This window comes from Pseudomonas sp. Pseusp11 (assembly GCF_047304405.1).
In the GTDB taxonomy this organism is placed as follows: Bacteria; Pseudomonadota; Gammaproteobacteria; order Pseudomonadales; family Pseudomonadaceae; genus Aquipseudomonas.
Genome location: NZ_JBGLZF010000007.1, coordinates 113,847 through 170,365, shown reverse-complemented (window position 1 = coordinate 170,365; position 56,519 = coordinate 113,847). Strand labels below are relative to the sequence as shown.

Sequence of the window (56,519 nt, the reverse complement as noted above, 5' to 3'; positions counted from 1 at the left end):
GTGGTCACAACGCCTTCTGGATAGTTTTCAGCTGAATAGAAACCGGTGGTGGTGGGGGGGGCGGGCTACCCCACCCGATCCAAATCAAAGTTGGTTGTTGGGCCGCCACCGCTTGCGCTCCACCAGTGCCCTGCTTGCTCGTTGTAGGTGGCCCGCATCCGCAGAGTGAGTTCCTGCAGATCCTTGGGCATAGCATCGTCGTTGGAGGATTTAGGTAAAGGCATGCGGACTTTCCAGAGCTGACCACCGGCCTGGAAGGTGAACATTTGCCCCTTGGGCAAGCTGACGATATGCGCTGGCTCGATCAGCGGCACACTGGTGCTGCTGACGCTATCCTGTGAGGACGAGGTGAAGTCCGTGTTGGCCTCAGGATCGGAGGTGTCGGTGGCACCCGACACCAGGGTCTTGGTCAGCACGTTAACCTTGGGCAACTGCTGGGTGAGTAGTTCCGCGGTGGCGGTTTCGCGCACGCGGAGCATCTGCAGGGTGTTGAAGTTGCCAATAACCTGGCCAGCTTTGGCGCGGTTGCCGATACGTGCTTCGATATCGCTGAGGGTCTGGGTGTAGGCAGTTACCTGGATACCGGCACCGCCCCCCTTATTGATCAGCGGGATGAATTCATCACCCATCAACTCGTTGAACTCATCGGCGTGGAGGTTGATCGGCAACTTGTCACTGTTGTTACCCGATTGGGGCAGGCCATGGTCGATGCCGTGTTTGTAGATGTGCCCAGCGACCGACACCAGGTCGGCGAACATGGAGTTGCCCACGGCGGCGGCCACTTCGGCATCGGTCAGCGCATCCAGGCCGACGTAGACGATGCCGCGCTTACGGATGATCTGCATCCAGTCGAAAATCGGTCGTGGGTCATCCAGGTCGGTGTAGTTCGGGGCCAGCAGCTGGGCTGTCTTGCCGGTGGTGAGTTTCTCCAGCAGCGGCAGTAGCGAGGCCACGATTTTGTCGAAGTAGGTGCGGTCGTAACGTACTGCCGAGCGCAGTCCATCCAGCACCGGATCGAATACCCGTTTCACCGCTAGGTACTGTTCGATGGCCACCACGCGCTTTTCGCGTCCCACCATATGCCGGGGAATGTTCTTCTCAGTGAGTTTGCCTTCTAGTTGGACGATCACTTCCCAAGCTTTCGGATCGGTCTTGGCGAAAAACTGCTGGGCGTATTCGATGAACAGCGCGTCGATATTGACCACATGGCGCTGGATCTGCAGGTAGTCCGGACGCCGGCCCAACTCGATCAGCGCGCGGGCGATGATGTTGACGAAACGCCAGGCGAACTCACGAAAGGCTGCAGAGTTACCTTCACCGCTGAGCTGCCCGGCGATGCGCGACGCCACTTCCGAAATGCGCCCGAAACGTCCCACCGCGTTGTAGCGAGCGGAGATCTCCGGCCAACCCAGATGGAAGACATAGAACTCCTTTTCCCGACCGGCGCGTTTGGCTTCGACATACATGCGCTTGAGCAGGTCGGCATCGCCCTTCGGATCGAAGACGATCACTACCTCGTGTTCGACGCGGTGTATGTCCTGGGTGATGTACACCTCGGCGAGCCGCGTTTTGCCGACACGGGTGGTACCTAGCACGAGGGTATGCCCAACGCGTTCGCCCAGTGGCAGACTGACTTCGGTTTCGTCAGGCTCGACCCCGTGTAACAGCGGCGAGCCACCTACCGGGGGCAAAGGGCGCAACGGATTGAAGGCACTGTCCCAGGCGGTGACACGGGCCAATGTCGAGAGCGGAAACGGTGCATGTTCCAGGCGCCGTTCGAGTCCACGGGCCAGGCGGTAACAGGTCGGTTGGTCAATATAGTGAGCGACCGCCGGGTCTTGGGCTTCGACCAAGCGCTGGGTGTGCAGGCGGGTCCAGCAAAAGCCGCGGCCCATGAACAGACGTTTGCGGCTGACCGGAATCTGGCGACTTGTCAGTTCGTAGCGGGGCAGCCGGCGGATATTGCGTCGATAGCGCAACACCTCCCAGGCTTGTCGCAGGCGGATCAGGCCGAACAGGGCATAGGCCAGCGCCGCAACCTGCCCGATCTCGGGTGACAGGGCCACGGCCCAGGGCGAGTACACGCACAACACCGCGGCGGCGATGCAGATCGCTACGGTGTACAGCTCCACTGCTGGCCGGAGCTTGGACTCCATCGCATGCTCGGTCATGGCTCGGACTCATTGTTCCAGTGATGTGGCGGTGATCAAGATGGGGTAGTGCTCGATCTGCAGGCGGGTAGCGATGTCGTTGCCATTGACCGGCAGGATGGTGATGCCTGGAGCGGCCGCTCGAATCCGGGCCAGGGCTTCATTATTGGCCACTTCGACGGCGAGGCCAGCCGCGCCCATTTCCTGCAGTTCAGCAACGCGTTGACGCAGCCAAGTCAGCGACTGGGGATCGTCACCGACCAGAAAAAATGGCCGCAAGCCCGGCATGTTCAGGGCGCGAGATGTGATCTGGCCGGGGCTCAAGTGGGAGCTGCGGATGGGCAGTATCCAGGCTTCATCGGCAAACGTGGACAGGTCCGCATGCATGGCCCGATCAGGCTGGGTCTTGTTGTTTATTGGCGGCCTGGAAACTTGAAAATGGGGGCGGGTGAAGTCGCTAGGCTGATCCTCGGCAACGGTCAGTTCCGGCTGGGCGAAAGGTGCCAAGAGCAGTATGCAATAACAGACAATGGGGATTCGCTTCATGGTGGTGTGCCCTGTTCAAAGGAAATCAGCAGCTGTTCGAGCCTCTGGGAAAAGCCAGCACGGTAGCGTGCTGCTGGCGCGCCTCCTGCCGGACGGTGATAGCGCCCGGCAGCCAACACCCAATCACTGGTGGCATCGTGATGCTCCTGCAGCAGCGCGGCGGTCACGGCGAGATTTCGGTAGGGATCAAGGGCTTCGCAAGGGCTGGAAAAACGTTGTCCGTGGTAACCCAGGTTGGTTTGCCCGAGACCGGCATCGACCCGCTTGGCGTCATGTCGGGCGAGTGCCTGAAGCAAGGCGTGACAGGCGGCCTGGCGAGTGGCGAAGCGGTAGGGTGTTCCGGCGATGTTCAGGGTCCAAGGCCAGGGCAGCAGTCGACCATGGACGCGGATACCACTCTCCTGCAGGGCAATCGCGAACAGCACCATAGAAGGGATGTCGGCGTCATGCGCCGCCAGTTGGTAGGCAGGAGGCGGAAGTTCGTCAGCCTGGACGGCGAGCATTGTCAGCATGAGCGCAATACCACTCAGTCGAGGCGTTGCCATTGTCCATTCACCTGTTGAAATGTGGCAGGCAATGGCCCCAGGGCACCCAGGTTGAACCAGCGACCACGGTCATGGTTAAGGGTGATCTGCTGGCGTTGGACCTTCTCCGGATCGATGTCGGCTTGCCGAGCCCAGCGACGGACGCGTTCATCCTCGCCTTGGCTGCCCACCAGGTAGATATCGAACGCCATATCACTGCTTTGCAGACGCTGCGCTTCGGCGGTACACGCTGAGCAGTGGTCCTCCACAAATAGAGCCTGGCGCGGCACGGCCGCTGAGCTGATAGGGGGTGGGGATGCCATGCCCTGGATCGGCAGCAGCTCGGGAAACAGCTTGGCCCAGGCCGCGGTGTAAGCGTTTTGGTAGGCCAACTCGCGCTCGGCGCGTTTGGCCTCCAGCGCTACCTGTAATTCGGCATAGCGCTGGCGCTCTTGGTCGGTCTGGGCCTCGACTCCGAGTGCGGTCAGCGGATCGAGGTTCGGGCTCCAGAAACCACGCGGGCTGGCTTGGATCTGTTCGAAGCGCGTCCACTCCCGCTCCGTCAGTCCCCAGCTCGCAGCCTGCTCAGAGTGAGAGCGCCCCAGCGGAGCGGACTGCGTGCCCTGGATCTGTGACTGTGTCGTGATGGGGTTGCCCATCGCAGCACCTGTGGTCAGTAGCGAAACGAGGCAGACGGCGGCGGGCAGTAGCGCTCTGTTCATGATCGCTTCTCAAGGGAGTTGCACGGTCTGGTCTGGCTGAGCGGCCACCCCGAAAACGGCTGAGTTCGGTTCCAACACTTTCAGGTGCCAGGCTCCGAGCTGCTCGCCGCTATGCAGCAGCCGAACATCTCTAAGAGAGCGACTGTCAGGAGGTGCGACCGCCAGAAAGCGCGCACCTCCGCGGGACTCGACACCCAACACTGAGAACGGTGGTGAGAGGGGGACGGGCTTGGGGCGAGCCTTCTGCTTCGGCTTGGTCGCGGAAGACGTCGGTGGTGGAGGGGATGGCTGGGTCTTGAGGTCCAGGAGCTGCTGCTCGACCTGTTCAAGGCGTGCGCGCAGCGTAGTCAGGTCCGCCTGGGTGGTGCGAGCTGCGAGGCCATCGCGCAGTTCCTGTATCTCTTGCGCCCACTGATCCAGCATAGGATCGAGGGTATTGGCCTGTTGCTCTCCGCTATCGACCATCTGCTTCAGGTCTTTCAGCGCATGCTGCAGTTTCTCCTGTGCATCCATGAGGGTATTTGCATCACGTTGCAGGGTGTCCAGGGTTCGTCGGTGTTGAGTGTTCGTGCTCTGTAGCTCGGCCACGCGTTGATACTGGTTATACAAACCACCACTCAGGCCGGCAATTGCCAGGAAAAGTAGCCCGACAATAAGGGTTTGAAACGTTGAGGCTTTCATGGCCGTGCCTCCAACTGATAGGGCAAGATGGGTGCGATCAGCGCGACGCCAGCATCCGTTTTCTGCTGCTTGAAGCAGACCGAACGGCTGACTTCGTCGGTCGTGAGTTGCCAGGCGGGGCCAGCTAAAACCTGCAGTACACTGCGTAAAGAGATGGGGCCGAGCCGGTAATGAGCTGCGGGCAGGGGGCGGGTAAAAAGAACCTTCACCGACGCGGTAATAGGGCAGAGCGAATAGCCCGAGCGCTGCAATACGTACTGCAGCGCATCCTGCACCGAAGGGCTCAGGCTGGACGGGATGCTCACATCAATGATCTGAGCTAGAAGATCGCGCTGTTCCGTGGTGGGCTCGGTGCTGACCAGCGTATAGCGGTCGTAGTGAAGTTCTGGCGTATGACTTTCTTCGGCTATGCCCCTCGAGTGCTGGGCCCGATTGGGGCTGCTGTCTATCTCTGGATTGTTCGGCAAAGGGTTGGGGATTTGCGCGGTGCAGGCGCTCAGTAAACCCAGCAGGCAGACAGGCGTGAAAAAACGCTCCATGGAAAAAACCTCATGTCAGATTCAGTGCAGAACCTGACATGAGGTGAAGGAGCGATTCAGTGAGAAAGTTGATTCAAGGCGGGTCGTATTAACGCTGAACACGTTGCTATTTATCAAAAATGGCGAGCCCATCCAAAACGGCAGCGTCGGGGTCGAAGATCAACAATCGCACATCCGCAAATGCCGCGAGGTACAGCACCTCGATCAACGCTACTGGCGTACCGGCATCGAGTTGCTCTTGTCTCAGCGATGAGTAAGGACGGCCCTCAATCTTCAGCAGGTTATCGTCAGTCCATGGCGTGCCGATCAGTTTACAACCGATGCCACAGCAATCCGACAACGTGAACAGCTCGAACAAGAGGCCGGTTTGCCTCGGTGCGGAGTGACTGACCCTTCCTTCCAGATAGAACATCGCCTCTTCGGGAAGGTGTGCGGTATTGATCTCCCAGGCTCGACTGTAGTGTCCCGTTTCGAAGCTCAAGCGATGGACCATGGCTTGAGCCTCTTTCAGGGAGTACATATCGCCGACGTGATGCCGCTCGTTGAGCATTTCGCTCATCACGGCGTAGATCACTTGGCGCACCAGCCCGGTGGACCGACAGCGTTCATCCAACTCATCCGGAATGGATTGGCCTTCGCTGATTAAGGCGAAATCGTCATTGAACAGGCAGGGGAACAGCTGTAACTCATCATCGGACAGATGAGCCTGTGAGTCGTGCACGGGTCGAAAGCAGGGAGGGCAGTCGTCTTCGTCGGTGATCAGTAGCAGCCGTTCGATACGAAGGTTGTCGTAACCGCGAATAAACGGGTTTGAGGCCACCAGCAGGGCTGGGGCTTGGGGTGTGGGATTCATGAGGGTTCTCCGGAATGAAAATGAACAAGGCACCCGAAGGCGCCTGTGAGGGTTAAAACCAGCCATGTTCGGCAAGGGAGAGCGGACGACCTTCACCCACGATGAAGTGATCCAGTACACGTACTTCGACCAAGGCCAAGGCCTCCTTCAGTCGTGCAGTCAAGGCGCGATCTGCCATGCTGGGGGCCGTGCATCCGGAGGGGTGATTGTGAACAACAATGGCGGCTGCTGCGTTATGCGCTAGGGAGCGCTTGACGACTTGGCGGGGGTAAACACTGGCGCCATCGATGCTCCCGTGAAAGAGGATCTCGAATGCCAGAACGCGATGGCGGGCGTCGAGAAAAATCACACCGAAGACTTCATGCTCTTGTGGCGCAAGATGCAGTTTTAGGTATGAGGCCACGGCGTCAGGTGACATTAGGTTAGGGCCGCGGGTGAACAGCCGACGATCCAGAATATGCAGCGCTTCGTCGATCAGCTGGTTTTCTTGGGCGATACGATCAGCCTCGACATCCGAGGTATCAATCAGTGTGAGTTGGGTGTTCATGGGGGTACCTCCGAAGGGAGCAATCAGGGGTACACACCCGAGGGGAGTGGTGTCCCCAAGGTGGATATAGAGTCACGGGCATTAGCCGATGACGTGCTGTTTACAGCCGAGTGAATCGGTGGCGTTGTCCGTGCAGGTGTGAGTCACAACTGTCGCAGGGCAATGGGGAGAAGGCTCTTATTCCCCAACCGGTTTCGGGATCGAAGTCTGCACTGATGGGCATTAAGCGAACCAGTCCACGATGGATGCCGGCGATGCGTTTCTCGATTTCATCCGACGTGTAGTAGAGCGATAACGTGCTGTAGTCCTCATAAGCCGCAGCGAATAGGCAGTCGTCGCAAAGCCAGAAGGATTCCATAAGGTTCTCCTGTGCTGGTTGAAGAAAAGGCGCTTGAGGGAGCGCCTTGATGTGGAGCATCGTGAACCGTTCAGGCGGACTGAACGGTACGGGTGGCATCACGGCGGGCCGTGCGGGGAGCAGGTGGAGATTCAGGTTCGACCCGAGCCTCTGTTGGGTTTTCGGTTTCCTCAGCTTCGGCATCAGCCGACGTTGGGGATGGCTCACTGTTTGGAGCTGGCTCAGCAGGTGCTGTTGCTTCCTGCCTGGCGGGCGCTTTGTACTCGAACGTGCCGTTGACCTTGATCCAGTCGATGAACAGCAAACGACCTTTCAGGCTTGCGCCCGGTTGGCCTTGTTTATCGCCTTTCTCGTAGAGAAACGGATCGATCCACAGGTCGCCGATACGGAACGACAGCAAGACCTTTTTCTCGGCTTTGACGGCGTCCAGATAGAGACGAATCAAACGTTCAGCTTCGCCTCCAGCGACCTTGCAGTCGAAGCGGGTGTACTCCACGGCATCGGTGGCACCGTGCAGGGCGGCGATATCGCAGGCCATGAACGGCTGGCCGCGGCGGACTTGTACTTCACGAACACGGTTGAGGTAGCCGATACCGACGGTGTGCAGGTTGAAGTAAGTGGTCGCTTCTTGGGATTGGTTGGCGTGGGCCATGGTGGTTCTCCTGTTTCAAGGGAAAACGGCGACGCACAGCCCCTGACGGGGAAGTGAGCCCCCGTCAGGGTGGGTAAGGTGAAGGCGAGCAATGAACGACTGGCCACCGGCAAGCCGATGACGATCAGAACGATGCGTCTGGGGGAATAGCAGTGCAGCAGAGGAGCGTCTGCGGTGGTGATCCGCAGGCATGGAGTAGTGGGCATTCCATTACCGCTGTAGCGGTAACCGTGCGAGCTTCCGAACGCTGATCGCACTTGGGTAAACCACCACAAGCGTGGCGTAGCCTTGAAGGTTCAAGCTACCTGGGCTGGGCTGTCAACGACAGCGAACCACGCCCTTTGTATAAGCCTGTCACAGGGGAGCGTCAAGACGCCGCAACCCGATTTTTTATGGCCGGAATACAGTGGCTGTCACTGGACTGAAGAAAGTGAAAAGTGGGCCTAGCGGGGGGCCAGGCGAGGAAGAGAATAGCCACCTTAGGCGGTCTGACGCAGTCGACAAGCTCCTCGCAAAACTTGGTTTGACTGCGCCATGATTCGCCAACCGACCCTTGTCGTGGCCTGGGTCGGAACATGCGGGCACGCATCCGCGCACAAAAGGTGCCCAGTGTTTCCCCGGCGGGCTCCGGGACTGAATACGATCGTCGAAGCGGATGACCGCTATTGCCTGGCAGAGGTAACAGTGGTCATCCGCCACCACGATCTGGTCGAGCACAAAGCGGGAATAAAATTCCGCAGAAGATAAGGCTCCGAACTCAATGAGTTCGACCGAGCTGCCCGGAGCGAATCGGTCTTGGGTCGCCGTTGGCGATAATCCTAAGGCACTACAGCAGAGGTCAAGGCAGAGGGCAACCCTCAGTGCCCTATTTTGAATGCGAGTGAATGAGGTCACTTATTGGCGAGATGAGTAGCCAATCGTTCGACAGTAGCCAGGATAAAGGCGCGGTCACTTTCTTTCAGACCACTCAGCAGACCCGCGATCATCTGGCCCTGGTCATTGGGACGATTGCTCGACTCCGTCAGCAGTTCATCCATCCGGCAGTCGAAAATGTCCGCCAGTTGCATCAGCTTGACCACAGAAAGCTCCACCACACCCCGCTCCAGGCGCGATATGGCTTCACTGCCGATCCCCATGCGTTCAGCCACCTCTTCCTGGGTCAGATTACGTTCGGTCCGGTGTTTCGCGATCATGCGCCCGATTTGGGCTTGGGTTGGATGTTTATGTGCCAAGTGATGAGTTCTCCAGTTCAACCCGAATGGTTGAGCAAAGACCCATTGACATGAACATCCTTAACGGTTGAGTATCGACTTGTAGGGTTGCTATATTGGCTGAAATCGCTGTGTAATGCGACGTGGCTTCTATTCCTCCAGGAATCAGAGCCCGAGGTGGTCAGTGAGAATGAATGGTCTGATAGGGCCAAGCTGAGGAATGGTTGAGCATGGAAGAGAAGAGCGAGAACGTCATTGATTTGATCTGGGATCGAACACTGGAGCTGTTCATCAAGATCCATGATTGCCCTGATAACCCCGAGCACTTCGACAGCCTTGTTCATTGGCTCAACGAAAATCCGGCTCACCTGAAAGCGTTCAACGAACTGGGGCAGATATGGATTTCGACCGGCATCGCCTTGGCTCGTGAAATCGGACAACCGTTAAGCGACTTGGAGAGGGATCAGCCGCTGTTGATGATGCACTGACCAATACATCGTCCCCAATCTCATGTTGATCTCCAATGACGCGTCATGGGCGACGCGCATCTTTTCTGATCGGCACGGTGCCCTTGCAATCCGGGTAGTGGGTGCATGACCAGAACGGCCCTGATTTCCCCTTTCGCCTGAGCATTGAGGCGTTGCAAATGGGACAGGCCGGACCGGCTTCGAAAGGCATGGCTAAAGTAAGTGAGCCGCAGCGTGCGACCAACTGCGCAATCCAATTAGCCTGCTTGGCGACGAAGGCATCAAGAGTCAGACGTCCCGCTTCGATTTCGTCCAGGGCCTGCTCCCAGATCGCGGTCATACCCGGATCCGCGACTGCAGCGGGTACCGCCTCGATCAGGGTATGGGCCGCCGCCGTGGCCATTAACGCGCGTTTTTTCTTCAGCAAATAACCGTGATCAATCAACCCCTTGATGATGCCGGCTCGCGTGGCTTCGGTGCCGATACCGGTGGTGTCCCGAAGCTTCTGCTTCAGGCGTGGGTCGTTGACCAGCTTGGCCACATTTTTCATGGCCTTGATCAGATCGCCCTCGGTGAGAGGTTTGGGAGCGGCGGTGTGCATGGACTTGAGTTCGACGTTGTCCACTGCGCACTGAGTAGCCTGTTGCAAGACGGGCAATACTTGGGACTTGTGACTGGGCTCATCCTCTTCGGTGTTTTCGTAGAGCAAGCCCTTCCAGCCCTGGACCAGGATCTGTTTGCCCACAGCGGTCAATCGTTCTTCGCCACACTGCAGTTCGACCTGGGTCCGATCAAATTCATGATGCGGAAGAAATTGTGCGAGGTAGTGGCTACGGATCAGTTCGTAGACTTGGCGTTCTTGTTCGGACATCCGCGCCAGGTTCGCTGGCTCGGTGGTGGGGATGATGGCGTGGTGCGCGGTGACCTTGGCATCGTTCCACACGCGGGAGTGCAGTGATCGATCGAGTCTTCCCAATGCGGGCTGCAGCGCGGGATCTGTTTTGAGCAGGGTATCGAATACTGCGGGTACCTCGTTGAACATACTTTCTGGCAAATAGCGACAATCGCTGCGCGGGTAGGTGGTGGCTTTGTGGGTTTCGTACAGGGCTTGGGCGATGTTCAGGACTTCCTGGACTCCGAGACCCAACTTGCGCGAGCAGACTTCTTGCAGTGTGCTCAGGTCGAAGGGCAGGGGTGGCGCTTCGCGGGAATGCTCAGTCTGCAGCGAGAGGACTGTGGCGGTCTTACCGCTTGAGATCGTTTGGGCCGTCTGACTGGCAAGCGCCTGCTGCAGGCAACGACCGGCCTCGTCTCGTCCTGAGCTTGGTGGTAACCACGATGCAATGAATGGTTGCCCCATTGAGGACAGGTGCACATCCACTTCCCAGTAGGGCACTGAGACGAAGCTGGCAATCGCGCGATCCCGATCGACCACCAGACGTAAAGTGGGTGTCTGGACGCGTCCAACCGACAATACGCCGTCGTAGCCCACCCGCCGACCGAGGAGGGTAAATAAACGACTCAGGTTCATGCCGATCAGCCAGTCAGCACGGCTGCGGGCGAGGGCCGAGTGGTAGAGCGAGTAGGTCTCATGACCAGACTTCAGTGAGGACAGTGCCTTGCGAATTGAGGCCTCGTTGAGTGCGGACAACCAGAGGCGCTGAACGGGGCCTCGATACTTGCAGAGCTCCAGTAACTCGCGGGCAATCATCTCACCTTCGCGATCGGCGTCGGTGGCGATGACGACGGTGGTGGCTTCACTGAGCAGGCGTTTGATGACTTTGAACTGTGCCGCAGTTTTGGGTTTGACCTCGACCTGCCACTGCGCGGGAATGATCGGTAGATGATCCAACGACCAGTTTTTGTACTGAATGCCATAGGCTTCGGGTGGGGCCGTCTCCAGCAGATGGCCGATACACCAGGTGACGGTTGAGTCGATGCCCATCAGGCAACCATCACCGTGCTGTGTGGCTCCGAGTACTTTGGCAATGTCTCGACCTTGGGAAGGTTTCTCGCAGAGGAAGAGGCGCATAAAACTGCTCCGGGTTGAGTTCGGAGCAGCGTTGTTGGAAACAGCTGTGGCGAGATATGAGAAACCTGACTTGCAGGTACCTCATGTTAGTCGGTGAAGGCAGCCTTGAAGATCCGGGGCTGCTACCCCGTTTTAGCGTGGGCGACAGTGTGGTTCTTCACGAGTAGCACGTAGGAACACGCCAGCAACTTCGCGTAAAGGCGCAATTTTTATGCCTGAAGCCTGTCAGTCCGACGGTGGCGGCCCTCTGCGCTTTTTGGGCTTTGACGCAGATGAGCTGGCCTGTTCTGTATTTTGCCCTGCGTGTGTCGCAGATGACGCCGGTTCGCTGGATCGTTCCCGCATGACCACACTGTGCACGCGGTGAGGCAGGACGCCGACTCGACGGGCCTCGATCTTGAAGGTGACTCGCGCATTGTCTTCGCTGTCCTCCCACTCATCGCGCACTGTGCGGCCTTCGACCAACACACGCATGCCTTTCTGGTACAGCGTGCTCCAGTGTTCAGCCTCGCGGTGCCAGAGCTCAACTGGCGCCCAATAGCCACCTCGATCTTCATAGCCGACCTCGCGTGGTACGGGATTGTCGAAGTAGACATTCAGCCGTAGCAAACGCCGTGGCTCGTCATTACCTGATGGAAATTCCTGGAACTCTGGCGCACTGCCGATATTGCCTTCGCCGACAAAAAAAGTACTCATCCTGATACCTCCACTGCGGTTGTGAGTTGGCGCAGTAACCGTTCGGCACTGGCCATTTTGATCGCGCAGGTCGAGGCCTGGCGGTAGAGCGAATGCACCACGCTCATCTGCAAGTTCAGTGCAATGCGATCGCATTCGAAACGGTGCAATCCCTGGCGTACGGCCTGCGGTAGGGTTTGGTTGCAGACCTGGCGTTCCCAGACCGAGACCCCCATACGGGCAAAGTCACGGGTGCGCCAACGCAAAAAGGTGCTGCCAGCGCTGGTGTTTTGCAGCACCAATCGAATATCCAGCAGTGAGTAAGGGGGCTGTCCGGCTTGCTGCACAACAGCCTCCATCAGGTGACATAACTGCGCCTCGATTTCCCTCGCCACCTGCGCCAGGTGTTCCAACTCCCCCTTACTCTTAAAAGGTTTTAAAAGGCCTTTTAGAGAGGCTGCGTGTTCGAGCTGTTGATAGGCATCCGGTGTCAACGCTTCGAAGGGCACTGGTTGAGCCGAGGTCAGGGGATTCATGCTTCGTCCTCCGGCTCATCCACTGCTGCAGATGGGGCTCCCGCTTCTTCCGCCAACGCGTCAGTGTCATTCACTGCCTCCGCATTACGACGAATAATCTGTGGCGCGAACTGGGAGCGGCGATGCCCCTCAAGGATGTCCATGGGGGGCAATCCAAACTTCTCAATGGCCGCCAGGGCGCGGGCATTGTTCGCCGCCATGTCGTCGCGGGTGACGCCTGCATGCCGATAACGCTGTGCCTGGCCGAACAGGCTACGCAGCAGATGGGCACCGTCGTCGATCCAGGCTTCCATGTCTCTGCGACCGATCAAGGCGGTGTGATGGGCCAACAGGGTTCGGCGCACGAGGGTGTCGTAGTCGGTCAGCAGGTAGACCGCCAGAAAGCCCAGCTGGCTGCCGATGTACAGCGGCAAGGTGACGGGGTGGATGTTGAGGTTGTCGCTCATGTCGATCTGTGTCGGCAGGTCCTGCCTGATCCGATCCAGCTGTTGGGTCAGTTCCAGCATCCCGGCTTTGGCCTGCATCAGTTTTTCTTCGAGTTGCACGATGGCCCAGTCGGCATAGGGATCGTCCTGGGCCGCGGTTTGTTTGATCAGGTTGGTGACACTGATGTAGCCGGCCATGCCCATGATCGAGTGGACGCCTTCGCGTGCGGTCCGACCTTGCCAGATTCGGGCGGCGTGGTGAGTGTGCAGGGTCAGGGTGATGCTACTGCGCAATGAGCCCAGGTTAAGTCGATAGTGATCGGCCACGGTGTTGTCCTCGCATAAGCCTGGACGGGAACGTTGCGACAGATGATGGTCAAGGGCAGCCAAAAAGCTGAATGCGGTCTGTTCGGTTTGGTGTGAGAGAGTAAACCCCGGAGACGTTCGAGAGTGACGCCGGTGGAATCATTCCCATGCATGGCGATGACCTTCCGGTCGGATTGCGCTGGTTCGGCCCTTTGCGTTCTCACATTGCACCTCAGTAGATTTGATGCCAGTGGCATCAAATCTACTGAGGTCCAGAGCGTTTTCCGCGCAGTTGGCGCAGCTCATTCAGGCACGCTTGGGCGAGGGCGGAAGCGGGTTCGCCCTGTTGTCGGGACGGGCGCGAGGGGGCCGTTGGAGGCAGCTCTGCAACGGGTGGACGTTCTGTCTGACTTGCCCAAGGATGAAAGTCGCCTTTCAACGCACGCTGGATCAGGCCCATCAGATAGGCCGCTGGCTTGCGGACACCTCCGGCCGCACAGCGTACGCCGGCTTCGTTGAGCACCGCCTGACGATCCGTTGGCTTGAGCTTGTTCAGCGCCACAGTGACGGCTTGACGCTCGCTTGGACTCAGGTGCAGCGGATCGGGCCAGCGCAGGTTATCCACCGTTGGGGTCGCGCGCGGTACAGTAAAAGTACTTTCTTTTAATACAGTACAGGCGGCGTTCGGATTCCGAACTGCGCCGGAAACATTGGCGTGCAAGCCCGGTTCGGAATCCGAACGAGGGCCTGCACGATTCCGAACGAGGTGATCGCCGCCCAGTTCGGAATCGTGCATCGCGTCATCGGTTGCCTGATCCAATCCTTGCTGCATCCAGTGTTCGCCCCAACTGTCGAGCCGCGTGGGGAGCTGACCCAGATCAATACGGGTGTCCTGGCGAATTTCTTCCACAGCATGCTGGGCGACGATGCGCACCGCCTTGGTAGCATGAGCGAGGGAATGTCCGACCAGTTCCAAGTAGTCCTGATCCAGCTCCATGGCTTCGACGGGGGTTAACGGCTCATCGTGCAGGACATACAGCGAACCTTGAAGACGCCCGCTGACCTGATCGCGGCCGCGACTCACCAAGCTGAGCCAGCGAGTGAGCCTGAGCATCGTCAACACGCGAGCAATGGTTTCACGGGAGGCGAACGCGCCATAGGGCACGCTCGACAGGTAAGGCTGCAAATTCTCATAGCGTGGTGTGACCACGCCCTGGCCTTGCAGCATGAGTCGAAACACCTGCCAGGCATTACGCTCCAATGGCGTCAGGCGATTATCCAACAGCAGCCGACGCGGCACGACTTCGTGTGATTGGCCACTGAACAGAAAGCCAGCCTGCAGAGCCTGGTTGGAGGGTGGTTCAGTGGTAGGGCGTGCGGGCCAGCGTTCACTCAACTGCTGGGTGCATTGCTGCAGGACACGTCGCCAGCGACTGGAAGGGGCAGTGTTCATGTTCCGTTGCTGTACTGGTCGACCTGCTGCCAAACGATGGTCAAGCTGATCTGTTGCTCCTCCGCCAGCATCATCATGGCGTCGAGCTGATCCTCGGTCCCGTCTTGAGCGCGTAGTTGGCACCAACGCTGCCAGAGAGCATGTTCCTGCGCTTCGCTCAAATGCTGAGGGCGGCCTTTACGGGTTTCTATCTTGAGTAGACGTCGGCGCAGGGCGGTTTCCGAATGTGCCAAACCGAAGCACTGATACATGATGGTGCTGCTGGCGCCGAGCTTGAGCGCTCGGTTAATCAAGCGCTCGTTCTGCTCGTCGCGTTCGGCTTGCTCGATCAACCGATGCAGCACCGGCGAGTCAATCTTGACCTCAACCCAGGGTACGGTGGCGTGGGCTAGGCGCGACAGCGTGGTGGGCGGTAAGGATTGCAACAAGAAGATGGCGTCCTCACTCAGTCCGAGTGCCTTGCAGCGTTGCAGGTTACCCTGGCGCAGTTCGTGCAGTACCTGGGTCAGCATGGCTTGGTTGAGCACATTGAAGGACAGGTTCATGGCAACTCCTTCGATGAGTCGTCTTCAGGGGTAAGCGTTAAGTCAATCAGGCGCCGGGCCAGGCGGATCAGGCGATACAGTTTGACTAACAGACTGTCGGGCAGTCGTTCCAGTCCGACATCCACCGCAGGACGATCTGTCAGCGGGAGTTGATAGACCCCCAACAACAGCTGACCGAACAGGGCTGAGGGCAGTTGCTTGCGATCCTCCCAGTTCACGTCGTCTTGAGCGCGCAACAGGGCCAGGAGCAGTAGGTGAATACCGGTCGCGCGAGGCGCGGCAAGATCAAGGTGCTCGATGTTCAGTGCGAAGCCCAAGCCAAGCTTCTGATCGATGATGCTCTCGGGATGTCCGGCATAGGCCGCCATTTCCCGAGCCAGTCCGGCGATGGCTAAACGCAATTGTTCGGGAGTATCCAGTGCTGGTGCGATGCTCCAGATATCGTCGATCGTGCAGGTTTCGACGGTCGGTGTTACTTCAGCGGCAGTGCTGCGCTCAATCTGCTCGCGAATCTGTTGGATACGTGACGGAGAACTGACTACGGATACGACATTCGTTTCGGACGGTGTGAGCAGCTCCTCTCGCGCTGTTTCGGTCTGGATCCTGGTCTCAGTTGATTTGGGACGGGACCCGGAGGAGGGAGGTCCTGCCGCGACTTCATCAACGTTCGGCAGATGGCTGTTCTCCGAGGGCGTGGTGACGACAACACCAGGCGTCGAGATGACCCGTTGGGTATCGCTCAGTTCCAGGGCCAACATACGGTAGGACTGTCCGAGCAAGCGGCTCATGCGTTCGAGCAGTTCATCCTGGATCTGCTCAAAATCGAAGGATTCAGGATCGGCATCGAAGTAGCCCAGGGTCTCGAGCCAAAACTCGGCGAACGCAACGGTGACGGTTGGATAACGATTCCAGGTTCGTTCTGCCTGGCTACGCAGAGCGATCAAGCGTTCGATCTGGGGCTTACCTAATCCCGCATACAGGGTTTGTGGAATGGCGGGCAGTAGGTGTTCGAGGGTATCCAGCATTCGGCTGATGTGCGACTGCGAAATGGGATAGCCTCCAGCGGCAAGACGTCGTGCCAGCTCACGTTGCGAGAGCACAGCGCCATCTGTTTCGAGCATGTTTTTGAGTTTGGCCACGGCCAGAGCACGTTCGATGAAGGTGAGTTGGCCGTGCAGATCGCTTTCGGCCAGATGGCCGAGTAAGGCGGTGACTTCATTGGTCCAGGGTCGGAACAGGCAATGAATGTGGAAGAAGCGCTCGTCGCGGGTTTCCTGCCACAGCTCGCCGAGAATCGCCAAGCGCGTATTACCGCCGTTGCGGATGATGAAACAGGTTTCTCCTGGGCGGCGGGTAATCGGCGGCGGTTGATCCAGCCCGCGTTCACGGATCGAGGCCTTGATATCGTCATACAGCGGATTGCGGATGAAGCGTGGGTTGTGTTCGTAGGGCCGCAACTGCTCCAGAGTGACCAGCATAGGCGTGTCGATGAGTGGATCGGACAGCCGCTCCAGCTCTGGACACCGAGGGAAGTGGTCTTGATGCAGCTTGTCGGTTATCTCCTCCTGACTGAGCTTCTTCATCTGAACAGCCTCAGTTAACGCCGGTTACGCAAATGGTCACCGACTTCGAACTTGACGATCTCGGCAGTCCCCGAGCCTTCGAAGTGTTGGGAGAGTTCTGCGAGGAGCCAACCCATGGCCGAGCGCCCACCCTGCAGGCGAAAGACCACGGTGCAGTACTCCTCGCAAGGTGGGTGGTGTGGTCGAATGGATGGTTGAGCGATGATGGGAAGTTGATCCAACATCAAAAGACTCCTTGCCAAACACTGTTGGCCTCAAGGTCGAACAAACAAAATGACTTGGCGAGAAATGCGGGCTTATCGATTCGTCTCATCGAGCCTCCGCATATCAGCTCACCGTAGAGATCGCTTCGCGCCATTCCGGAAACAACTCGATGGCCAGCGCTTGCATGGTTTCCAGCGCTGATGACGAGCGTCGCTCGCGTGACCGATGGACCTCGATTCGGTGAACGGGTAGACCGAGTGAAGCGGCATTGAGATAAGCCACTCGGTCCGGAATTACGGTGTCTAGAACCGAGATGTTGGTAGCCCCAGCGAAGGTCTCGCGCAGGCCACGGATGATCATTCGCGTGTCTACCCGGATGCTATTTACCTGGTTCAGCAGCAGTCGCAACGGTGGCGGTGTAAGGCCCAGGTGACGGAACGGTTCGAGCTCACTCAGCAGCTTCAAGGTGCCGCGGCGCAGTTCGCGGGCGGCGAGCATTTCCGGCGTGATGGGAGAGAGGGCGAGATCGGAGGCCAGGATGGCCATCTCCAGCAGCACGCTACGTGCGCCTTGGGTGTCGATCAAAAGCAGGTCATAACCGGGGCGAAAATTGTCCAGCAGATTGCGCAACCGTAATCGCCCGTCAGGGGCGTGCAGCAGCAATGTACCCAGTTGGCCTTGATCGTCGTTGGAGATGATCAGGTCGAGCCCTGCGATCACAGTTTCGGAAATAATTTGCTCAGATGCTGTTAAGTTGAGTGCAATGAGCTCGTACGCACCAGCAACAGCTTTCCGGCTCAAGGCGTAATTGCTGGAGAGGGTGGGTTGGCTATCCAGATCGAGCAGCAGGACGCGTAGGCCAACATCCGCCAACAGGCCGCCGAGATTGGCCGCCACTGTGGTTTTGCCTACTCCACCTTTAGTGGAGACCACCGATATAACACGCATCACATCAGGCCCGCAGGCCTAAGCGCTCAGCGACCCAATGCTCGATTTCCAGCGAGTCCCAACCGACCGCGCGCAGTCCAATGCGTTTGGCTTGAGGGAATTTACCTTCCTTCATCAAGTTGTAGATGTGAGCACGCTTGAAGCCGGTTTTTCGTTCCACCTCGTCACGCCGCATGATGTGACGCTCGGGCGATTGCTGAGGCTGAGCTGTGTCAGTGGATGTTTGGGATTGCATGGTCGTCATTCCTTGGCGCCGGATAGCGCATATTGGGAAGAGACCTGAATTCAAAAACAGAAAAGTCCGGCAGTCATTGCACTGCAGTCGTAGCTATTGCAATGCAATGCACAGACTTAAGCACGGGAAAGGCTGCGTCGGGCGGCAGCAAACTTTTCATCGAGAGAGCGTTTGCTTAACCCAGGGGTGCCTTCATAGTGTGCAGTTATTGAATCAACTATAGCGGCTTGGCTATCGAATACGGAGTTCGGTTTTCCGGCTGGTGAGGAGCCGAGCAGGGTTTCGAGCAAGGCGCCGATTACATGCTGATATCCCGTTTCGCTGCGTTCGCTGAGCTTGCCATGTGCCTTAACGAGTGTGCGTAAACTTTCCCGTTCCAAACCGATAGCCTTGAGCTCTTCAAGGAGCTCACGAAGGGCGGTGTCACTCGCTTTGAGCTCTACCTCAAGCGCATCTCGATCAGCTCGCAACGTCAGGTAAGTCCCCAAGCTGATTTGCTCGTTCTCAGCGGGGAATTTCCCAAAAAGAAACGTCGGACGCTGATCGGGATAATGATGGAACATCCACCATTTGAGGTCTGTATGCCTAATCGTGAGCAGTCGGCAGTCGATGGGTGTTCCTGGTGCTACTGTCACGCCGAAAAAGCCAAACGGAAGCTCATGGTTGCGCACCGCATCTAAGATTTTTTCGGTGTTGGCGTGGAGGCATGGCCATTGAGGGAAGGTCGTGGACAGCATTGCAGGGCAATTCTTGGTGGCCTCAAGAATCTGAGATTCATGAGCCATAAGATTACACCAACGTATGGCGGCATCGATGGGACGATAAAACACTTTTGCCAGCGGATTGCAGCTGCCGGATGTGTACATAGGAGCGGCCTCATGTCTGAGGAACAGATCCGCTAGGTACGTTTTAGAGGCTTGTACTGATGTGAGCTTCCGTGCGGTGACTGTTCCTTGAGTCGGTTCAGTGTGTTTGCAAATCAACATCCTGTTTGAATTCAGCGTGAAAGGAATGATGTTGTTTAGTCGTCAGTGGCCCATATCTGGCGTGGATTTCCGCCTAAATTGGCGTCCAGTTGTTCATACTTAACAGGGTTTTAGTAAGAAAATTGGTAGCTCCCCCCAGTACTTGAACGTCCTAAAAGGATGCTCGACGGCCTGTCGGCGAACCTTCATTATCGTTGGCTCATGTTCTACCCATGCTTGCATCGCATCAGCGATGGCTTCATGTTTCCAGCGTTTCAGCCGCCGTTCCTTTATCCTGGTACCTTGTTTCTGCATTGAGCAGAATTTGCAGGCCGAGTATCACGCCAAGTTTGCCAAGTGCGAAGCCTAGGCGAAATCCGGCGGCAAGCCACCGAAGCAGTGACAGACCGGCCCGCACGCACACATACACGAATAGATCAATCTCACCGACGAAGACCCGCACTGGATAGTGTGGCGATCGTATTATCATTACTCCTCCTTCAGTGCTACATGGCAACTCGCGGGGGGGGGGGCATCAGTCCGCCTTATTCACGCGGACTGATGTCGATTGTTGATCAGTTGTCCTTTAGTGCACGCAGACGTAGGTTGCGCTGTTCGGCTTGCGGGACAGGGGGCTTCTGCAATGTCGAACTGTAGCTTGGAGAAACACTGGCCTTGCATGCCTCGGTCATGGGAAGCGGTGGGGGCCTCGATGAATGTGATATCGCCTATCAGACCTTCGCGGGTGGCATAGGCGAAGTCGTCCCACAGGTACTGCTCGCCAGCCAGGTTGATCCCGTGATCGATATCGTTCATGTTCGTCCGATTTACTCTAGGAAAGATGACCACTTGGAAAATGGTCTGCTTGCCGTGTCGCCGGTCGTGTATCAGGCTGAAGCCAAGCGGCCTGAGTCCTGTCGAATACAGGACTCAGGCCGATAGGGGCTAAAAGATCGCCGAGTCGCGCAGTTGCACCATAAGGTCGCGCCAAGACCAGCCGCGAGTTTAGTGCGGTTTCACATCCATCATGCAGTACGACCGCCGAGAACTTCAGCGACCCAGTCGGCAATGTACTGACCGGCATTGATACTGTTATCGAAGCTCGAATGCTGGACGCCGCCTTCACGTTCAGTGAATATTTTCAGCTCGCGTTTAGGGCTATTGACCAACTGCTCGTAGGTGCGGTGTGCCCACTTCAGCGGAATCTGCGAATCCTTTTCACCGTGGGTGACGAGGAAGGGTACCTTGATGCGATCCAGTATGCCGTCCAGATGGACATTCTCGGCGATGCTCATGAACTCATCGGTGTCTTTGGCACCCCATACCCAAGACACATGCGACCAGTAATGTGGAACGGGGAAACTGCCTTCTTTTTCCATCCGGCGTTTCTGCACATCACGCCAGTCATGGTTGGCACCCCACACTACCCCGCAAGCGAAGCGCGGCTCGAAGGCCACTGCGCGGGGACAGTAGTAACCGCCAAGCGACACACCTTCCAGGCCAATGCGTTTGGCGTCGACATCGTCGCGGGTTTCCAGCCAGTCCACCACGCGGCTGGCCCAATGCTCGCTGTCAAAACGCGCAGTCAGGTTATGCAGGCGCAGCGCTTCGCCTGTGCCGGGTTGGTCGATGATCAAAGAAGAAACGCCACGTTTCGCCAGCCAGGCGGGCAGGCCGACGCGGAATTTCATTTCTTTGGTGGAATCCAGTCCATTGACCTGCACCAGAATCGGCGCTGGGCCGCTGACGCCTTCGGCACGGACCAGCAGACCGGAAATGTGTTTGCCTTCGTAAGGGATTTCAACTCGCTCGCAGTTTTCTCGCGCCAGTTCTATACCACGTTGAAAGGTATGTAAAAAGCGTTGGTAGAGCTCCGTGCGACCAGGGGCACCATGGGCCTGTAAGCGTTCGCAGCTCAGGTAATAGGTCGCGGCGCGGTTGTATTTTTCACCGGCAGACAACATTCGACCCTTGCCTTCGTCTTCTTCAGCCAGGCCGCAAAGCTTGTCGGCCATGTTCGCCCAGGTCTCACGGAAGGCCTTGCTGCCGGCGGAATCCGGCTGCTTGGCGGCGTCCTGAAGCGGCGCGCACATTTCTTCGATTTCGCCGATGCGGGCGCCCATCTCAATGGCCAGGTCGACGGAAAGATTCCACACGTAGTTGGTCGGAAAGTAACGGAACATGATTGTTATTGTCCTTGTGCAAGCAAAGGCCGGCGGCCAGGTCCGGAGCGGGTGATAGCCTGACCTGGCGGTTCTAAGCAGGCTAAGGGGTGGGTAATTGTTTGGCCAATCGCAAGTCGGGATGGGAGGTATTGCGAACGGTGATAGAGCGTATGTGCGCCATTGGCCTAAGGGTTTTCTACTCACAGTTCAAGCAGCAAATCCAGATACCTATCATCGTACTTTGCGATTGCTCATAACGCGGGATGCAATTGGTGTCGTTGAGGTACGACTCACTAGAGTTGGCGCTACACCGCGCCGTTGGCTGGAGTCCCGGGCGCGCACAACAACAAGAACAAGGTATCGGCAAATGAGTGAGTCCAATTCCGGCACATCGATCAGCCTGGGCGCCAGGGGCAGGATGTTTTTCCACTACCGGGGGAGGAGTTGGACATGCCTGTACTGAGCCGCGTGCTTGGCAATATATCGGTGGGCACCAAGCTGTCGCTGGGTTTTGGCCTGGTGCTGCTGGTCACCCTGGGGGTGGCGACGACTGCTTTTCGTTCCCTGAGTGTGTTGCAACAACGCGGTGAGCAATCGCGTCAGGAGTCATCGATCCAGGCATTGATCCTGCGTGCCCGTATCGACGAGAAGGCGTTCGCCCTGGACCTTGCTCCGCAACGCCTGGAGCTGATACGCGAGAGGATCGGGAAGCTGAGCCAGCAACTCGATGATGAACCGGCCAATGGCGTATCCCACGCCACCGTACGCACGGCTGGCAGCGCTTATCTGGAGCAGTTTCTCGGTTACGCTGATTCGTTGCGTCGGGCTCGCGAAGCGCGCCTGCGCATGCAGACGCTGGCGCAGACGGCAGGCGACAGTTTTACCCTGCTGTTTCTCGATCAACTGGATGGGGTCAACACCCGGTTGGGGCAGGGGGCAGCGCCGAGCAGCGACCAGATGGTGCGGCTTGAGCAGACCGCCGCATTGCGGGACAAGCTCGCCAAGCTGCGTGACAGCGAACTGTATTACTCGCTCGATGGCGAGGAGCATTACCGCAGCGACTGGGAAATGAGCATGAGTGACCTGCTGGCCGCCTTGCAGGCGCTCGATCTTGGCGAGCAGCAAGGTGAGTCGCTGCGGGACGCGAGCACGGCCTTGGGCGACTACCGCAAGGCCTTCGTCGAGTTCGTCGACAGCCGTGGGCAAAGCGCGCAAAGCAGTGCGGCGATGAACGCGCAAACCGAGCAGGTGAGCAAGCTGCTGGCCCAGACTGATGAACAGCAGAGGCAGGCAGTGCTGGACGATAATCGTAATGCCGATCGCCAATTGGGCTTGATCACTTTTCTGGCACTCGCCTTGGGCATTGGCGCCAGCCTGCTGATCCGCCAGTTGATTGTGCAGCCGCTGCGCCAGGCTGTGCAGTTGGTCCAGCGTGTGGCGGCGGGGGATCTGAGTGATCCGCCATCAGGCAGTGTTCGTCGTGATGAGCTGGGCCAGCTGTTGGGCACAGTGGGCAGCATGCTGGGCAGCCTGCGCGGATTGGTCGGGCGCATCGACCGTGGTGTTGGCTCGCTTGACGGCATGGCCAGTAGCCTGGCCGAAGTGACCCGGAGCAACAGCCGTGGTGTCGAACACCAACGCCAGGAAACCGAGCAGGCCGCCACCGCCATGCAACAGATGGCCGCCACGGCGCAGGAGGTCGCCCGCAATGCGGGTGAGGCCAGCGAAGCGGTGGTGCATGCCGACGAACAGGCGCGTGAGGGCGATGAGCTGGTGCGCCAGGCGGGTGGCAAGATCGACCATCTGGCTGTGGAGATGAGTGGTTGCGCTGAAGCCATGCGGTCCCTGCTGGTGGAGAGCGCGGCGATTGGTGGCGTGCTCGATGTCATTAAGGCGGTGGCCGAGCAGACCAACCTGCTGGCGCTCAATGCCGCCATCGAGACCGCGCGTGCCGGCGAGCATGGTCGCGGTTTCGCTGTGGTCGCTGATGAGGTGCGCGGCCTGGCACGGCGCACACAGCGTTCGACTACGGAAATCGAAGGGTTGATCGTTCGTCTGAGCGGTGTAGCCCAACAAGCCGCCGAGCGTTTGCAAGGCAGCCATGTGTTGAGTGATGAAATGGTGGTGCTGGCCGCGCAAGGCCTCCCAGGCGCTGGCGCGGATCACCCGGGCGGTGTCCAGCATTGAGCAGATGAACCGGCAGATTGCTGCAGCCGCCGAACAGCAGAGCGTGGTGGCCGAGCAAGTCAGCCAGAATATGACGCGGGTGCGCGAAGTGGCCGAGGGCAGCGCAAGGGAAAGCCTGCAACTGCAAGAATCAACGGCCGACTTGCAGCAGGTCAGCGGTGAGCTCAAAGCGGCCGTCGGGCACTTCCGCACCTGATTTGCCTCCGAGCAAGCGGAGTAGCTACTGCTCCAGCTCGTTGATGATTTGACTGATTTTCGCCCGCAGCCAACGGTGCATCGGATCCCCCTCCATGGTCCGGTGCCAAAGCATGAACTCACGCATCACCGGGATCTTCACCGGTGGTTGCACGATGCGCAGCGACAGGTAGTTGGCATAGAGCCTGGCCATGCGCTGGAGCATGGTGGCGACGCGTTGGGTGCCGACGATCAATTGCGGCAAGGTGTTGAAGTCGTGGGTCACCACTTCCATGCGACGTGTGAAGCCGTACTGGCTCATCAGCCATTCTTCGACGCTCAACTGCCGGTTGCGGCCAAAAATCACGGAAACATGGCCCATCTCGATGTACTGATCGAGGGTGATGCTGTCGCCCACTTGGGTGTTGCCGTCCCACACAACGCAAACATGCTCTTCTTCGAACAGTAATTGGGATGGGTGGCCTTCGATGAGGTAGCGCTCAGGCACGATCATCATGTCGGCCTCGCCGCGCATCAGCATCTCGGTGGACGTGTCGCCGGGGCCCAGCAGTTCGAAAGTGATGTGCGGGGCTTCCAGGGAGATCTTCTGGATCACCCGGGCAAACAGAACGCTGATCAGATAGTCCGAAGTGATCAGGCGAAAATGGCGCTTGCTGGTGGCGGGGTCAAACACCGGTTTGGCGGTGATCGAGGACTGGATCGTCAGCAGCACCTGGCGTACGGGCGCCGCCAGTTCGCGGGCGTAGGGCGTGGGCTGCATCTTGCGCCCGACCTGCGCCAGCAGTTCGTCTTCGAAGTAGAGACGCAGCCTGCCCAGTACGCCGCTGGTGGCGGATTGGGTCATGTGCAGGCGTTCGGCGGCGCGGGTGATGTTCTGCTCTTCCAGTAACACATCCAGCGCCACCAGGAGGTTGAGATCCAGGTGGTTGAAACGCATGGTGGTCTCGATTCTTGTATTTATTTTGTAAATACCTTCCGACCTTCCTATCGCGGCGTCAAGTCCCGTGAACGGGCGAATCGGGCGATGCCTGTTCGATTTTCCACGCCACTTGCGCTGCGCAGCCAGGTATCGCATTTGCCGATAGGTCGCATCCCGACAAGCGATTAGTCAGTGAGTTTGTACCCCTTCACTATCAGCCCACAGTCGGTTGGCCGTGACGCTTTATCGACTCCAAGACCAGCCTCGGCAGCGCTCCGCCTGGCACGGCTCCCGTAAGCGGGGTGCTGGCCTGCGCTGAATAATTACAATGGAGTGGTAACTCAATGAACATCATTGGCCTTGATGCCTTGATTTTTGGCGTCGACGACATTCAAGCCTGTACCCGTTGCCTGAGTGACTACGGTCTGCTCCCTGTCGATGTCGACGGCGAGGGCGGCTGCTTTGAAGCCCTCGACGGCACTGCGGTGATTATCCGTCGTGCAGACGATGCCCGTCTGCCGGCGGCCATCGGGCCAGCCCCCTCGATTCGTGAAACCATTTATGGCGTGGCCAGCGTGGCTGATCTTGAGGCCATCGTCGATGAGTTGGGGCGCGATCGCCTGGTGACCCGTGGTGCCAATGGTTCGGTGCACAGTGTGGACGATATGGGGTTTGCCATTGGTTTCCAGATTAGTGTGCGGCGCCCGTACAGCGCGCCGGCCGACTTGTCCAATGCGCCGGGCCATGCCCCCCAACGCCCGGTCAACCAACCGGGCATCAGCCCCGATATGCAGGCCCTGCCGCGCACCCTTTCCCATGTGGTGTATTTCGTGCCGGATGCGGCCAAGGCCGAGGCCTTTTACAAGCGCCTGGGCTTCATGACCACTGACACCTTCGTTGGCGCAGGTCCATTTATGCGTCCAGCTGGTTCCGATGACCACCATTGCTTGTTCATGATCCAGACGCCACCGCATATGAAGGGTTGCGAGCACTTCACCTTTCACATGGGCAGCGGCACGGAAGTGCTATTGGCCGGGCGCCGTTTCGAACAGCAAGGCTGGACCAGTTTCTGGGGACCGGGTCGTCACCTCTTCGGCTCCAACTGGTTCTGGTACTTCAACAGTCCGTTGGGCTGCCACATCGAATACGACGCAGACATGGACAAGCACGATGACGCCTGGCAAGCGCGCCAGGCGCCTTTGTCGGCGGATAACTCGCAGTTGTTCCTGTTCACCTCCCGGGAAAAATGGTTCCCGAGCGGCCCGCCGCCCAAGCAGGCCTGAGTGCGGATTTCGCCCATGAGTCACGACGCCATTGTTCTCTGTCGCCTGGATGAACTGGTGGACGGGCAGGCCCGCGGGTTCGATCCTCTGGGCACGGGGAAGGACAGTGTGTTCGCCCTGCGCCATGGCGGCGAGGTGCGGGTCTATCGCAACAGTTGCCCGCACCTGGAGGTGCGGCTGGAGTACCGCAAGGATCGTTTTCTCAGTGTCGATGGCCGCCAGATCGTCTGTTACGCCCATGGTGCCCGGTTCCTTCCGGACAGTGGCCTGTGTGTCTACGGGCCGTGCCTGGGGGAAAGCCTGAGTGCGCTGCAATGGCATGCGGAGGCCGATTGGCTGGTGCTCGAAGCGGGTCAATTGGAGGCGTGTGCATCTTAGTCAACGTATCGCGGTTGCTGATACATCGTATCCCTACATGCGATTAGTCAAACGCCTGCTTTGCCGAGAAAGTGAACACAACGCGGTAGCGAATGCGTGCAGAAACAGCCGGTAGTGAAGCCTGGCATCGCTCTGGCAGAACGCTTGCGTGATAACAAGAATAAGAGTGAGACAAGCATGAAAGCAGTGAAAAAAGTGCTTATCGTCGGTGGTGGTATCGGTGGCCTATGCGCTGCAGTCGCTTTGCGTCGCCAGGACATCGAAGTCGATCTGGTCGAGCTCAAGACGCAGTGGACAGTCTACGGCGTTGGCATCATCCAGCAGAGCAACGTCGTGCGTGAGATGGCCAAGTTGGGTGTGTTAGACGGCTACCTGGATGCTGCCTACGCGTTCGAGGATGTGACCATCAATACCACGGCCGGCGAACTGCTGGCGCGAATTCCCGGCCAGCGTCTGGCTGGCCCCGAGTATCCGGCCAACGTCGGCATCTCGCGCCTGGCCCTGCATCAAGTCCTCAGCGAAACCACCATTGCCCTGGGTGCCTCTATTCGCCTGGGCCTGAGCGTGCAAACCCTGGAGCAGGTGGACGAGGCTGTTGATGTGCTGTTCACCGATGGCAGTCGCGGTTGTTACGACCTGGTCGTGGGCGCCGATGGCCTGTACTCGCAAATGCGCGGTTTGCTGTTCGGCGAGCAGTACCGGCCACGTTTCACCGGCCAGTCGGTGTGGCGCTACAACTTTCCACGCGCCGCTGGGATCGATCACCTGGCTACCTTCCAAGGCCCCGCCGGCAATGCCGGGCTGGTGCCGCTGGGGCGCGACCAGATGTACATGTTCGTCACCTCCCATGAACCCGCCAACCCGAGGATGGATGCCGCCACGCTGGCGACCCAGATGCGCCAGCGCCTGAGCGGTTTCACCGGGCTGATCGGTGAACTGCGCGAGCAGATCCGTGACAGCGACCGGGTGGTCTACAAGCCGCTGGAGGTGGTGTTCGTCAGCGAGCCCTGGTACCGCGGCCGTGTCGTGCTGATTGGCGACGCGGTGCACGCCACGACGCCGCACCTGGGCCAGGGCGCCGGCATGGCCATTGAAGATGCCGTCGTGCTTGGCGAAGAGCTGGTCGCCAGCGGCAGAGTCGAGCAGCAGCTCGAACGCTTTATGGCGCGCCGTTATGAACGCTGCAAATTCATCAGCGAAAGCTCGGTGCTGGCCGGTGAGAAGGAAATGGCCCACGACAGCCGCTTCGACCGGATCGGCCTGGTCAGGCGGATGCTTGAGGTCACGGCAGAGCCCATCTGAGGCGCCGGCAAAACTGAAATTCGCTCTCCCATGGATGTTTCATGCCTGTGCAGGCTTGGCCCGGTTGGACTGCGGGCGCCGTTTCACCAGAAGAGCTGACATACAACAACAATAAAGAGGGTTACTTCGATGGCTACTCGCAAGATCGCTGCGTCGCGGCGTGTCCCCTTCACCCTGACCCTTGCCGCCAGCCTGGGGCTTGGCGCTTCGGCTGCTCAGGCCTTTCAGATAGATACCGGCAATCCCGATCTCAGCTTGCGCTGGGACAACACGCTGAAGTACAGCGCGGCCTGGCGCCTGAAGGACCCCAGCAGCAAACTCAGCGAGGGCCAGACGGCGCTGAACCAGAATGACGGCGATCACAACTTCGGCAAGGGGCTGATCTCCAATCGCCTGGATATTCTTTCCGAACTGGACATCGGTTATCACAACTTCGGTGCCCGTCTGAGCGGTGCCGCTTGGTACGACACCGTCTACCAGGACCGCAACGACAATAACGACGCGGCCAGTGCCAACCAACGCTCGGTGGGCTTCGACGAATTCACCAGCGACACGCGCCATTTGCATGGCGGTGACGGCGAGCTGCTGGATGCCTTTGTCTACTGGAACGGTGAGCTGGCCGACCGTGCCTTATCGATTCGCGCCGGGCGCCACGGCCTGATCTGGGGCGAGAGCCTGTTCTTCGGCGGCAACGGCATTGCCGGTGCCATGGCACCGGTGGACGTGGTCAAGGCGCAATCGGTACCCAATACCCAGTTCAAGGAAATCACCCGGCCGGTCAATCAGCTCTCGACCGCCTACCAACTGACCGACGATGTGTCATTGGGCGCCTTCTACCAGTTGGAGTGGGAGGCCACCCGCTTGCCGGGCGCCGGCAGCTATTTCTCCACCAGCGACACCATCGGTGAAGGCAATGAGCGGCTGATCACTGGCGGGCCATTCCCGGATTTCCTTGGCGGCAATGCCAACAGCCCGGCAGCGTTTTTCCATGGTAAGGACAAGAAAGCCAGGAGCTCCGGCCAAGGCGGCCTGCAGCTCAAGTACAACACCGGGACGACGGACTACGGGCTGTACGCGCTTCAATATCACGAGAAAACCCCAACGCTGTACTTGAAGCCGAATGCCACCGGGCCGAACTTCAGTACCGGGCAAGTCGGTGAATACTCCTGGGTCTACCCGGAAGATATCCGTGTCCTGGGCGCCAGTTTCGCGACCTCCGTAGACGAGTACAGCTTTGCCGGCGAGGCATCTATGCGCTGGAACATGCCGCTGGTGTCCAACGCCCAGACCGTCCTGCCGGGCATCGAGGCGGACAACAATGATGACGCCTTGTACGCCGTTGGCCGGACGGCCCACGTCAACCTCAACGTCCTGGCATCGCTGGGCCCTTCCTTTATCGCCAATGAAGCCAGCCTGGTAGGGGAAGTGGCCTGGAACCGCCTGCTGGCCGTGACCAAGAACCGCGCAGCCCTCGACCCTAACGCCACCGATGACGGTCTGGGCTTGAAGTTGGTGTACACGCCCACCTATCGCCAGTTCTTCCCCGGCGTGGATATCAGCGTGCCGGTGGGCATCAGCTATTTCCCCATGGGCAAGTCGGCTGTGATCAGCGGGTTTGGCCCCGATAGAGGAGGGGACATGAACATCGGCGTCTCCGCCACCTACCTGGACCAAGTGACCGTGGGGCTGACCTACACCCACTTCTACGGTCCCGAGGACACCAGCCTCAACGCCGCCAACCAGTTCAACTACAAGCAGTCGTTGAAGGACCGGGACTACCTGGCTTTCTCCGTCAAGACCACGTTCTAAGAGGATTCGCGCATGACCATTCAGTTCACTCTAAAGGCCTTGTGCTTGACCCTGCTGGCTGCCACCGCGCCGATGACCCTGGCCGCCAGCGCCGAACAAGCGGCGATGCTGGGCAAGACCCTGACGCCCTTCGGTGCCGAGAAAGCAGGCAATGCCGATGGCAGCATCCCGGCCTGGGACGGTGGCTACACCAAGGTCGATCCGGCCTACACACCGGGCGGCAAGCGTGGCGATCCGTTTGCCGCGGACAAACCGTTGTTCAGCATCACCGCGCAGAACCTGGCCAAGTACGCCGACAAGCTCAGCGACGGCACCAAGGAGCTGTTCAAGCGCTTCCCGGACACCTATCGCATCGATGTCTACCCGACCCGGCGCACGGCGGCCGCGCCGCAGTGGGTCTATGACAACACGCTCAAGAATGCGACCCGCGCCAAACTGGTCAACAGCAGCGCCGGACTGATCCCCGACGGTGCCTATGGCGGGATCCCGTTCCCGATTCCACAGAACGGTACCGAAGCCATCTGGAACCACCTGCTGAACTGGCGCGGCACCTCGGTGGCGGGGCATTTTCGCCACTATCTGATGACTGCCGACGGCAACCAGGTGATGACGAGCGACGGTCTGTTGACCCAGGAAATGCCCTATTACTTCGAAGAGGGCGGCCCTGAAAACTACTCGGGCGACTACTGGCAGGTGCACTTTGTCAATCTGGGCCCGGCGATTCGTGCCGGCGAGCAGATCCTGGGACGCGAGAACATCAACGGCGACAAATCCCAGGCTCACGTCTATCTGAGCGGTCAGCGCCGGGTGCGCACCTTGCCCAACGCTTGCTGCGATACTCCAACGCCGTCCACCGCCGGGGTCATGTCCTTCGACGAGTTGAGCGTATGGGGAGGGCGCACGGACCGGTTCGACTGGAAACTGGTGGGCAAGCAGGAAATGTACGTTCCCTACAACACCAACAAGGCGCAGAACGCTGCCCAGCCGCAGGACCTGTTAGGCAAGCACCATCTGAACCCGGATTACGTGCGCTGGGAGTTGCACCGCGTCTGGGTGGTCGAGTCGACGTTGGCCGCCGGCAAGCGCCACCAGTTGCCCAAGGGCCGTTACTACCTCGACGAGGACACCTGGCAAGCCCTGCTCGGCGACCGTCGGGATGCCAGCGGCCAACTGGCCAAGACCCTCTGGTCGCTGCCTTCCGTATTGCCTGACCTGCCAGGCCTGGTGCAGCTGTCCGCCGGTTTTTATGACCTGACTTCCGGCGCGTGGTTTATCCAGAACCTCTACGCCGGATTGCCGGAACAGTATCACGCGGTTGATCGCTACAAGGCCTCGGAGTTCTCGCCAGCGGCGATGGCTGGACGCGGCGTGCGTTAAACCTGAGCTGAGCGTGAAGGGCAGGCCTGTCGGTCTGCCCTCGGAATGCGAGTGTTTTTCCGAGGTAGGTTATGAACAGAATCAGTCAGGCGGGCGCGTTGTTCTTGGCCCTGTATTTGCCCTTCGCCGCGAGCGAGTGCCTGGCAGGGGCGACTGCCGTGGGCGCGCCGTTGAGCACCCCGGCCATGCCGGTGCCGGCTGCGCAGAAGAGCGTATTGATCGATCTGGCGCGGGCCGGTACACGCCTGGTGGCCGTGGGCGAGCGCGGCCTGGTGCTGCTCTCCGACGACAATGGGCAAAGCTGGCGTCAGGCTTCGGTGCCGGTTTCGGTCAGTCTGACAGCGGTGCGCTTCGTCGATGCACAAAAGGGTTGGGCAGTCGGTCATGCTGGCGTGGTATTGGCCACCCGTGATGGTGGCGAGCACTGGACGCTGCAACTCGACGGCGCCCGTGCGGCACAGCTCGAACTGGATGCAGCCAAGGCTGATCAGCCCAACGCTGCCAACCCGGATGACGCATTGGCACGCGTACAAAGTGCCGAACGTCTTGTTGCCGATGGTGCGGACAAACCCTTCCTGGCGCTCGAATTCATCGATGCACAACGCGGGCTGATTGTCGGCGCCTATGGCCTGGCGCTATGGACTGCCGATGGCGGTGCTACGTGGCAGTCGCTGATGGGGCATATCGCCAACCCGAACGGGATGCACTTGTACGCCATCAGTCATCAGGGAACGCGCTGGTTCCTGGCTGGCGAGCAGGGTTACCTGGCGCGCTCGGAGGACGACGCGGCTTCGTTCAGCCAGTTGGAGAGTCCCTATGAAGGCAGTTTCTTCACCTTGCAGAGCCGCGCCGATGGCGCCCTGCTGGTTGGCGGCCTGAGGGGCAATGCCTTTGTATCCAACGATGGCGGTGAAAGCTTCCGGCACCTGTCAGTCCCCATGCCGATTTCTTTCAACGACGCCACCCGCCTGGCCGGCGGCCAAGTGCTGCTGGTCAACCAGGGCGGCGGGTTGTTTCTCAACGGCGAGCAGACCGGGGTGGCGCTGCTGCCACTGGGCACGCCCTTGGGTAAGCCTGTTTCAAGTGTGATCGAGGCCGCCGATGGCAGCCTGATCGTTGCCGGTTTCACCGGGCTGCAGCGTCTTGCGCAGCCATCCACTGCCGCTTCGGAGTGAGGTTATGACGTCCCCTGGTAATTTCCCCCAGTCCCCCGCGAATGCGTTCGATGACTTTGATCCGCGTTCCGGCTCGGTGCTCGAGCGAGCACTGTTCAACCATCGCCTGTGGGTGTTGCTGCTGTGCCTGGCGACCACGCTGGTGCTGGGTTGGCAGTCCAGTCGTGTCGAGCTCAATGCCAGTTTCGAAAAGATGATCCCCACCCATCATCCCTATATCGCCAACTACCTTGAGCACCAGAAGGAACTGAGCGGGCTGGGTAACGCGGTGCGCATCGCGGTGGTGAACAAGCGGGGCGACATCTACGACAGCGCCTACCTCAAGACCCTGCAGGCGTTGAGCGACAAGATCTATCTGCTGCCCGGTGTCGACCGTGCGTACATGAAGTCGCTCTGGACGCCGGCCACGCGCTGGGTGGCGGTGACCGAAGCGGGCCTGGACGGTGGGCCGGTCATTCCGGATAACTACGATGGCGGCGCCGCCAGCCTCGCGGCATTGCGACGCAACGTGCAACTGTCCAACGAAATCGGCCAGTTGGTGGCGTTTGACCAGGCATCGAGCATCATCCATGTCCCCCTGTTGCAGCGCACGCCCGACGGCCAGCCGTTGGACTACACCAAGCTGTCGCAACAACTGGAGTCGTTGCGTAGCCAATACCAGAGCGACAGCATCGACATTCGTATCACCGGTTTTGCCAAGAAAGTCGGTGACCTGATCGCCGGCCTGCGGCAGATCCTGATGTTCTTTGCCGTGGCGATTCTGATCACCGCCGTGGTGCTCTACTGGTATACCCGCTGCATCCGCAGCACTTTGCTGGTGGTGTTCTGCTCGTTGGTAGCGGTGGTCTGGCAGCTCGGCCTGCTGCCGCTGCTGGGCTATCAACTGGATCCCTATTCGGTGCTGGTGCCGTTTCTGGTGTTTGCCATTGGTATGAGCCATGGCGCACAGAAGATGAACGGCATCATGCAGGACATCGGCCGCGGCATGCACCGTGTGGTGGCCGCGCGCTTCACGTTCCGCCGGCTGTTTCTCGCCGGTCTCACCGCGCTGCTTTGCGACGCGGTCGGTTTTGCGGTGCTGATGATCATCAAGATCCAGGTGATCCAGGACCTGGCGATGATCGCCAGTATCGGCGTGGCCGTGCTGATCTTCACCAACTTGATCCTGCTGCCGGTACTGCTCTCCTATGTGGGCGTCAGCCGCCGCGCCGCGCGGCTGAGCCTGAAAAGCGAGCACGCTGAACAAGCCGGCCAGAATCGCCATGGGTTCTGGCGTTTTCTCGACCTGTTCACCCAGCGTCGCTGGGCGGCGTTGTGCATCGCCTTGAGCCTGGCAGTGGCTACGATCGGCTTCGTGGTCAGCCTGCAATTGAAAATCGGTGACCTGGATGCAGGCGCCCCCGAGCTGCGGGCCGACTCGCGCTACAACCAGGATGACGCGTTCCTGACCCGGCATTACGGCGCCAGCAGCGATCTGTTCGCGGTCATGATCAAGACCCCCGCCAGCGCCTGTTCGCGTTATGACATCCTGAACAAGGTCGATGCCCTCGACTGGCGGTTGCGCACCTTGCCGGGTGTTGATTCGACCAATTCCCTGGCGCTGCTTAACCGCCGCATGCTGGTCGGCCTCAGCGAGGGCAGCCCGAAGTGGTACGAGCTGCAGAACAACCAAGCGATGCTCAACATGGTCACCGCCGGGGCGCCGCGCGGGCTGTACAACGAAGACTGCAGCCTGCTGACACTGTACGTCTACCTCTCCGACCACAAGGCGCAAACCCTGACCCGCCTGGTGGATCACGTCGAACAGTTCGCCGCAGCGAACAATACCGATGAGGTGCAGTTCCTCCTTGCCGCTGGCAATGCCGGGATCGAGGCGGCGACCAATATCGTGGTCAAGCAGGCCAATCGCGAAATGCTGTTCTGGGTCTACGGCGCAGTGATCCTGCTATGCCTGATCACCTTCCGTTCCTGGCGCGCCACGATTTGTGCGGTGATTCCGCTGATGCTCACCTCGATCCTCTGTGAAGCGCTGATGGTCTGGCTGAACATCGGCGTCAAGGTCGCGACCCTGCCAGTGATCGCCCTCGGCGTGGGCATCGGTGTCGACTATGCCCTGTATGTGATGAGCATCCTGCTCGGCCATATGCGCCAGGGCACCAGTCTGTCGGAGTCGTATTACCGGGCACTGCTGTCTACCGGCAAGGTGGTGATGCTGACTGGTGTGACCCTGGCTATCGGCGTGGCCACCTGGATGTTTTCGCCGATCAAGTTCCAGGCCGACATGGGCGTGCTGCTGGCCTTCATGTTCGTCTGGAACATGGTCGGTGCGCTGGTTCTGTTGCCGGCCCTGGCCCACTTCCTGTTACCGAGCAAGCGTGTGAGCAAGGGACAGGCTGAGCCTGAACCCAGGGATGAGACCAGCCGCCTGATGAGTGTGCCGCTGATGCCCGCCCCAGCCGAGGAGGGGGCCAGGGTGCAGCACTCATTGTGCAAGAAAACTTCCGGCCACGATCAGACAGTACCAACGGCGGCTAATCCAGTCGCGCCATAACAACAAGAAAGGACTTTGCCATGCCTCGTATGTATCTGTTCCAGCAGCATCCCTGGCTTGACCTTATCGCCGGCCTGACCGCCTTCGGTACGGCGTTTTGTGCGGCCCAACCATCGGAGGTGCGCGATGAGCGTTGAACGCCAGGCAGGCTTGCCACAGGCGTTGTTACTGTTGCTCGGCAGTTGCCTGCCGGTGCTCGGCGCGGTGCTGCTGGCACCTATACTGCCGCGTATGCAGGAGCACTTCGCCGATACACCGGGTGTGGCCGTGCTGGTGCCCATTGCCCTGACGCTACCGGCGTTGATGATTGCTCTGTTGGCACCCTTCGCCGGGATCATCGCCGACCGGCTCGGGCGTAAGCCGTTGCTGATCGGCGCGATGTTTCTTTACACCCTCTGTGGTGTGTTGCCGCTATGGCTGGAGTCACTACAGGTCATCGTTATCAGCCGCGCCGGCATCGGTTTGGCCGAGGCGGCGATCATGACCTGCTGCACCACGATGATGGGTGACTACTACAGCGGCGCGCGACGTGAACGCATGTTCGCCCTGCAAATGGTTGCGACTTCGCTGTCGGCGGCGATTTTCATTGCCGTCGGCGGCGTGCTCGGCGAGCACGGTTGGCGCACACCGTTTGCCCTGTATGGGCTAGGGCTGGTGTTTCTGCCGCTGATGGGCTGGTTGCTGTGGGAGCCGCGCGCGCATGTCGCAACAACGACAACGGTGAGCAGGGCATTCCCCTGGCGGGCCTTGGCACCGTTGTATGTCCTGTCATTCCTTGCTGGCTTGAGCCTGTTTGTCGTGCCGGTACAAGTCGGTTATCTGCTCAACCTGCTGCATGTCGAAGGGTCGCAGCAGATCGGTATGACCATGGGCGCCAGTCAGCTCGGCGTACTCGCCGGCGCCCTGAGTTTCCGTCTGTTCAGTGGCGTACCGGCGTACCGGCAGATGCTCCTGGCCTTCGTCGCGGCCGGTATCGGTGGCGGACTGATGTCGGTGGCCGACAGTCATGGGCTGGTGGTAATCGCCGTACTGATCAACGGCCTGGGCATTGGCCTGATGATGCCGACCCTGCTCACCTGGATCATGGCCCAGGTCGACTTTCAGCAGCGCGGCCGCGCTGCCGGCGGCTTCACGTCGATGTTCTTTGCCGGCGAGTTCGCCAGCCCGCTGGTGGTGCTGGCTATCACCGGTGGGGTGAGCAGCGCTTTGCCAGCCGCGCTGGGGATTGTGGCAGGCCTTCAACTATTGGTGGCCCTGGCTTGCCTTCGGCTGCGTGGCAGTGGGGCGGTTTTTCCTACCGTTGTCGCCGCAGACCCTGATAGCTGAGCTGCACATCAAACCCTGCCTCAGATTCAAGACGGCCATTGATCAAAATAAGAAAAACGAGGAGAACATCATGAATTATTTGCTCAACACCTGGTACATCGCCGGGTGGGTAGACGAGCTTGCGCAAGGGGCGCTTCTTGGGAGAACCATTGTCGAGCAACCCATTGTGTTCTTTCGCGATAGCCAGGGCACAATCCAGGCTATCGCTGATCGCTGTCCTCATCGTTTTGCCCCGCTGCACATGGGCAAAATTGTCGGCGACAGCGTTCAATGCCCGTACCACGGCTTGCGTTTCGACGGCAGTGGCCAATGTACTCACAATCCCCATGGTGAAGGGAATATCCCCAAGGCCGCCTGTGTTCGCTCGTTCCCTGTCGTTGAGCGCCATGCGGCGATCTGGGTCTGGCTTGGCGATCCTACACGGGCCAGCGATGCGCTGATCCCCGACTTTTCTTTTTTTGAGCAGGCTCCGCCCCATGCCAAAGGTAATGGGTACTTGCCAACCCGCGCGCACTACGAGCTGCTGTCCGATAACATCATGGATCTGAGCCACGTTGATTTCCTGCACCCCGATACGCTGGGTGGCGGAGCGTTGTCACGCACACGCGCAAACATCGAGGAGCTGCCCAACGATCGTGTGCGCATCAGTTGGTGGGCACCTGATGACGTCCCTCCACCGGCTTTTAGCGCTCATCTTGAAGACCCGACTCGAGCAGACGTCTGGGCCGAGGTCATATGGCAAGCGCCTGGCCTGATGCTGCTGAGCAGTGGCGCCACTCCTCCAGGGCGCCCCAGGGAAGAGGGGCCCTCTACATGGAACCTGCATCTGATGACGCCGCAGGACGCGACGAATACCCATTACTTCTTTGCCAATACGCGCAGTTTCGAGCAGGACAATGCGCAGCTGAATGCCTTCGTTCAGAACATGTTGATCGGTATTTTCGCCGGTGAAGACAAACCCATGGTCGAGGCTCAACAGCGTCAGATTGGCGAGGTTGAACTGCTTGGCCTTAACCCGGTACTGCTTCCCGTCGATGCAGGTGCGGTGCGTTGCCGACGTGTTCTGCGCAGATTGATCGATGCCGACCAGTCAGTGGGTACCGAGCGATGATTGAGGTCGTTGTTACCAACAAGCGTCGCGAAGCCGAAGGCATTTACAGCTTCGAACTGGCCGCGATTGACCATCGCCCTCTGCCTGCTTTCAGTGCTGGCTCGCATATCGACGTGCACCTGCCCAATGGCTTGGTGCGCCAGTACTCGCTATGCAATCACCCCGAAGAGAACCACCGCTATCTGCTGGGTGTTCTGCTCGACCCTGTGTCCCGTGGCGGTTCCAAGGCCATGCACGAACTGGTGCAGGAAGGTAGCCGGCTGCGTATCAGCGAGCCCCGCAACCTGTTCCCACTGCAACATGCAGCGGGGGCCAGCGTGCTGTTCGCCGGCGGTATCGGTATCACGCCGATTCTTTGCATGGCCGAGCGCCTGGCCCAGATCGGCGCTGTTTTCGAACTCCACTACTGCGCCCGCTCAACTGAGCGAATGGCCTTTGTCGAGTACATCCGCCATTCGACATTTGCCGATCGTGTGCATGTCCATGTGGACGATGGCGAGGATTCTCAGCGTCTCGACGCCGCTCGGGTTTTATCCATGCCTGCCGACAACCGTCACCTGTATGTCTGTGGCCCTAACGGCTTCATGGAACACGTGCTCGGTACTGCGCGCGAGCATGGCTGGACCGAGGCGCAATTGCACCGTGAGTACTTTGCCACCGCAGCTGTCCCGGCCAGTGAGGCGGGTGGTTTTGAGGTGCAGTTGGCCAGTACGGGGCTGTGTCTCCAGGTACCTGCCGATCGCAGTGTGGCGCAGGTGCTGCTCGAGGCCGGCATCGACATCCCTTTGTCTTGCGAGCAGGGCATCTGTGGCACCTGTATGACTCGCGTACTGGAGGGCGAGCCGGACCATCGCGACATGTTCTTGACCGATGCCGAGAGAGCCCGCAACGACCAGTTCACGCCTTGCTGCTCTCGTGCCAGGAGCGCACGACTGGTTCTCGATCTTTAAGGTTTTTTTTATGAATCAATCCCTACCCGCTGCGCACCATTCTTTCTCGAAGCCCGTTCGCAAACTGATTGAGGAGTCGAACATGCAACAACTTCCTGGTTTCAAACGAGTGGTCACCGGGCACGATGCCCAGGGCCAGGCGGTGGTCGCGCTCAGCGGACCGACGCCCAATAGCTTCCCGCTCAAGGCAGTACCCGGCACAGTCTTCCATGAGATCTGGAACAGTGGCGCCAGCCCGGCCGTGCTGGATAACGGCGACGACCCCACCAGCAAGCCGCTTCAATTGAGTCCTGCACCGCTGGGCAGTGTCATCCGCGTGGTGGATATTCCGCCTGACAGTGTGCAGAACCAGGTCAGTGCCGAGGATGCCGCGGCGGCCTTCGCCGAAATTGGCCAGGCCCATGCCGGTACGGGGCAGGCCGATTCCAAACACAAGTTGATGCACCGCACCGAAACGCTCGATTACGGCGTGGTCACGGAGGGCGAGGTCTGGCTGGTGCTGGATGGCGAGGAGGTGCATCTCAAGCGCGGTGACATCGTCGTGCAGCGAGGTACAAATCACGCCTGGAGTAATCGCACCGAGCAGATGGCACGCATGCTGTTCGTCCTGCTCGATGGCCGCTTCGCCTCTGAGCTGCAAGGAGAACACGCATGAAGCTGAGTACCCTCAAGAATCACAGCCGCGACGGTCGCCTGCTGGTGGTATCACGCAACTTGGCCTGGGCGGTGGATGCCAGCGATATTGCCGCGACGCTGCAGGATGCCATCGATCATTGGTCCAGTGTCGAGACCGCTTTGCGCGTGCGATATGACGCCTTGAATGAAGGATCGCAGGCCGGTGCCTTTGCCTTCGATCCGCAACAGGCTGCTGCACCGTTGCCGCGTGCCTGGCAGTGGTTGGATGCTTCGTCTTTCCTCAGTCATGGGGAGCGTATGCAGAAGGCTTTCGCGCTTGATTCAATCGAAGGCGTTGAACACACCCCACTGATGTATCAGGGGTGCGGCGATGATTTCCTAGGCCCCCACGACGACATCGTTCTACCGAGTGAAGCGCATGGCATCGACTTCGAAGGTGAGTACGCGGTGTTGGTCGATGACGTGCCCATGGGCTGCTCGGCAGAAGAGGCCACAAGCCATATTCGACTCATTCTGCAAGTCAACGATGTCAGCCTGCGAGCGCTCGGGCCACGAGAAATGAAGACAGGCTTTGGTTTTATCCAAGCCAAATCCTCATCAAGTTTTGCGCCGGTGGCGATTACCCCTGACGAGTTGGGCGAAGTCTGGCGTGATGGGCGTGTGCATCTGCCGCTGCGGGTGGATTGGAACGGTCAGTGGTTTGGTCATGCCCATGGGGGCGCCATGCATTTTGGCTTTCATCAGTTGATCGCTCACGCGGCGCTGACCAGGCGCCTCAGGGCGGGCTGCCTGATAGGTTCCGGCACCGTTTCCAATGCCGATCCCAGCGTTGGCGCTGCCTGCATCGCCGAACGTCGTGCCGTTGAGATGATTGAGCAGGGTGCGCCACAGACGCCCTTCATGCGCTTTGGTGACCGCGTGCGCATGGAAGTGTTCGATCCGCAAGGGCAGTCGGTATTCGGGGCGATAGACCAGCGTGTCGTATGCGGAGGCATCCCATGCGCGTGATGATTACCGGAGCCAATGGTTTTGTCGGGCGGGCGTTGGTGAAACGATTGCTCGAAACAAATGAATTACAAGGCCGGTCGATCAGCGCCTTGATACTGCTGGATAGAGAGTTGGTGGGGTTTGCTGAAGATAAGCGCCTGCGCCGGCATTGCGGCAGTGTGACCGACGCCGCGTTATTGCGTCGCGCGCTGGCCGATGGCATCGATGTGGTTTTTCACTTGGTCAGTATCCCGGGTGGGGCAGCCGAGCAGCACTATTCACTGGGTTATCAGGTCAACTTGCTGGCAAGCCTGGAGTTGCTTGACCAGTTGCGTGAACAGCCTGGCGCGCCGGTGCTGGTGTATGCCAGCAGCGTGGCGGTGTACGGTGGCGACCTGCCGGCGCGCATGGATGAGCGTGCTGTGCCGCGCCCGCAGTTGAGTTACGGTACGCATAAGGTGATGGTGGAAATGGCGCTCAACGACCTTGTCCGCCGAGGCGAGGTGGACGGTCGTGTCGTGCGCCTGCCCGGCATTGTCGCTCGTCCACGTGAACCCAATGGACTGCGTTCGGCTTTCATGAGCGATCTGCTGCACGCCTTCGCCGAGGGCCAGCCGTATTGTTGTCCGGTTTCGCCGCAGGCGCAGGCATGGTGGATGTCCGTGAGATGTTGCGTGGATAACCTGTTGCGGGCCGCCGAACTGCCGGCCGCCAAACTCGGCGAGTCACGCGTCTGGCAATTACCGCTGTTGCACCTGTCGATTGCTCAGGTCATCGATGCCCTGGCCACTGCCTACGGTCAGGAGCGCCGTGCGTTGATCAGCTTCGCACCGGACGCTGGACTGGAAGCGTTGTTCGGCAATTTCCCTGCGATGAAAACCCCCCAATCCCGTGCCCTTGGCTTTCGTCATGACGGCTCTGCCGGCGCCTTGATACGGAATAGTTTGAACCCTGCTACCCCGATGCGCCGTGCGCGTGGGCGGATGACTCCAGGAGTGACCGAAAATGCAATCAACTAAACGCCGTCTGGTGGACCTGTCCGTTACCCTGGACAACAATCCGTACACTGATCCACCGCCGTTGCTGCCGAAAATCGACTACATGGACCACCAGCAAGGCTGGCCGGAGATGGCGGCGATGTTTCCCGGGCTGGCCAAGGAGCAGCTGCCTGGCAATGAGTCCTGGGCCGCTGAACGCCTGGAGATCACTACTCACAGCGGTACGCATATGGATGCCCCCTGGCATTACGCCTCGACGACCGATGGCGGAAAGCCGGCTTTCGGCATCGACGAGCTGCCGTTGGACTGGTGCCTGCAACCCGGCGTGAAGCTGGATTTTCGTCATTTACCAGATGGCCATGTGGTCAGCGCCGCCGAAGTGCAAGCTGAGTTGGAGCGCATCGATCATGTGCTACAACCGCTGGATATTGTCCTGGTCAACACTCGCGCCGGTGCGCTGTTTGGCCAGCCGGGCTATCTGGATGCCGGGGTTGGCATCGGCCGTGAAGCCACATTGTTTCTGCTGGAGCACGGCGTGCGCGTGGTCGGTACCGATGCCTGGAGCTGGGATGCGCCATTCAAGTACACACGCGAACGCTTCGCGGCCACTGGCGACGCCTCGATCATCTGGGAAGGACACAAGGCCGGACGCGACATCGGCTACGGTCAGATGGAGAAACTAGCCAATCTGGAATGCTTGCCGGCCCATGGTTTCCAGGTGTCCTGTTTCCCCTATAAGATCAGGAACGCCTCGGCCGGTTTCGTCCGCGCCGTGGCGATTTTCGAGGAATGAGCGTGCCTGCGGACGGTGGAAAAAAACGCGGTAGCCTCTCGCAGGGGCTTGAGGCTCTGCTGTCAGAGCACATTTTTGAGGGACGACTGCGTGGCGGTGAAAAGCTACCCACCGAGGCGGCCCTCATGCTTGAGCATGGGGTCAGCAGAACGGTAGTGCGCGAGGCAATGTCTCGTCTACAGGCCGCTGGAATGGTTGAGACACGCCATGGTATCGGCACGTTTGTGCGGGGTAGCGCTCTATCGCTGGGGGCATTCATCGACCCGACTACGATCGGCATCATCATTGATTCGCTGGCTATCATGGAGTTTCGAATCGGTCTTGAGGTAGAAGCAGCCGGGCTCACCGCGCAACGACGTACCCCAGATCATTTGAGTGAGTTGCGGGCGCTTCTCGATCAGCTTGGACAGCCTGCAGTCAGCGTCAATGACCGGGCAGCGTTGGATTTTCAGTTCCATTTGAGCATTGCGCAGGCGACAGGGAATCACTACATCGCCAACACACTTCGTAACCTCGGCGTCGTCATCATTCCGCGCAGCCGCCTGGATTCTGCTCGTCTTTTTCACGATGAGCCTTTGCACTATGAACAGCGCATGCTCAGCGAGCACGAACAGATTTATGAGGCAATCTTGAATCAGGACCCTGAATGCGCGCGCGCTGCCATGCGCTTGCATCTTCATGATAGTCGCGAGCACCTGCATCAGGTGCACGAAGAGCTGGAGGGAGGGTAGGGGGCTGTTTTGATGTTTTATTCAGGTAGGGGTGTGATCGACGTCTGGATCTCGAGACGAACCGGGGAACGGATGATATGCACAACAATAAGAACTTTCAGGATGCCCATGTGCTCGACCCCACAGCGCAGCCTGCGGCCACTGCTTTGACGATTGTCGATCCTCGATGGATATTGTTCGTACGGGTCGCAGCAGCTGGAAGTCTCAGTAAAGCGGCTGTTTTACTGGATATGCCTCAGTCCATGGTGAGTCGAAATATTGCTCAGCTCGAAACGCAATGTGGCGAGCGACTGTTTCATCGTACCGGACGTGGGGTGGTCCTGACTGAGTTTGGGGAGCACTTGCTGCCTTGTGTATCGAGTCTTCTCGCCGACGCTGAAGGCCTGGCCGATGACATTCGTAACCGGCGTGGAAAACCGGTGGGGGAGGTGGTCGTAGGGATGCTGCCTTCTGCGGTACGTCGGTTTGCCGGTACGCTTTTTGCGGCAGTGCAAGCGCAGATGCCGGGTGTGCGATTACACCTGATCGAGGGCGCGAGTGCTCAACTCGAAGAGCAGTTGCATGATGGTCGTCTCGATATGGCATTGGTACTGCGCGAGAATGAAGCAAGCATCGGTGAGGCGTATTTACTGGCCAGGCTGCCTCTGCATTTGGTAGGGCCCGCCACCGATCCAGTCTTCGGTAAGCGAGATATCGCATTAAAGCAGTTATCCGGATTGCCACTGGTGGTACCGGGGCGTCCCCATCTGCTGAGAGCCAGGCTCGATCACCTGGCGATCGAGCATTCCATGGAGTTGTGCGTGGCCGTAGAAGCCGACTCCGTCCAGCTCCAGTACGAGGTCGTTGCGGCGGGCGGAGGCTATGCGATTGCCTCGGTGCTACCGGGCTCGCTGGATCAACGACTGATGTCATCGCGCATTGTCGAGCCCGTTCTTGAGCGCTTTGTCGTGCTTGTCGACTCTCCCCGCCGTCCTGTGACCCGTGCCTCCCGTGAGGTACGACGGTTGATCTGTAATCTGGCCATGCCATCGATTTGAGCGATAGCTGCTTTCGACTCCGAGCAGTATCCGGCGTGGTGCGCGCCTCGTAGGGTGTCAGTCAATCAATGGCTGATACCCGATTGCGAGGTTAGTGAAATGCATGACTCCCAAGTGCCCCAAGTAATTACCCCGACGCTCTTTCTCAGTGACGCTGATATTGCCTCGCTCGTTGACTGGCGCGCAGCCGTTGCCGCGCTCGCCGAGGCTTATGCCTGCCCCACATCGGATGCCATGGTGCCGCCTCGATCCATGGCGCGGGGAGACGGTATCTGGCTGCGCAGTTTGACCGCTGTGCCACCCGCTGGCGGCCATATGGGATGCAAGTTGATTGCGGCCTCCATGAGGGCTCGTTGCGCCAGCTATCTGATTGCATTGTTCAATCAGCAAACCATGACGCTTAGCGCATTGATCGATGGCAACCGGGTGACGGGTTTACGCACCGCTGCAACGGCCGCACTGGCGGTAGATCTACTGGCGCCTCAGCGGGCACTGCGGGTTGGCGTGATTGGTGCGGGGTTTGAAGCGCGTGGCGCGCTTGACTGCCTTAAGGATGTGCGGGATGTGGCCCATGTGCGGGTGTTCAGCCCAACGCCCGTGAGCCGTGAGCGCTTTGCCGAAAGCTTCAGGCCTGCGCTGGATATACAAGCGGTGAACAGTGCGCATGAGGCGGTACAGGACTGCGATGTAGTGATTTGTGCCGCACGCAGCCGTGACGAGTCTCCCGTATTGCAAGGGGCGTGGCTTCCTGCGGGCGTAACGGTCGTGTCACTGGGTTCCACCTTGCCTGAGCAAAGGGAGGTTGACCCGGTCACGATGGATCGCGCCGTCTGCATCGTCGCTGATATGCCGCAGGAGGTGCTTCACGATACTGGCGACGCGATTGCTGCGATCAGTGCTGGCATTAATGTCGCCGAGAAATTAGTACCGCTGGCGGATCTGGTAGCGGGTCGTGTCTATCCGCGTCGGAACGAAAGCGACATCGTCCTCTACAAGTCGGTTGGCTCGGCTCTGCAGGATGTCGTCATTGCACAAGCGCTGTACGAGCGCGCCAAGCAACAAGGCCTCGGTATCGAGCTGCCTGTCAGCATTGTCCCTGTCTCGAAATAAACCCTCCACTGTTTGAAGGAAGTCATCATGGCCACTTACAAGAAAGCTGATGCCCGTGCCTGGGCGCGTGAAAACCTGGTGGGCTGCTCGGCTGTCACCATCCCAAGCTTCAGTGCTGATCTGAAGCGTCTCAATGAGCGTGGCATACGCCACGACATCGAACATACGGTTGGACTGGGTTACAGCAGCACATTGCTGTGCAGTGAGCTTGCGATCTCTGCACAGGAAAACGCTCAATTTACCGCCTGGGCTCGTGAGTCGGGGAAAAACCTGATCCTGTTCTTCCACGCGGCTTTTGGCACGCTTGCGGAGAACATCGAGGCGGTGAAACTCGCCGAGAAAGCCGGTGCCGACATCGTCCTGCTCTCCTATCCACCGCAGTTCTGGCCGACCAGCGAGCAGGAAATCTACGACTACACCAAGTCATTCTGCGACGCGACGGACCTTGCCGTCATGTTGTTCCCGATTCCGCTATGGGGCTTTGAACGCGTGCATCCGGCGGGTATGTCGCTGGAGTTGGTCCGTCGTCTGTTGGCCGATTGTCCAAATATCGCGGCCATCAAGTCGGAGCAAGGGTTTCCGCTGCCGGCGGGAATTTGCGAGATGTACTACCACTTCCGTGATCAGGTCGTGATCAGTTGCCCGATCGAAGGCGATGCAATTCCCTTGATGAGCCTGATGAAGCTGCAGTTTTCCGGCACCAGCAACACCGCCTGGATGAGCGACTACTACCCGAAAGCTTTCGAACTGGCACGCACGGGTCGGTTCGAGGAGGCGATGGAACTGTATTGGAAGGTCAATCCGGCGCGCACTGCCAATGGCGCCGCCGCTCAGGCGTATGCGGGCGGTACCGGGGTGCTCAATCGCACGATGTGGAAATACCAGGACTGGCTGGCCGGATTCAACGGCGGCCCACTGCGTGCCCCTGCGATGCGTGTGCCGGATCGCCTCATGAAGTCTCTGCGTCAAGGGCTGGTTGCGGCGGGTCTGCCGGTGACTTCGGATCCTGACAGCGCCTTCATGATCGGGCGTCACCCTTGCTGATTACGAGGATTGCAAAGTGAAGCATTTACTAAAAGATCCCACGCTGTGGTGTACCGGAGCCTGCATCGGTGGAGAGTGGCTGAACGAGACGCCGCACGGTCAGTACACGCTGCGTAATCCGGCGGATCAAGCGGTGCTCATCGAGCTGCCGCGCTGCCGCACGCCCGAAGTACGCCGTGCGATTGATGCTGCGCATGAGGCCTTTGGTCCATGGCGACGCTTGACGGCGAAACGCCGTGGCGAGGTGTTGCGCCGTTGGTATGAGTTGATGGTCGAACATCGTGAGGATATTGCCACGCTGATTACCCTGGAGGAGGGTAAGCCACTGGACGAGGCGCGTGGTGAAGTCGATTACGCCGCCTCCTTCGTGCGATGGTTTTCGGAAGAGGCCACGCGAGTGCGCGGTGATCTGATCCCTGGCGTGAGAGAAACTCAGCGTATCGTCGCATTGCGCGAGCCCATCGGGGTCTGCGCCGCAATCACGCCGTGGAACTTCCCGGCCGCCATGATCACCCGCAAGGCGGCTCCGGCGCTCGCAGCGGGTTGCACGATGGTGGTAAAACCGGCAAGCCAGACACCGATGACGGCGCTTGCGCTCGCCGAACTAGCCCAGCGCGCTGGAGTACCCGCCGGTGTCTTCAGCGTGATCACCGGTAATGACACCCGAGACATCGCGGGCGAACTCACGGCCAACCCGTTGGTGCGCAAGCTCACGTTTACCGGCTCTACTGAAGTTGGTCGGCTGCTGTTGGCGCAAGCGGCGCAAACCGTCAAGAAATGCTCGATGGAGTTGGGTGGCAATGCGCCCTTCATTGTTTTTGATGATGCTGACCTTGATGCCGCCGCCGACGGGGTGATGTTGGCCAAGTTTCGCAACGGCGGCCAGTCATGTATCGGCGCGAATCGGGTGTTGGTGCAGTCTGGGGTTTATGACGCACTGGCCGAGCGTATTGTCGAGCGAGTGGCACGGCTTAAAGTGGGGAACGGTCTGGAACCCGGTGTACAGGTGGGGCCGTTGATAGATGAAGCTGCGGTGCAGAAATCCCAAGCGCTTGTAGATGATGCGCTGGCGCAAGGTGCCCGACTGTTGTCCGGCGGTGCCCGTCATGCAATGGGGGGAGGGTTCTTCCAGCCCACGGTGCTTGCGGATGTCACACATACGATGAGGATTGCGCAGGAGGAGATCTTCGGCCCGGTCATGCCACTGTTGCGTTTCGAGAGTGAGGATGAGGCGATCACGATGGCGAATGACAGCGAGTATGGCCTTGCCGCTTATCTGTTCAGCTGTGATGCGGCGCGCATCTGGCGTAACGCCGCACGCATTGAGTCAGGCATGGTCGGGATCAACTGCGGTTTGATATCGAATGAGGTCGCACCCTTCGGTGGCGTGAAGCAGAGCGGTCTTGGGCGAGAGGGATCTCACCTTGGGATCGACGAATTCCTTGAGGTGAAATACCTCTGCTGGGATGGCCTGGAAAGCGTTTGAAATGATGTAGTCGAGCACGGACGGAGGCCGATGGATTGCGGTTCATATGAGCCGCATTTCGTCGGTTTCCTGTATTTATAGGTGCGAGGTTGCTTATCGCGCAGGCTGACAAAACCTGGTTCTGCCGCAAAGGCAGACACCCCGAGCAATCGGACAGGCTTACCCTCCGACACCCATCACCTCCAGCGATACCTCGGATTGTGGAAAGCGATTTCAGCGCTGATATCCGATTCGATAGTCTCGTCGTTGATCCGGCATTGTTAATCGGAATTTCATGAGTCTGCGGCATTGAGTCGATAGCGCTGCAGAACTCGTCGGTGCGCAATGCAATGTCAGCCCGATTGAAATAAGAATAATTAGGAGAGCGTGATGATTGCAGCAGTCAATAAGGTCCTGGTTATCGGAGGAGGGTTTTCCGGTATGACAGCGGCTATCCAGCTTGCCCGTCAGGGAGTGGAAGTAGATCTGGTTGAAATAGATCCTTTGTGGTGTCCTCTGGGGGCTGGTATTACGCTCAGTGGGCCGACGTTGAGAGCGCTTGATACGGTCGGAATCCTTGAGCGGGTGGCCAACGAAGGGTATTTGTCGACCGATTTCGATGTATTTTCACCAGCAGGCGACCTGATCGTGCAGTTGGCGCTCCGACCTCCAGTCAGCAATAAACAGATTCCCTGTGGTGGCGGCATCCTGCGCCCAGTGCTGGCTCGAATTTTTGCCGATAAGACGCGGGCAGTGGGCACTAACGTGCGCCTTGGCATTACGTTCGACAGCATCATCGAGCATGAGGATGGCGTTGAAGTATCTTTCACCGACGGGACCTCTGGGCTCTACGACCTGGTCATTGCCGCCGATGGCGTGCATTCGCGGATGCGAAAGGAGTTGTTTCCAGAAGCACCATCGCCAAAACCCATTCACCAGAGTGTCTGGCGTGCGGTGCTGAAGCGTCCGCAGGAAATCGTACGTCCCAGTCATTGGCTCGGACGCACCAAGGTCGGCGTCAATCCGATTTCCGCAACGCATATGTATATGTTCCTCATGGAAAGCCGCGAGTTTTCCGAGTGGATTGATCCGGCCAATTGGGCAAGCGAAATGGCGCGTCTTCTGGGTGAGTTCCCAGCCCCGATCCTGCAAACGCTTGTGCCGCAACTGTACGAGCCGGGAGCCAACATCGACTATCGCCCGCTGGCCAACCTGTTGGTACCGTTGCCATGGCATAAAGGCCGCATCGTGATGATTGGGGATACGGTGCATGCCACCACGCCACATCTGGCTTCCGGGGCTGGAATTGGAATTGAGAGCGCCATCGTGCTCGCCGAAGAACTGTTCGCTGATAGCGACCTACAGGTTGCCCTGAGCCGGTTCGAAGCGCGGCGTTGGGAGCGTTGCCAACTGGTGGTCGAGAATTCTGCACGTCTGTGCGAAATAGAAAAAAGTGGCGGTGACAAGGAAGAGCATGCTCAGATCATGCGAGAGTCCACTGCTACGCTGGCTGAGCCTATCTGAGTTATCGAGACCCTTCGGCTGGATGGGGGGAGGCTAGCGATGCACCCTGAAAAAGAAGGTGTAAAAGCGACCTTGAATCGCTTCAACATCCAGTTCGAAGATTGGTCGTGGTCGGTTTAACAGAAGTCCTGCTTGCCGTAAATCCGGGAAACCCTTCCGGAATCAAATCCACGCCTGCTGCATAATAAATGTCCTTGAGTTTCAATGAGTAGCTGTCCTACATCCGGTGCCCAGTACCAATGTCTATAGTGCGAGCCACCGAACGCAAACGCACTTGGGGAGAACCACCACTGATGTGATGTAGAACAGCCGTCCCATTTATTAAGTTTTTACTGGCACAGATCTAGAATTACAACCTCTTTGACATATACGAAAAAAGATTCTGACGATAGCGCGACCCCTTCGTCAGAAAGCTGTTGGAACAGTGATCTCTGATACTGACGAAAAATAAAAAGATCGGCTTCATTTTCAAACCACATGCTAGAAGCGCCTTCGTATACCGCTATGTTTGGCCCGAAATAGGATGTCACTCTGTCACCTTCGGGGAGATATCTGGAACGAACATGCCTACGTAGCGCATTTTGGAAATTTGGGTATTTACTGGCGATAGCATCGTGTGCTGAATCCCAAGCTGTGAAAAAGGTATCAAGGTTCACAGTTGGGTTCTTTTTTATGAAGATGATCGCCTTCCATTTGAGGGGAGCAGTACCTGCATCGGATGTCTCTACGTCATCCATCAACTGAGCTGCTTGGTTAGACAGGTCAGCGAAATTTTTTGCATCAGGCCCGGTGGTTTGTTGGGTGTATGGATCGCTGAAGGTGTGAATTAAATCTGACATATTGTCAAAAAATAATTCCGTGATGGAGTCTCTGTGAAATGTTTGTGTGTAAGAGATATCGGAGTCAACTCCGAAAGCAGAGTCGATGACGTGATTTTGCACGTATCGTTTGACACCTAAAGGTTTAGCCTGAGCGATTTTTCCATGCTGGTGCTCTATATATTTCAAAAACTCAGCATGAGTCATTCCGGGTTTTCGGCGTACAGCGGCTAGAATCTTAATCATGATGGCTCTCGCGTCCGGTAGGGTTTAACTAAATTGATCTTATCTTTCTAAACATCGGATACGTTTTTTTTAGGCTATATTCACCGTAATACTTTTTTAGAAATGGAAGATAAGACCAAACTTGCCCTCCAAACCAATCAGTGTTTCTGCTAGCAGGTATCACATAAAGACATGCTTGACGAGTCTTCACCTAACTCTTTATGTGCTAGGCCGTGAACACGAATATGCACAAGGTGTCAGTACCCGGGAAGCTGCACTGCGATTCAATCGTGAAAATCATCTGTTTCGTCGCATTGAAACGGGCGGTAAGCCCTTTGTCGCGGCACTAAATGGATTAACCCTTGGAGGCGGGCTGGAGCTTGCCCTGGCGTGTCACCATCGCTTGCTGGTTGACCATCCCAAGGCTTTGGTCGGTTTCCCTCTCCGAAAGTGGGGGCATTACCGGAGTACCAAAGTGACATAAGGTTGTCGATGGCCTCTCGTGCTTACTGCAACAGCATTGACTGGTCTTCGACTGTCCGAAGCTTGTCGTCACTCAGTAGCGGAGACAATGTCCGAACTATGTGCGCGACTGAGAACCGCTCAAGCCTAGAGCTCAATCGCGCCAGCTGTTTGTTATCAATATTGAAGGCTATGCTTCAGCGAGAGAGGGCGGGCATGCTCGCTTAGGCTGACCCGCTTAACCTCAAAATCACGCGGCGCTGCCCATTCCTTGCGCCAACATGATCTCGGCGATGATCGGTACCGGCGTCATCAGGTGAGTGCGCATCATGGTGCTGGCCCGTGGTGCATCGCGCGCCAGAATAGCTTCAACCAGCGCGGCATGTTCCTTGCGTTTCAACGCCAGGGCCTCTTCGGAGAAAACCGTCTGGGTCAGCCAAAGATGGCGGTAGCGTTCGGCCTGATCAAACAGATAACTGCGCGCCTGTAACAGATGCTTTGAGCCGCAACCGACGGCGATAGCGGTGTGGAAAGCCTTGTGCCGTTCGTCCCATACATCCAGGACTTGCTCTCGGGTTTTGACGTCCATAACTTTCGAGAGCTTATGGGACTGGGCAAGGATCTGCGCCTCCCAACCGTCGTCACCACGCTCAATAGCCAAGCCTACTATCATTGCCTCGAGGTTGGCGCGGGCATCGTAAATATCCTGCATTTCTTTCAGCGACATGGGCGCGACCCGGTAGCCCTTCTGGCTGATCACCACTACCAGGTGCTCAGCCACTAATTGTGAAAGCGCTTCTCGCAGTGGGCCAACGCCCATGTCGTAACGCTCCTTGAGGCCACTCATGAGGAGCTTCTCTCCGGGCTTGAAGACACCACGAATGATGTCCTGTTTGAGCCGCTCATACCCGCTGAATGCAGAGTTTTGCTTGGGGGCGAGGCTATCCAAAGGTGCTGCTCCTGAAGTCGACAGGTCTAATCATACCCAAGCATCTGTGATACGAAAAACATAAGACAAAGTTGTGTCTTGTCGCTTAATAATAAAAATGTAGACATTATTAGTTTGTGGCGATATTTTTGATCTGCGCCGGATCCAGATCAATGCTGAATGGCGCTAATCACTACCTTCTACCCAGGAATTGCCATGAACGCCTTTACTCAGATTCAGGACCTTGTGATGCCGCTGCCATCGGAGAGCAAGGGCTTCACCCTCACCCCTTCCAGACAGTCGCCTCGCCTGCTTGAGCTGACCTTCGCCAAGGAAACTGTCGATGCCTTCGTAAGTGCTGTTGCCGAGTGGCCTGTACAGGCTCTGGAGTACAAGTCGTTCTTGCGCTTCCGCGTCGGTCAGATCCTTGACGATCTGTGTGAAGGCACCCTGCGCCCGGTGCTGGTCAACACCATCCTGGACCGAGCCACCGGCGGAATGCTGATCACTCCTGAAGGTCTGTGTGACTTGACCCAAGCTGATGAGATGGTCAAGTTTTCCTCGGCAGTGGCGCACCTGATCGGTCGCTCCAACTTCGATGCCATGAGCGGCCAGTTCTACGCGCGCTTTGCAGTGGTCAACACCGACAATTCCGACAGCTACCTGCGCCAGCCACACCGTGTGATGGAACTGCACAACGACGGCACTTTTGTCCAGGAGCGCACCGACTATGTGCTGATGATGAAGATCGACGAGCAGAACATGGAAGGCGGCAACACCCTGCTTTTGCACTTGGACGACTGGGAAGACCTGAATCACTACTACACACACCCGCTGGCCCGCCGTGAAATGCGCTTTACCGCGCCACCGAGCAAGAACGTGCGTGAAGACGTGTTCCACGCGGTGTTCGACAACGACGCCGAAGGCCGCCCGACCATGCGCTACATCGACCAGTTTGTGCAGCCCAAGGACTTCGAGGAAGGCATCTGGCTGACCGCCATGAGCGAATCCCTGGAAGGCAGCCATAAGAAGGTTTCGATACCGGTGCCGGTCGGCAGCTTTGTGCTGGTCAACAACATGTTCTGGCTGCACGGCCGTGACCGCTTTACTGCCCACCCGGGCCTGCGTCGGGAGTTGATGCGCCAGCGCGGATACATCAGCTACCAGAAGACCATGTACCAACGCGGCCAATAAGGTTTGCCAAGAGCTGAAATGACGAGGGCCACCCCGTGTGGCCCTCGTCGCGCTTCCAACAAAAACGTAATTCAGGTGGGTGCAAGCTAATGGCTGCGTACGACTTCATTATCATCGGTGGCGGCATTGTGGGTATGTCCACGGCCATGCAACTGACCCAGGTTTACCCGGACGCACAAATCCTCCTGCTGGAGAAAGAGTCCGGCCCGGCCAAGCACCAGACCGGCCACAACAGTGGAGTGATCCATGCCGGTGTTTACTACACCCCCGGCAGTCTGAAGGCACGTTTCTGCCTGGAAGGGAACAAGGCCACTAAGGCCTTCTGCGACAAGCACAGCATCCGTTACGACGAGTGCGGCAAGCTACTGGTGGCCACCAACGAGCTGGAAATGCAGCGCATGAGCGCGTTGTGGGACCGCACCGAAGCCAATGGTCTGAGGCGTGGATGGCTGTCGGCCGCCGAGCTGCGCGAGCGCGAGCCGAATATCGTCGGCCTGGGCGGTATCTACGTGCCTTCGAGCGGCATCGTGAACTACGCCGAGGTCACCGCGGCCATGGGCCGCGAATTCGAAGCCGCCGGTGGCGAGATCCGCTACAACAGCGAAGTGGTTGCCATCGACGAGCGTCCGGATGAAGTAGTGGTGCGCACTGACACTCTGGAGCACCACGGGCGTTTCCTGATCACCTGCTCGGGCCTGATGGCTGACCGCGTGGTGCGCATGCTCGGGATCAAGCCCAACTTCATCATCTGCCCGTTTCGCGGGGAGTATTACCTGCTGCCCAAACAGCATAATCAGATCGTCAACCATCTGATTTACCCGATCCCGGATCCGGCCATGCCATTTCTCGGTGTGCACCTGACCCGCATGATCGACGGCACCGTCACCGTCGGCCCCAACGCGGTGCTGGCAATGAAGCGCGAAGGCTATCTCAAGACCGATTTCTCGCTGTCGGACATGTTCGAAACCCTGACCACCCCGGGCATTCTCAAGGTGCTGATGAAGAACCTGCGTCCCGGCCTGATCGAGATGAAAAACTCACTGTTCAAGGGCGGCTACCTGAAGGAAGTACAGAAGTACTGCCCGAGCATCAACAAGAGCGACCTCACCACTTACCCGGCCGGTGTGCGCGCCCAGGCGGTCTCGCTGGACGGCAAGTTGATCGACGACTTCCTGTTCGTCAACACCGCCCGTAGCGTCAGCGTCTGCAACGCCCCGTCGCCCGCAGCGACCTCCGCGATCCCGATCGGCGCATACATCGTCGATAAGGTCCGCGAGCAGCTCGCCAGCACAGGCGTCAGTTTTGTCACCTCCGCCAACTCCACTCGGACCGCCCCGATGGCGGCCTCCGTCGTAACCCGCTAACGAGGAATTTCGCGTGCAACTCAACGATCCGAAACTGTTCCGCCAGCAAGCCTATATCGACGGTGTCTGGGTAGATGCCGACAATGGCCAAACGCTTAAGGTCAACAACCCGGCCACCGGTGAAATCATCGGCATTGTGCCGAAGATGGGCGCGACCGAAACCCGTCGCGCCATCGAAGCCGCCGACAGGGCGCTGCCGGCCTGGCGTGCCCTGACCGCCAAGGAACGCGCCAACAAGCTGCGCAAGTGGTTCGATCTGATGATGGCCAACCAGGAAGACCTGGCCCGCCTGATGACCCTCGAACAAGGCAAGCCGCTGACCGAGTCCCGTGGCGAAATCGCTTACGCCGCCTCCTTTTTGGAGTGGTTCGGCGAAGAGGCCAAACGCGTGTATGGCGACATGATCCCCGGTCACCAGGTCGACAAGCGCCTGATGGTGCTCAAGCAGCCAATAGGTGTCACTGCCGCCATCACTCCGTGGAACTTCCCTTCGGCGATGATCACCCGAAAGGCCGGTCCGGCCCTGGCCGCCGGCTGCACCATGGTCCTCAAGCCGGCTTCGCAAACGCCTTACTCGGCCCTGGCCTTGGCGGAGCTGGCCGAGCGCGCCGGTATTCCGAAAGGTGTATTCAGCGTGGTCACCGGCAGTGCCGGCGAAGTCGGCAGCGAGCTGACCGGTAACCCGCTCGTGCGTAAGCTGACCTTCACCGGCTCCACCGAAATCGGCCGTCAGTTGATGGTCGAGTGCGCCAAGGATATCAAGAAGGTCTCGCTGGAACTGGGGGGCAATGCCCCCTTCATCGTGTTCGATGACGCCGACCTGGACGCCGCCGTCGAGGGCGCGCTGGTCTCCAAGTACCGTAACAATGGCCAGACCTGCGTCTGCGCCAACCGTCTGTATATCCAGGATGGTGTCTACGATGCCTTCGTCGAAAAACTCACCGCGGCCGTGGCCACGTTGAACATTGGTAATGGCCTGGAAAACGGCATCACCACCGGTCCCCTGATCGACACCAAAGCCATGGCCAAGGTCCAGGAGCACATTGAAGACGCTGTCAGCAAAGGCGCTCGTGTGGTTGCCGGCGGCAAGCCGCATGCCTTGGGCGGGACCTTCTTCGAGCCGACCGTGCTGGTCGATGTACCGTGCAACGCCGCCGTCGCCAAGGAGGAAACCTTCGGCCCACTGGCGCCGCTGTTCCGCTTCAAGGATGAAGCCGATGTGATCGCCATGGCCAATGACACCGAGTTTGGCCTGGCCTCGTACTTTTATGCGCGCGACCTGAGCCGTGTGTTCCGCGTGGGAGAGGCGCTGGAGTACGGCATCGTCGGCATCAACACAGGGATCATCTCCAATGAAGTGGCGCCATTCGGAGGCATCAAGGCCTCGGGCCTGGGCCGCGAAGGCTCCAAGTACGGCATTGAGGACTACCTGGAAATCAAATACCTCTGCATCGGCGTGTAATCACGATGGACACTCATCAAGCGTCAAGAGGGGCGGAAATGAACACCCGCCAAAGCCTGCACCAACGCCATATGGCCGTCATTCCCTGGAGTTCCTTAACATGAATCGCTCGTATCTTTCTCTTGCCGAAAAGGATATTCAGCATCAACTGCACCCCTACACCGATGCACGATTGCACCAGGAAGTAGGCCCGCTGATCATCGAGCGCGGTGAAGGCGTTTACGTCTATGACAACCAAGGCAAGCGTTATCTTGAAGCGATGTCAGGCCTTTGGAGTGTGGCGCTGGGTTTCAGTAATGAGCGTTTGATCAAAGCGGCAGAGCAACAGCTACGTAAACTGCCCTTTTATCACCTCTTCAGTCACAAGGCTCACACGCCCAGTATCGAATTGGCCGAGAAGTTGATCGAAATCGCCCCGGTGCCGATGAGCAAAGTCTTCTTCACTAACTCAGGCTCTGAAGCCAACGACACTGTCGTCAAGATGATCTGGTATCGCAATAACGCCATTGGCAAGCCTGGCAAAAAGAAGTTCATCAGCCGTCACAATGCGTATCACGGCATTACTGCTGTCAGCGCCAGTCTGACCGGGCTGCAGGCAAACCAGCGTGGCTTTGATGTACCGCTGCCTGGCTTCTATCACGTCGCCTGTCCGCACCACTATCGCAATGCCAGACCTGGCGAGACCGATGAACAATTTGCTGATCGCCTGGCAACTGAACTGGAAAATATCATCCTTCGGGAAGGGCCGGAAACCGTAGCTGCTTTTTACGGCGAACCGCTGATGGGGGCGGGCGGCGTGATTGTGCCTCCGCGCACCTATTGGGACAAGGTTCAAGCGGTGTGCCGCAAATATGATGTGCTGATCGTCGCGGATGAAGTCATTTGTGGCTTCGGTCGTACCGGCAAGATGTTTGGCTGCGAAACCTTCGGCATCAAGCCGGATGTCATGGTAGTTTCCAAGCAACTATCCTCTTCGTATCAACCGATCGCGGCAGTCCTGATCAACGATAAGGTCTTCGAGGGGATCGCCGATCAGAGCCACACCTTCGGTACTCTGGGCCATGGGTTCACCGGCAGCGGCCATCCGGTTGCGACCGCAGTTGCGCTGGAAAACATAAAGATCATCCAAGAAGAGCGGCTTGTCGAGCACGCCTGCGAGTTGGGCGAACAACTTCAAGCCGGACTGGCTCAATTTACTGATCATCCGTTAGTAGGGGAGGTTAGGGGCTGTGGACTGATCGCAGCTGTGGAGCTTGTTGCGGATCGTCGGACAAAGGAGCCGCTGGATACGGTTGGGAAGCTGGGGCGCTATCTGGCGGGACGTGCGCAGGAGTACGGCATGATCACAAGGGCGATGGGAGATTCGATCGCATTCTGCCCGCCGTTGATTTCCACGAAAGAAGAAATACAGCTCGTGGTTGATATTTTCAGCCGTGCGCTCGACGACACAGACCGCTGGTTTGGCCTGGGTGTCAACCAAAGCATGTGGCATCAGTGGGAGGGCTACACGCACAACTCCTGATAGCGTCGCATCGGTCATCGGCGCGGCGCAGGGTACTGGTCGCGCCACGACCTTCGTTTCGTGAATAAAAATGACTCTTCACGGATTACCGGGAAAGACGCTCTTGATCTTCATGAAAAAGAGTTCGTGTCCCGGTAGTCGTACACCTTACTGTTTGATGAGCATGATTTCTTCCTTTTAATTGACCGGTGTGCATTGACCAACGAACCCGGCTCACAATGCCTCTAGATGAACCTGTTGTTCGGGCTTCTTCAGGTTCTCTGGATTACACAGCAGTAAACAGCTAGCGTGCTTGATAACCTCCAGGTCAAAAGCTGTATTCATGTTCAGCGCA

The 56,519-nt window shown here is 58.6% G+C and carries 54 protein-coding genes and 2 pseudogenes; 27 read left to right on the top strand and 29 right to left on the bottom strand.

From position 1 onward, the window contains the following. Positions 1–65: 65 nt before the first annotated feature. The 11 genes from traD to ACCC96_RS08380 all read right to left on the bottom strand — a co-directional run bounded on the left by traD (position 66) and on the right by ACCC96_RS08380 (position 8,804). Complete coding sequence (traD, locus tag ACCC96_RS08430) at positions 66–2,171, bottom strand: type IV conjugative transfer system coupling protein TraD (protein WP_413695522.1); 2,106 nt, start codon at positions 2,169–2,171, stop codon at positions 66–68. 9 nt (positions 2,172–2,180) lie between these two features. Next, positions 2,181–2,696, bottom strand: a complete 516-nt coding sequence (locus tag ACCC96_RS08425; protein WP_413695521.1) for an integrating conjugative element protein — start codon at positions 2,694–2,696, stop codon at positions 2,181–2,183. Next, positions 2,693–3,241 (bottom strand): lytic transglycosylase, encoded by a 549-nt coding sequence (locus tag ACCC96_RS08420; RefSeq protein WP_413695520.1) that lies wholly within the window; start codon positions 3,239–3,241, stop codon positions 2,693–2,695. Before ACCC96_RS08420 ends, ACCC96_RS08425 begins: the two co-directional genes overlap by 4 nt. Then, entirely contained in the window at positions 3,223–3,942 is a 720-nt protein-coding gene (locus tag ACCC96_RS08415) for a TIGR03759 family integrating conjugative element protein (RefSeq protein ID WP_413695519.1), read from the bottom strand. Before ACCC96_RS08415 ends, ACCC96_RS08420 begins: the two co-directional genes overlap by 19 nt. A 9-nt stretch (positions 3,943–3,951) precedes the next feature. Further along, positions 3,952–4,623, bottom strand: a complete 672-nt coding sequence (locus tag ACCC96_RS08410; RefSeq protein ID WP_413695518.1) for a chemotaxis protein — start codon at positions 4,621–4,623, stop codon at positions 3,952–3,954. Next, positions 4,620–5,162, bottom strand: a complete 543-nt coding sequence (locus tag ACCC96_RS08405; protein WP_413695517.1) for a PilL N-terminal domain-containing protein — start codon at positions 5,160–5,162, stop codon at positions 4,620–4,622. Before ACCC96_RS08405 ends, ACCC96_RS08410 begins: the two co-directional genes overlap by 4 nt. Positions 5,163–5,268: 106 nt before the next feature. Next, positions 5,269–6,015 carry an ABC transporter substrate-binding protein gene (locus tag ACCC96_RS08400; protein WP_413695516.1) on the bottom strand — a complete coding sequence of 249 codons (747 nt, stop codon included), beginning with the start codon at positions 6,013–6,015 and terminating at the stop codon, positions 5,269–5,271. A 52-nt stretch (positions 6,016–6,067) separates the two neighbouring features. Further along, a complete protein-coding gene (gene radC, locus ACCC96_RS08395) occupies positions 6,068–6,562 on the bottom strand; it encodes a RadC family protein (protein ID WP_413695515.1) in 495 nt (164 codons plus the stop codon). 100 nt (positions 6,563–6,662) lie between these two features. Beyond that, positions 6,663–6,920 carry a hypothetical protein gene (locus tag ACCC96_RS08390; protein ID WP_413695514.1) on the bottom strand — a complete coding sequence of 86 codons (258 nt, stop codon included), beginning with the start codon at positions 6,918–6,920 and terminating at the stop codon, positions 6,663–6,665. Positions 6,921–6,990: 70 nt separating this feature from the next. Continuing rightward, positions 6,991–7,572: an STY4534 family ICE replication protein gene (locus tag ACCC96_RS08385; RefSeq protein ID WP_413695513.1), complete on the bottom strand. Its 582-nt coding sequence runs from the start codon at positions 7,570–7,572 to the stop codon at positions 6,991–6,993. An 890-nt stretch (positions 7,573–8,462) separates the two neighbouring features. Beyond that, positions 8,463–8,804 (bottom strand): helix-turn-helix domain-containing protein, encoded by a 342-nt coding sequence (locus tag ACCC96_RS08380; protein ID WP_413695512.1) that lies wholly within the window; start codon positions 8,802–8,804, stop codon positions 8,463–8,465. Between the two features lie 209 nt (positions 8,805–9,013). Between ACCC96_RS08380 and ACCC96_RS08375 the strand changes: the two genes are divergently transcribed. Then, positions 9,014–9,271 carry a hypothetical protein gene (locus ACCC96_RS08375; RefSeq protein ID WP_413695511.1) on the top strand — a complete coding sequence of 86 codons (258 nt, stop codon included), beginning with the start codon at positions 9,014–9,016 and terminating at the stop codon, positions 9,269–9,271. 43 nt (positions 9,272–9,314) lie between these two features. Here the strand turns inward: ACCC96_RS08375 and ACCC96_RS08370 are convergent, their stop codons facing one another. The 15 genes and pseudogenes from ACCC96_RS08370 to ACCC96_RS08300 form a co-directional block, all read right to left on the bottom strand. Further along, a complete protein-coding gene (locus tag ACCC96_RS08370) occupies positions 9,315–11,282 on the bottom strand; it encodes a DNA topoisomerase III (protein WP_413695510.1) in 1,968 nt (655 codons plus the stop codon). A gap of 225 nt (positions 11,283–11,507) precedes the next feature. Further along, the gene (locus tag ACCC96_RS08365) at positions 11,508–11,978 is read right to left on the bottom strand and encodes a single-stranded DNA-binding protein (protein ID WP_413695509.1); all 471 of its coding nucleotides are present in this window, start codon (positions 11,976–11,978) and stop codon (positions 11,508–11,510) included. After that, complete coding sequence (locus ACCC96_RS08360; protein WP_413695508.1) at positions 11,975–12,493, bottom strand: DUF3158 family protein; 519 nt, start codon at positions 12,491–12,493, stop codon at positions 11,975–11,977. The genes ACCC96_RS08365 and ACCC96_RS08360 overlap by 4 nt, the downstream gene beginning before the upstream one ends. Further along, entirely contained in the window at positions 12,490–13,245 is a 756-nt protein-coding gene (locus tag ACCC96_RS08355; protein WP_413695507.1) for a PFL_4669 family integrating conjugative element protein, read from the bottom strand. Before ACCC96_RS08355 ends, ACCC96_RS08360 begins: the two co-directional genes overlap by 4 nt. A 241-nt stretch (positions 13,246–13,486) precedes the next feature. Beyond that, a complete protein-coding gene (locus ACCC96_RS08350; protein ID WP_413695506.1) occupies positions 13,487–14,677 on the bottom strand; it encodes an STY4528 family pathogenicity island replication protein in 1,191 nt (396 codons plus the stop codon). After that, positions 14,674–15,222: a DUF2857 domain-containing protein gene (locus tag ACCC96_RS08345; RefSeq protein WP_413695505.1), complete on the bottom strand. Its 549-nt coding sequence runs from the start codon at positions 15,220–15,222 to the stop codon at positions 14,674–14,676. The genes ACCC96_RS08350 and ACCC96_RS08345 overlap by 4 nt, the downstream gene beginning before the upstream one ends. Further along, positions 15,219–16,805 (bottom strand): ParB family protein, encoded by a 1,587-nt coding sequence (locus tag ACCC96_RS08340; protein WP_413695504.1) that lies wholly within the window; start codon positions 16,803–16,805, stop codon positions 15,219–15,221. The genes ACCC96_RS08345 and ACCC96_RS08340 overlap by 4 nt, the downstream gene beginning before the upstream one ends. Positions 16,806–16,819: 14 nt before the next feature. After that, positions 16,820–17,029 (bottom strand): hypothetical protein, encoded by a 210-nt coding sequence (locus ACCC96_RS08335; RefSeq protein WP_413695503.1) that lies wholly within the window; start codon positions 17,027–17,029, stop codon positions 16,820–16,822. A gap of 103 nt (positions 17,030–17,132) precedes the next feature. Continuing rightward, positions 17,133–17,957, bottom strand: a complete 825-nt coding sequence (locus ACCC96_RS08330; protein WP_413695502.1) for a ParA family protein — start codon at positions 17,955–17,957, stop codon at positions 17,133–17,135. Positions 17,958–17,961: 4 nt separating this feature from the next. Further along, entirely contained in the window at positions 17,962–18,192 is a 231-nt protein-coding gene (locus ACCC96_RS08325; protein ID WP_413695501.1) for an AlpA family transcriptional regulator, read from the bottom strand. 116 nt (positions 18,193–18,308) lie between these two features. After that, positions 18,309–19,058 carry a hypothetical protein gene (locus ACCC96_RS08320; protein ID WP_413695500.1) on the bottom strand — a complete coding sequence of 250 codons (750 nt, stop codon included), beginning with the start codon at positions 19,056–19,058 and terminating at the stop codon, positions 18,309–18,311. 193 nt (positions 19,059–19,251) lie between these two features. Beyond that, positions 19,252–19,496: pseudogene (locus tag ACCC96_RS08315) on the bottom strand (IS5/IS1182 family transposase); the annotation flags it as partial. Beyond that, on the bottom strand, positions 19,417–19,647 hold the full coding sequence (locus tag ACCC96_RS08310) for a hypothetical protein (RefSeq protein ID WP_413695499.1): 231 nt from the start codon (positions 19,645–19,647) through the stop codon (positions 19,417–19,419). The gene ACCC96_RS08310 and the pseudogene ACCC96_RS08315, both read right to left, overlap by 80 nt. A gap of 59 nt (positions 19,648–19,706) precedes the next feature. Then, entirely contained in the window at positions 19,707–19,973 is a 267-nt protein-coding gene (locus ACCC96_RS08305; protein WP_413695498.1) for a hypothetical protein, read from the bottom strand. 209 nt (positions 19,974–20,182) lie between these two features. Next, a complete protein-coding gene (locus ACCC96_RS08300) occupies positions 20,183–21,340 on the bottom strand; it encodes an alpha/beta hydrolase family protein (RefSeq protein WP_413695497.1) in 1,158 nt (385 codons plus the stop codon). Between the two features lie 432 nt (positions 21,341–21,772). On the opposite strand from ACCC96_RS08300, the pseudogene ACCC96_RS08295 reads away from it, so the two are divergent. Beyond that, positions 21,773–23,705: pseudogene (locus tag ACCC96_RS08295) on the top strand (methyl-accepting chemotaxis protein). Positions 23,706–23,729: 24 nt separating this feature from the next. Here ACCC96_RS08295 and ACCC96_RS08290 read toward each other — a convergent pair. Next, positions 23,730–24,641 (bottom strand): LysR family transcriptional regulator, encoded by a 912-nt coding sequence (locus ACCC96_RS08290; protein ID WP_413695496.1) that lies wholly within the window; start codon positions 24,639–24,641, stop codon positions 23,730–23,732. A 326-nt stretch (positions 24,642–24,967) separates the two neighbouring features. Here ACCC96_RS08290 and ACCC96_RS08285 point away from each other — a divergent pair, with 326 nt between their 5' ends. From ACCC96_RS08285 to ACCC96_RS08190, 20 genes are all read left to right on the top strand, one after another. Then, positions 24,968–25,906 (top strand): VOC family protein, encoded by a 939-nt coding sequence (locus ACCC96_RS08285; RefSeq protein WP_413695495.1) that lies wholly within the window; start codon positions 24,968–24,970, stop codon positions 25,904–25,906. 15 nt (positions 25,907–25,921) lie between these two features. Next, on the top strand, positions 25,922–26,284 hold the full coding sequence (locus ACCC96_RS08280) for a Rieske (2Fe-2S) protein (RefSeq protein WP_413695494.1): 363 nt from the start codon (positions 25,922–25,924) through the stop codon (positions 26,282–26,284). Between the two features lie 177 nt (positions 26,285–26,461). Next, on the top strand, positions 26,462–27,586 hold the full coding sequence (locus ACCC96_RS08275) for an FAD-dependent oxidoreductase (RefSeq protein ID WP_413695493.1): 1,125 nt from the start codon (positions 26,462–26,464) through the stop codon (positions 27,584–27,586). A gap of 129 nt (positions 27,587–27,715) precedes the next feature. Next, on the top strand, positions 27,716–29,395 hold the full coding sequence (locus ACCC96_RS08270; RefSeq protein ID WP_413695492.1) for a DUF1302 domain-containing protein: 1,680 nt from the start codon (positions 27,716–27,718) through the stop codon (positions 29,393–29,395). 12 nt (positions 29,396–29,407) lie between these two features. Next, positions 29,408–30,772 carry a DUF1329 domain-containing protein gene (locus ACCC96_RS08265; protein ID WP_413695491.1) on the top strand — a complete coding sequence of 455 codons (1,365 nt, stop codon included), beginning with the start codon at positions 29,408–29,410 and terminating at the stop codon, positions 30,770–30,772. Positions 30,773–30,843: 71 nt separating this feature from the next. Further along, on the top strand, positions 30,844–31,947 hold the full coding sequence (locus ACCC96_RS08260; protein ID WP_413695490.1) for a YCF48-related protein: 1,104 nt from the start codon (positions 30,844–30,846) through the stop codon (positions 31,945–31,947). Positions 31,948–31,951: 4 nt separating this feature from the next. Further along, complete coding sequence (locus ACCC96_RS08255; RefSeq protein ID WP_413695489.1) at positions 31,952–34,498, top strand: efflux RND transporter permease subunit; 2,547 nt, start codon at positions 31,952–31,954, stop codon at positions 34,496–34,498. Between the two features lie 126 nt (positions 34,499–34,624). Then, positions 34,625–35,824 (top strand): MFS transporter, encoded by a 1,200-nt coding sequence (locus tag ACCC96_RS08250; RefSeq protein ID WP_413695488.1) that lies wholly within the window; start codon positions 34,625–34,627, stop codon positions 35,822–35,824. A gap of 70 nt (positions 35,825–35,894) precedes the next feature. After that, positions 35,895–36,935, top strand: a complete 1,041-nt coding sequence (locus ACCC96_RS08245) for a Rieske 2Fe-2S domain-containing protein (RefSeq protein ID WP_413695487.1) — start codon at positions 35,895–35,897, stop codon at positions 36,933–36,935. Then, positions 36,932–37,885 carry a PDR/VanB family oxidoreductase gene (locus ACCC96_RS08240; RefSeq protein ID WP_413695486.1) on the top strand — a complete coding sequence of 318 codons (954 nt, stop codon included), beginning with the start codon at positions 36,932–36,934 and terminating at the stop codon, positions 37,883–37,885. Before ACCC96_RS08245 ends, ACCC96_RS08240 begins: the two co-directional genes overlap by 4 nt. Positions 37,886–37,967: 82 nt before the next feature. After that, entirely contained in the window at positions 37,968–38,540 is a 573-nt protein-coding gene (locus ACCC96_RS08235) for a cupin domain-containing protein (RefSeq protein WP_413695485.1), read from the top strand. After that, the gene (locus ACCC96_RS08230) at positions 38,537–39,529 is read left to right on the top strand and encodes a fumarylacetoacetate hydrolase family protein (RefSeq protein ID WP_413695484.1); all 993 of its coding nucleotides are present in this window, start codon (positions 38,537–38,539) and stop codon (positions 39,527–39,529) included. The genes ACCC96_RS08235 and ACCC96_RS08230 overlap by 4 nt, the downstream gene beginning before the upstream one ends. Beyond that, positions 39,520–40,527, top strand: coding sequence for an NAD-dependent epimerase/dehydratase family protein (locus tag ACCC96_RS08225; protein WP_413695483.1), 1,008 nt, complete (start codon positions 39,520–39,522; stop codon positions 40,525–40,527). Before ACCC96_RS08230 ends, ACCC96_RS08225 begins: the two co-directional genes overlap by 10 nt. Further along, positions 40,514–41,299: a cyclase family protein gene (locus ACCC96_RS08220; protein WP_413695482.1), complete on the top strand. Its 786-nt coding sequence runs from the start codon at positions 40,514–40,516 to the stop codon at positions 41,297–41,299. Before ACCC96_RS08225 ends, ACCC96_RS08220 begins: the two co-directional genes overlap by 14 nt. Beyond that, complete coding sequence (locus ACCC96_RS08215) at positions 41,296–42,030, top strand: FadR/GntR family transcriptional regulator (protein ID WP_413695481.1); 735 nt, start codon at positions 41,296–41,298, stop codon at positions 42,028–42,030. Before ACCC96_RS08220 ends, ACCC96_RS08215 begins: the two co-directional genes overlap by 4 nt. A 77-nt stretch (positions 42,031–42,107) precedes the next feature. After that, positions 42,108–43,067 (top strand): LysR family transcriptional regulator, encoded by a 960-nt coding sequence (locus ACCC96_RS08210; protein WP_413695480.1) that lies wholly within the window; start codon positions 42,108–42,110, stop codon positions 43,065–43,067. A 99-nt stretch (positions 43,068–43,166) separates the two neighbouring features. Then, positions 43,167–44,177, top strand: a complete 1,011-nt coding sequence (locus ACCC96_RS08205) for an ornithine cyclodeaminase family protein (RefSeq protein ID WP_413695479.1) — start codon at positions 43,167–43,169, stop codon at positions 44,175–44,177. Between the two features lie 27 nt (positions 44,178–44,204). Beyond that, entirely contained in the window at positions 44,205–45,221 is a 1,017-nt protein-coding gene (locus ACCC96_RS08200) for a dihydrodipicolinate synthase family protein (RefSeq protein ID WP_413695478.1), read from the top strand. Between the two features lie 16 nt (positions 45,222–45,237). Next, the gene (locus ACCC96_RS08195) at positions 45,238–46,707 is read left to right on the top strand and encodes an NAD-dependent succinate-semialdehyde dehydrogenase (protein WP_413695477.1); all 1,470 of its coding nucleotides are present in this window, start codon (positions 45,238–45,240) and stop codon (positions 46,705–46,707) included. 369 nt (positions 46,708–47,076) lie between these two features. Next, positions 47,077–48,210: an FAD-dependent oxidoreductase gene (locus ACCC96_RS08190; protein WP_413695476.1), complete on the top strand. Its 1,134-nt coding sequence runs from the start codon at positions 47,077–47,079 to the stop codon at positions 48,208–48,210. Positions 48,211–48,539: 329 nt separating this feature from the next. Here ACCC96_RS08190 and ACCC96_RS08185 read toward each other — a convergent pair whose 3' ends face one another. Then, the gene (locus ACCC96_RS08185; protein WP_413695475.1) at positions 48,540–49,274 is read right to left on the bottom strand and encodes an EthD domain-containing protein; all 735 of its coding nucleotides are present in this window, start codon (positions 49,272–49,274) and stop codon (positions 48,540–48,542) included. A gap of 202 nt (positions 49,275–49,476) precedes the next feature. Here ACCC96_RS08185 and ACCC96_RS08180 point away from each other — a divergent pair, with 202 nt between their 5' ends. Then, a complete protein-coding gene (locus tag ACCC96_RS08180) occupies positions 49,477–49,737 on the top strand; it encodes an enoyl-CoA hydratase-related protein (protein WP_413695560.1) in 261 nt (86 codons plus the stop codon). A 228-nt stretch (positions 49,738–49,965) separates the two neighbouring features. Here ACCC96_RS08180 and csiR read toward each other — a convergent pair whose 3' ends face one another. Then, positions 49,966–50,664, bottom strand: coding sequence for a DNA-binding transcriptional regulator CsiR (gene csiR / locus ACCC96_RS08175; RefSeq protein WP_413695474.1), 699 nt, complete (start codon positions 50,662–50,664; stop codon positions 49,966–49,968). A gap of 195 nt (positions 50,665–50,859) precedes the next feature. Between csiR and glaH the strand changes: the two genes are divergently transcribed. The 4 genes from glaH (at position 50,860) to ACCC96_RS08155 (ending at position 56,185) form a co-directional block, all read left to right on the top strand. Next, positions 50,860–51,837: a glutarate dioxygenase GlaH gene (gene glaH, locus ACCC96_RS08170; RefSeq protein WP_413695473.1), complete on the top strand. Its 978-nt coding sequence runs from the start codon at positions 50,860–50,862 to the stop codon at positions 51,835–51,837. An 89-nt stretch (positions 51,838–51,926) separates the two neighbouring features. Then, the gene (gene lhgO, locus ACCC96_RS08165; protein WP_413695472.1) at positions 51,927–53,201 is read left to right on the top strand and encodes an L-2-hydroxyglutarate oxidase; all 1,275 of its coding nucleotides are present in this window, start codon (positions 51,927–51,929) and stop codon (positions 53,199–53,201) included. Positions 53,202–53,214: 13 nt separating this feature from the next. Further along, complete coding sequence (gene gabD / locus ACCC96_RS08160) at positions 53,215–54,663, top strand: NADP-dependent succinate-semialdehyde dehydrogenase (protein ID WP_413695471.1); 1,449 nt, start codon at positions 53,215–53,217, stop codon at positions 54,661–54,663. A 100-nt stretch (positions 54,664–54,763) separates the two neighbouring features. Beyond that, positions 54,764–56,185, top strand: coding sequence for an aspartate aminotransferase family protein (locus ACCC96_RS08155; RefSeq protein WP_413695470.1), 1,422 nt, complete (start codon positions 54,764–54,766; stop codon positions 56,183–56,185). Positions 56,186–56,519: the final 334 nt, after the last annotated feature.

What these genes read in the sequence shown, in the direction of transcription:
- traD (WP_413695522.1), bottom strand. Translation starts at nt 2,171, where the DNA reads ATGACCGAGCATGCGATGGAGTCCAAGCTCCGGCCAGCAGTGGAGCTG.
- ACCC96_RS08425 (WP_413695521.1), bottom strand. Translation starts at nt 2,696, where the DNA reads ATGAAGCGAATCCCCATTGTCTGTTATTGCATACTGCTCTTGGCACCT.
- ACCC96_RS08420 (WP_413695520.1), bottom strand. Translation starts at nt 3,241, where the DNA reads ATGGCAACGCCTCGACTGAGTGGTATTGCGCTCATGCTGACAATGCTC.
- ACCC96_RS08415 (WP_413695519.1), bottom strand. Translation starts at nt 3,942, where the DNA reads ATGAACAGAGCGCTACTGCCCGCCGCCGTCTGCCTCGTTTCGCTACTG.
- ACCC96_RS08410 (WP_413695518.1), bottom strand. Translation starts at nt 4,623, where the DNA reads ATGAAAGCCTCAACGTTTCAAACCCTTATTGTCGGGCTACTTTTCCTG.
- ACCC96_RS08405 (WP_413695517.1), bottom strand. Translation starts at nt 5,162, where the DNA reads ATGGAGCGTTTTTTCACGCCTGTCTGCCTGCTGGGTTTACTGAGCGCC.
- ACCC96_RS08400 (WP_413695516.1), bottom strand. Translation starts at nt 6,015, where the DNA reads ATGAATCCCACACCCCAAGCCCCAGCCCTGCTGGTGGCCTCAAACCCG.
- radC (WP_413695515.1), bottom strand. Translation starts at nt 6,562, where the DNA reads ATGAACACCCAACTCACACTGATTGATACCTCGGATGTCGAGGCTGAT.
- ACCC96_RS08390 (WP_413695514.1), bottom strand. Translation starts at nt 6,920, where the DNA reads ATGGAATCCTTCTGGCTTTGCGACGACTGCCTATTCGCTGCGGCTTAT.
- ACCC96_RS08385 (WP_413695513.1), bottom strand. Translation starts at nt 7,572, where the DNA reads ATGGCCCACGCCAACCAATCCCAAGAAGCGACCACTTACTTCAACCTG.
- ACCC96_RS08375 (WP_413695511.1), top strand. Translation starts at nt 9,014, where the DNA reads ATGGAAGAGAAGAGCGAGAACGTCATTGATTTGATCTGGGATCGAACA.
- ACCC96_RS08370 (WP_413695510.1), bottom strand. Translation starts at nt 11,282, where the DNA reads ATGCGCCTCTTCCTCTGCGAGAAACCTTCCCAAGGTCGAGACATTGCC.
- ACCC96_RS08365 (WP_413695509.1), bottom strand. Translation starts at nt 11,978, where the DNA reads ATGAGTACTTTTTTTGTCGGCGAAGGCAATATCGGCAGTGCGCCAGAG.
- ACCC96_RS08360 (WP_413695508.1), bottom strand. Translation starts at nt 12,493, where the DNA reads ATGAATCCCCTGACCTCGGCTCAACCAGTGCCCTTCGAAGCGTTGACA.
- ACCC96_RS08350 (WP_413695506.1), bottom strand. Translation starts at nt 14,677, where the DNA reads ATGAACACTGCCCCTTCCAGTCGCTGGCGACGTGTCCTGCAGCAATGC.
- ACCC96_RS08345 (WP_413695505.1), bottom strand. Translation starts at nt 15,222, where the DNA reads ATGAACCTGTCCTTCAATGTGCTCAACCAAGCCATGCTGACCCAGGTA.
- ACCC96_RS08340 (WP_413695504.1), bottom strand. Translation starts at nt 16,805, where the DNA reads ATGAAGAAGCTCAGTCAGGAGGAGATAACCGACAAGCTGCATCAAGAC.
- ACCC96_RS08335 (WP_413695503.1), bottom strand. Translation starts at nt 17,029, where the DNA reads ATGTTGGATCAACTTCCCATCATCGCTCAACCATCCATTCGACCACAC.
- ACCC96_RS08330 (WP_413695502.1), bottom strand. Translation starts at nt 17,957, where the DNA reads ATGCGTGTTATATCGGTGGTCTCCACTAAAGGTGGAGTAGGCAAAACC.
- ACCC96_RS08325 (WP_413695501.1), bottom strand. Translation starts at nt 18,192, where the DNA reads ATGCAATCCCAAACATCCACTGACACAGCTCAGCCTCAGCAATCGCCC.
- ACCC96_RS08320 (WP_413695500.1), bottom strand. Translation starts at nt 19,058, where the DNA reads ATGTACACATCCGGCAGCTGCAATCCGCTGGCAAAAGTGTTTTATCGT.
- ACCC96_RS08310 (WP_413695499.1), bottom strand. Translation starts at nt 19,647, where the DNA reads ATGATAATACGATCGCCACACTATCCAGTGCGGGTCTTCGTCGGTGAG.
- ACCC96_RS08305 (WP_413695498.1), bottom strand. Translation starts at nt 19,973, where the DNA reads ATGAACGATATCGATCACGGGATCAACCTGGCTGGCGAGCAGTACCTG.
- ACCC96_RS08300 (WP_413695497.1), bottom strand. Translation starts at nt 21,340, where the DNA reads ATGTTCCGTTACTTTCCGACCAACTACGTGTGGAATCTTTCCGTCGAC.
- ACCC96_RS08290 (WP_413695496.1), bottom strand. Translation starts at nt 24,641, where the DNA reads ATGCGTTTCAACCACCTGGATCTCAACCTCCTGGTGGCGCTGGATGTG.
- ACCC96_RS08285 (WP_413695495.1), top strand. Translation starts at nt 24,968, where the DNA reads ATGAACATCATTGGCCTTGATGCCTTGATTTTTGGCGTCGACGACATT.
- ACCC96_RS08280 (WP_413695494.1), top strand. Translation starts at nt 25,922, where the DNA reads ATGAGTCACGACGCCATTGTTCTCTGTCGCCTGGATGAACTGGTGGAC.
- ACCC96_RS08275 (WP_413695493.1), top strand. Translation starts at nt 26,462, where the DNA reads ATGAAAGCAGTGAAAAAAGTGCTTATCGTCGGTGGTGGTATCGGTGGC.
- ACCC96_RS08270 (WP_413695492.1), top strand. Translation starts at nt 27,716, where the DNA reads ATGGCTACTCGCAAGATCGCTGCGTCGCGGCGTGTCCCCTTCACCCTG.
- ACCC96_RS08265 (WP_413695491.1), top strand. Translation starts at nt 29,408, where the DNA reads ATGACCATTCAGTTCACTCTAAAGGCCTTGTGCTTGACCCTGCTGGCT.
- ACCC96_RS08260 (WP_413695490.1), top strand. Translation starts at nt 30,844, where the DNA reads ATGAACAGAATCAGTCAGGCGGGCGCGTTGTTCTTGGCCCTGTATTTG.
- ACCC96_RS08255 (WP_413695489.1), top strand. Translation starts at nt 31,952, where the DNA reads ATGACGTCCCCTGGTAATTTCCCCCAGTCCCCCGCGAATGCGTTCGAT.
- ACCC96_RS08250 (WP_413695488.1), top strand. Translation starts at nt 34,625, where the DNA reads ATGAGCGTTGAACGCCAGGCAGGCTTGCCACAGGCGTTGTTACTGTTG.
- ACCC96_RS08245 (WP_413695487.1), top strand. Translation starts at nt 35,895, where the DNA reads ATGAATTATTTGCTCAACACCTGGTACATCGCCGGGTGGGTAGACGAG.
- ACCC96_RS08240 (WP_413695486.1), top strand. Translation starts at nt 36,932, where the DNA reads ATGATTGAGGTCGTTGTTACCAACAAGCGTCGCGAAGCCGAAGGCATT.
- ACCC96_RS08235 (WP_413695485.1), top strand. Translation starts at nt 37,968, where the DNA reads ATGCAACAACTTCCTGGTTTCAAACGAGTGGTCACCGGGCACGATGCC.
- ACCC96_RS08230 (WP_413695484.1), top strand. Translation starts at nt 38,537, where the DNA reads ATGAAGCTGAGTACCCTCAAGAATCACAGCCGCGACGGTCGCCTGCTG.
- ACCC96_RS08225 (WP_413695483.1), top strand. Translation starts at nt 39,520, where the DNA reads ATGCGCGTGATGATTACCGGAGCCAATGGTTTTGTCGGGCGGGCGTTG.
- ACCC96_RS08220 (WP_413695482.1), top strand. Translation starts at nt 40,514, where the DNA reads ATGCAATCAACTAAACGCCGTCTGGTGGACCTGTCCGTTACCCTGGAC.
- ACCC96_RS08215 (WP_413695481.1), top strand. Translation starts at nt 41,296, where the DNA reads ATGAGCGTGCCTGCGGACGGTGGAAAAAAACGCGGTAGCCTCTCGCAG.
- ACCC96_RS08210 (WP_413695480.1), top strand. Translation starts at nt 42,108, where the DNA reads ATGCACAACAATAAGAACTTTCAGGATGCCCATGTGCTCGACCCCACA.
- ACCC96_RS08205 (WP_413695479.1), top strand. Translation starts at nt 43,167, where the DNA reads ATGCATGACTCCCAAGTGCCCCAAGTAATTACCCCGACGCTCTTTCTC.
- ACCC96_RS08200 (WP_413695478.1), top strand. Translation starts at nt 44,205, where the DNA reads ATGGCCACTTACAAGAAAGCTGATGCCCGTGCCTGGGCGCGTGAAAAC.
- ACCC96_RS08190 (WP_413695476.1), top strand. Translation starts at nt 47,077, where the DNA reads ATGATTGCAGCAGTCAATAAGGTCCTGGTTATCGGAGGAGGGTTTTCC.
- ACCC96_RS08185 (WP_413695475.1), bottom strand. Translation starts at nt 49,274, where the DNA reads ATGATTAAGATTCTAGCCGCTGTACGCCGAAAACCCGGAATGACTCAT.
- glaH (WP_413695473.1), top strand. Translation starts at nt 50,860, where the DNA reads ATGAACGCCTTTACTCAGATTCAGGACCTTGTGATGCCGCTGCCATCG.
- lhgO (WP_413695472.1), top strand. Translation starts at nt 51,927, where the DNA reads ATGGCTGCGTACGACTTCATTATCATCGGTGGCGGCATTGTGGGTATG.
- ACCC96_RS08155 (WP_413695470.1), top strand. Translation starts at nt 54,764, where the DNA reads ATGAATCGCTCGTATCTTTCTCTTGCCGAAAAGGATATTCAGCATCAA.